Source organism: Bradyrhizobium sp. Kon69 (assembly GCF_055807515.1).
The window spans coordinates 173,015-230,685 of sequence record NZ_JBVVOS010000008.1 but is presented as its reverse complement, the minus strand read 5'-3'; the positions used below and the strand labels follow the sequence as shown (position 1 = coordinate 230,685).

The 57,671-nt window shown below is 64.5% G+C and carries 50 protein-coding genes (2 of these 50 running past the window's edge); 34 read left to right on the top strand and 16 right to left on the bottom strand.

Annotated elements, in window-relative coordinates; translation table 11 throughout:
* From AC0L3U_RS13535 to AC0L3U_RS13490, 10 genes are all read left to right on the top strand, one after another.
* On the top strand, nt 1-786 hold the 3' portion of the coding sequence (locus AC0L3U_RS13535; RefSeq protein WP_473362089.1) for a TRAP transporter substrate-binding protein. 210 nt of this gene lie to the left of the window's left edge; the window shows 786 of its 996 coding nt (coding positions 211-996); the start codon falls outside the window, past its left edge; its stop codon occupies nt 784-786.
* 54 nt (nt 787-840) lie between these two features.
* The gene (locus AC0L3U_RS13530) at nt 841-2,871 is read left to right on the top strand and encodes a sensor histidine kinase (RefSeq protein ID WP_473345669.1); all 2,031 of its coding nucleotides are present in this window, start codon (nt 841-843) and stop codon (nt 2,869-2,871) included.
* Nucleotides 2,841-4,586: an ATP-binding response regulator gene (locus AC0L3U_RS13525; RefSeq protein WP_473345670.1), complete on the top strand. Its 1,746-nt coding sequence runs from the start codon at nt 2,841-2,843 to the stop codon at nt 4,584-4,586. Before AC0L3U_RS13530 ends, AC0L3U_RS13525 begins: the two co-directional genes overlap by 31 nt.
* Nucleotides 4,587-4,596: 10 nt before the next feature.
* Nucleotides 4,597-5,331 carry a response regulator gene (locus AC0L3U_RS13520; RefSeq protein WP_007597984.1) on the top strand — a complete coding sequence of 245 codons (735 nt, stop codon included), beginning with the start codon at nt 4,597-4,599 and terminating at the stop codon, nt 5,329-5,331.
* A gap of 476 nt (nt 5,332-5,807) precedes the next feature.
* Nucleotides 5,808-6,419 carry a sigma-70 family RNA polymerase sigma factor gene (locus AC0L3U_RS13515; RefSeq protein ID WP_018456005.1) on the top strand — a complete coding sequence of 204 codons (612 nt, stop codon included), beginning with the start codon at nt 5,808-5,810 and terminating at the stop codon, nt 6,417-6,419.
* A 337-nt stretch (nt 6,420-6,756) separates the two neighbouring features.
* Nucleotides 6,757-7,455, top strand: coding sequence for a cytochrome c biogenesis CcdA family protein (locus AC0L3U_RS13510; protein WP_473362088.1), 699 nt, complete (start codon nt 6,757-6,759; stop codon nt 7,453-7,455).
* A gap of 31 nt (nt 7,456-7,486) precedes the next feature.
* The gene (locus AC0L3U_RS13505; RefSeq protein ID WP_473362087.1) at nt 7,487-8,050 is read left to right on the top strand and encodes a thioredoxin family protein; all 564 of its coding nucleotides are present in this window, start codon (nt 7,487-7,489) and stop codon (nt 8,048-8,050) included.
* Nucleotides 8,051-8,133: 83 nt separating this feature from the next.
* On the top strand, nt 8,134-9,108 hold the full coding sequence (locus AC0L3U_RS13500) for a hypothetical protein (protein WP_473362086.1): 975 nt from the start codon (nt 8,134-8,136) through the stop codon (nt 9,106-9,108).
* 264 nt (nt 9,109-9,372) lie between these two features.
* Nucleotides 9,373-9,966, top strand: a complete 594-nt coding sequence (locus tag AC0L3U_RS13495; RefSeq protein ID WP_354206045.1) for a L,D-transpeptidase — start codon at nt 9,373-9,375, stop codon at nt 9,964-9,966.
* A 54-nt stretch (nt 9,967-10,020) separates the two neighbouring features.
* Nucleotides 10,021-11,058, top strand: coding sequence for an amino acid ABC transporter substrate-binding protein (locus AC0L3U_RS13490; RefSeq protein ID WP_027514482.1), 1,038 nt, complete (start codon nt 10,021-10,023; stop codon nt 11,056-11,058).
* 166 nt (nt 11,059-11,224) lie between these two features.
* Here AC0L3U_RS13490 and AC0L3U_RS13485 read toward each other — a convergent pair whose 3' ends face one another.
* Together AC0L3U_RS13485 and AC0L3U_RS13480 are read right to left on the bottom strand one after the other, a co-directional pair.
* Nucleotides 11,225-12,364 carry an acyl-CoA dehydrogenase family protein gene (locus AC0L3U_RS13485; RefSeq protein ID WP_473362085.1) on the bottom strand — a complete coding sequence of 380 codons (1,140 nt, stop codon included), beginning with the start codon at nt 12,362-12,364 and terminating at the stop codon, nt 11,225-11,227.
* A gap of 182 nt (nt 12,365-12,546) precedes the next feature.
* A complete protein-coding gene (locus tag AC0L3U_RS13480) occupies nt 12,547-13,761 on the bottom strand; it encodes an acyl-CoA dehydrogenase family protein (RefSeq protein WP_473362084.1) in 1,215 nt (404 codons plus the stop codon).
* A gap of 137 nt (nt 13,762-13,898) precedes the next feature.
* Here AC0L3U_RS13480 and AC0L3U_RS13475 point away from each other — a divergent pair, with 137 nt between their 5' ends.
* Nucleotides 13,899-14,444: a carboxymuconolactone decarboxylase family protein gene (locus tag AC0L3U_RS13475; protein ID WP_473362083.1), complete on the top strand. Its 546-nt coding sequence runs from the start codon at nt 13,899-13,901 to the stop codon at nt 14,442-14,444.
* Nucleotides 14,445-14,535: 91 nt separating this feature from the next.
* Nucleotides 14,536-15,030 carry a VOC family protein gene (locus tag AC0L3U_RS13470; RefSeq protein ID WP_456767179.1) on the top strand — a complete coding sequence of 165 codons (495 nt, stop codon included), beginning with the start codon at nt 14,536-14,538 and terminating at the stop codon, nt 15,028-15,030.
* Nucleotides 15,031-15,110: 80 nt separating this feature from the next.
* Here AC0L3U_RS13470 and AC0L3U_RS13465 read toward each other — a convergent pair whose 3' ends face one another.
* Nucleotides 15,111-16,331, bottom strand: coding sequence for an MFS transporter (locus AC0L3U_RS13465; RefSeq protein ID WP_473362082.1), 1,221 nt, complete (start codon nt 16,329-16,331; stop codon nt 15,111-15,113).
* Between the two features lie 141 nt (nt 16,332-16,472).
* On the bottom strand, nt 16,473-17,720 hold the full coding sequence (locus AC0L3U_RS13460; RefSeq protein WP_456767177.1) for an MFS transporter: 1,248 nt from the start codon (nt 17,718-17,720) through the stop codon (nt 16,473-16,475).
* A gap of 219 nt (nt 17,721-17,939) precedes the next feature.
* Between AC0L3U_RS13460 and AC0L3U_RS13455 the strand changes: the two genes are divergently transcribed.
* On the top strand, nt 17,940-20,009 hold the full coding sequence (locus tag AC0L3U_RS13455) for a prolyl oligopeptidase family serine peptidase (protein WP_473362081.1): 2,070 nt from the start codon (nt 17,940-17,942) through the stop codon (nt 20,007-20,009).
* 115 nt (nt 20,010-20,124) lie between these two features.
* Here the strand turns inward: AC0L3U_RS13455 and AC0L3U_RS13450 are convergent, their stop codons facing one another.
* A complete protein-coding gene (locus tag AC0L3U_RS13450) occupies nt 20,125-20,796 on the bottom strand; it encodes a DUF938 domain-containing protein (protein ID WP_473362080.1) in 672 nt (223 codons plus the stop codon).
* Nucleotides 20,797-21,042: 246 nt separating this feature from the next.
* On the opposite strand from AC0L3U_RS13450, the gene soxX reads away from it, so the two are divergent.
* The 10 genes from soxX (at nt 21,043) to AC0L3U_RS13400 (ending at nt 28,766) form a co-directional block, all read left to right on the top strand.
* A complete protein-coding gene (soxX, locus tag AC0L3U_RS13445) occupies nt 21,043-21,396 on the top strand; it encodes a sulfur oxidation c-type cytochrome SoxX (RefSeq protein ID WP_473362079.1) in 354 nt (117 codons plus the stop codon).
* Between the two features lie 38 nt (nt 21,397-21,434).
* Nucleotides 21,435-21,926 carry a thiosulfate oxidation carrier protein SoxY gene (gene soxY, locus AC0L3U_RS13440; protein ID WP_473362078.1) on the top strand — a complete coding sequence of 164 codons (492 nt, stop codon included), beginning with the start codon at nt 21,435-21,437 and terminating at the stop codon, nt 21,924-21,926.
* A gap of 15 nt (nt 21,927-21,941) precedes the next feature.
* Complete coding sequence (gene soxZ / locus AC0L3U_RS13435) at nt 21,942-22,253, top strand: thiosulfate oxidation carrier complex protein SoxZ (protein ID WP_204513134.1); 312 nt, start codon at nt 21,942-21,944, stop codon at nt 22,251-22,253.
* Entirely contained in the window at nt 22,253-23,116 is an 864-nt protein-coding gene (gene soxA, locus AC0L3U_RS13430) for a sulfur oxidation c-type cytochrome SoxA (protein WP_473362077.1), read from the top strand. The genes soxZ and soxA overlap by 1 nt, the downstream gene beginning before the upstream one ends.
* Nucleotides 23,113-23,418 (top strand): hypothetical protein, encoded by a 306-nt coding sequence (locus AC0L3U_RS13425; protein ID WP_473362076.1) that lies wholly within the window; start codon nt 23,113-23,115, stop codon nt 23,416-23,418. The genes soxA and AC0L3U_RS13425 overlap by 4 nt, the downstream gene beginning before the upstream one ends.
* Nucleotides 23,419-23,473: 55 nt before the next feature.
* Nucleotides 23,474-25,225, top strand: coding sequence for a thiosulfohydrolase SoxB (gene soxB, locus AC0L3U_RS13420; protein WP_473362075.1), 1,752 nt, complete (start codon nt 23,474-23,476; stop codon nt 25,223-25,225).
* Complete coding sequence (locus AC0L3U_RS13415) at nt 25,222-25,680, top strand: DsrE family protein (protein ID WP_473362074.1); 459 nt, start codon at nt 25,222-25,224, stop codon at nt 25,678-25,680. The genes soxB and AC0L3U_RS13415 overlap by 4 nt, the downstream gene beginning before the upstream one ends.
* Before the next feature lie 313 nt (nt 25,681-25,993).
* Entirely contained in the window at nt 25,994-27,031 is a 1,038-nt protein-coding gene (locus tag AC0L3U_RS13410) for an MBL fold metallo-hydrolase (RefSeq protein ID WP_473345688.1), read from the top strand.
* 87 nt (nt 27,032-27,118) lie between these two features.
* Nucleotides 27,119-27,292 (top strand): hypothetical protein, encoded by a 174-nt coding sequence (locus tag AC0L3U_RS13405; protein WP_473362073.1) that lies wholly within the window; start codon nt 27,119-27,121, stop codon nt 27,290-27,292.
* A gap of 265 nt (nt 27,293-27,557) precedes the next feature.
* Nucleotides 27,558-28,766 (top strand): MFS transporter, encoded by a 1,209-nt coding sequence (locus AC0L3U_RS13400; protein ID WP_473345690.1) that lies wholly within the window; start codon nt 27,558-27,560, stop codon nt 28,764-28,766.
* A 181-nt stretch (nt 28,767-28,947) separates the two neighbouring features.
* Here AC0L3U_RS13400 and AC0L3U_RS13395 read toward each other — a convergent pair whose 3' ends face one another.
* Nucleotides 28,948-30,294, bottom strand: a complete 1,347-nt coding sequence (locus AC0L3U_RS13395; protein ID WP_473362072.1) for an MFS transporter — start codon at nt 30,292-30,294, stop codon at nt 28,948-28,950.
* Between the two features lie 144 nt (nt 30,295-30,438).
* On the opposite strand from AC0L3U_RS13395, the gene AC0L3U_RS13390 reads away from it, so the two are divergent.
* The 4 genes from AC0L3U_RS13390 to AC0L3U_RS13375 are packed head-to-tail and all read left to right on the top strand — an operon-like array spanning nt 30,439 to nt 35,037.
* Nucleotides 30,439-31,092, top strand: coding sequence for an ABC transporter ATP-binding protein (locus tag AC0L3U_RS13390; RefSeq protein ID WP_473362071.1), 654 nt, complete (start codon nt 30,439-30,441; stop codon nt 31,090-31,092).
* Nucleotides 31,089-33,551 carry an ABC transporter permease gene (locus AC0L3U_RS13385; protein WP_473362070.1) on the top strand — a complete coding sequence of 821 codons (2,463 nt, stop codon included), beginning with the start codon at nt 31,089-31,091 and terminating at the stop codon, nt 33,549-33,551. The genes AC0L3U_RS13390 and AC0L3U_RS13385 overlap by 4 nt, the downstream gene beginning before the upstream one ends.
* Nucleotides 33,541-34,623, top strand: a complete 1,083-nt coding sequence (locus AC0L3U_RS13380) for a lipocalin-like domain-containing protein (RefSeq protein ID WP_473362069.1) — start codon at nt 33,541-33,543, stop codon at nt 34,621-34,623. The genes AC0L3U_RS13385 and AC0L3U_RS13380 overlap by 11 nt, the downstream gene beginning before the upstream one ends.
* Nucleotides 34,624-34,650: 27 nt before the next feature.
* A complete protein-coding gene (locus AC0L3U_RS13375; protein WP_473362068.1) occupies nt 34,651-35,037 on the top strand; it encodes an MAPEG family protein in 387 nt (128 codons plus the stop codon).
* A 63-nt stretch (nt 35,038-35,100) separates the two neighbouring features.
* Here the strand turns inward: AC0L3U_RS13375 and AC0L3U_RS13370 are convergent, their stop codons facing one another.
* The 3 genes from AC0L3U_RS13370 to AC0L3U_RS13360 form a co-directional block, all read right to left on the bottom strand.
* The gene (locus tag AC0L3U_RS13370) at nt 35,101-36,294 is read right to left on the bottom strand and encodes an ABC transporter substrate-binding protein (RefSeq protein ID WP_473362067.1); all 1,194 of its coding nucleotides are present in this window, start codon (nt 36,292-36,294) and stop codon (nt 35,101-35,103) included.
* 274 nt (nt 36,295-36,568) lie between these two features.
* Complete coding sequence (locus AC0L3U_RS13365; RefSeq protein ID WP_473362066.1) at nt 36,569-39,733, bottom strand: efflux RND transporter permease subunit; 3,165 nt, start codon at nt 39,731-39,733, stop codon at nt 36,569-36,571.
* Nucleotides 39,730-40,941 carry an efflux RND transporter periplasmic adaptor subunit gene (locus AC0L3U_RS13360; protein WP_473362065.1) on the bottom strand — a complete coding sequence of 404 codons (1,212 nt, stop codon included), beginning with the start codon at nt 40,939-40,941 and terminating at the stop codon, nt 39,730-39,732. Before AC0L3U_RS13360 ends, AC0L3U_RS13365 begins: the two co-directional genes overlap by 4 nt.
* A gap of 390 nt (nt 40,942-41,331) precedes the next feature.
* Here AC0L3U_RS13360 and AC0L3U_RS13355 point away from each other — a divergent pair, with 390 nt between their 5' ends.
* From AC0L3U_RS13355 to AC0L3U_RS13325, 7 genes are all read left to right on the top strand, one after another.
* The gene (locus AC0L3U_RS13355) at nt 41,332-42,486 is read left to right on the top strand and encodes an iron-containing alcohol dehydrogenase (RefSeq protein WP_473362064.1); all 1,155 of its coding nucleotides are present in this window, start codon (nt 41,332-41,334) and stop codon (nt 42,484-42,486) included.
* Between the two features lie 18 nt (nt 42,487-42,504).
* Entirely contained in the window at nt 42,505-44,055 is a 1,551-nt protein-coding gene (locus tag AC0L3U_RS13350; protein ID WP_473362063.1) for an AMP-binding protein, read from the top strand.
* Nucleotides 44,056-44,352: 297 nt separating this feature from the next.
* Nucleotides 44,353-45,951, top strand: coding sequence for an ABC transporter substrate-binding protein (locus AC0L3U_RS13345; RefSeq protein ID WP_473362062.1), 1,599 nt, complete (start codon nt 44,353-44,355; stop codon nt 45,949-45,951).
* 35 nt (nt 45,952-45,986) lie between these two features.
* Entirely contained in the window at nt 45,987-46,934 is a 948-nt protein-coding gene (locus tag AC0L3U_RS13340) for an ABC transporter permease (RefSeq protein WP_354127061.1), read from the top strand.
* A 9-nt stretch (nt 46,935-46,943) separates the two neighbouring features.
* The gene (locus AC0L3U_RS13335; protein ID WP_018455966.1) at nt 46,944-47,837 is read left to right on the top strand and encodes an ABC transporter permease; all 894 of its coding nucleotides are present in this window, start codon (nt 46,944-46,946) and stop codon (nt 47,835-47,837) included.
* Nucleotides 47,837-48,844, top strand: coding sequence for an ABC transporter ATP-binding protein (locus AC0L3U_RS13330; protein ID WP_473362061.1), 1,008 nt, complete (start codon nt 47,837-47,839; stop codon nt 48,842-48,844). Before AC0L3U_RS13335 ends, AC0L3U_RS13330 begins: the two co-directional genes overlap by 1 nt.
* Nucleotides 48,841-49,827, top strand: coding sequence for an ABC transporter ATP-binding protein (locus AC0L3U_RS13325; RefSeq protein ID WP_473362060.1), 987 nt, complete (start codon nt 48,841-48,843; stop codon nt 49,825-49,827). The genes AC0L3U_RS13330 and AC0L3U_RS13325 overlap by 4 nt, the downstream gene beginning before the upstream one ends.
* A 15-nt stretch (nt 49,828-49,842) precedes the next feature.
* Here the strand turns inward: AC0L3U_RS13325 and AC0L3U_RS13320 are convergent, their stop codons facing one another.
* From AC0L3U_RS13320 to AC0L3U_RS13290, 7 genes are all read right to left on the bottom strand, one after another.
* Nucleotides 49,843-51,819: an acetyl/propionyl/methylcrotonyl-CoA carboxylase subunit alpha gene (locus AC0L3U_RS13320; RefSeq protein WP_473362059.1), complete on the bottom strand. Its 1,977-nt coding sequence runs from the start codon at nt 51,817-51,819 to the stop codon at nt 49,843-49,845.
* Nucleotides 51,816-53,432, bottom strand: a complete 1,617-nt coding sequence (locus AC0L3U_RS13315) for an acyl-CoA carboxylase subunit beta (RefSeq protein ID WP_473362058.1) — start codon at nt 53,430-53,432, stop codon at nt 51,816-51,818. Before AC0L3U_RS13315 ends, AC0L3U_RS13320 begins: the two co-directional genes overlap by 4 nt.
* A 113-nt stretch (nt 53,433-53,545) precedes the next feature.
* Nucleotides 53,546-54,412, bottom strand: a complete 867-nt coding sequence (locus AC0L3U_RS13310; RefSeq protein WP_473362057.1) for a beta-keto acid cleavage family enzyme — start codon at nt 54,410-54,412, stop codon at nt 53,546-53,548.
* Nucleotides 54,413-54,607: 195 nt separating this feature from the next.
* Nucleotides 54,608-55,408, bottom strand: coding sequence for an AraC family transcriptional regulator (locus AC0L3U_RS13305; protein WP_473362056.1), 801 nt, complete (start codon nt 55,406-55,408; stop codon nt 54,608-54,610).
* Between the two features lie 280 nt (nt 55,409-55,688).
* The gene (locus AC0L3U_RS13300) at nt 55,689-56,345 is read right to left on the bottom strand and encodes a glutathione S-transferase family protein (protein WP_473362055.1); all 657 of its coding nucleotides are present in this window, start codon (nt 56,343-56,345) and stop codon (nt 55,689-55,691) included.
* The gene (locus AC0L3U_RS13295) at nt 56,345-57,508 is read right to left on the bottom strand and encodes an acyl-CoA dehydrogenase family protein (RefSeq protein WP_473362054.1); all 1,164 of its coding nucleotides are present in this window, start codon (nt 57,506-57,508) and stop codon (nt 56,345-56,347) included. The genes AC0L3U_RS13300 and AC0L3U_RS13295 overlap by 1 nt, the downstream gene beginning before the upstream one ends.
* A 131-nt stretch (nt 57,509-57,639) precedes the next feature.
* On the bottom strand, nt 57,640-57,671 hold the 3' end of the coding sequence (locus AC0L3U_RS13290; protein WP_473362053.1) for an acyl-CoA dehydrogenase family protein. The gene runs 1,105 nt beyond the window's last position; the window shows 32 of its 1,137 coding nt (coding positions 1,106-1,137); its start codon lies beyond the right edge, outside the window; the stop codon is at nt 57,640-57,642.

The following is a 57,671-nucleotide window of genomic DNA, read 5'->3' as shown; positions in this document are numbered from 1 at the left end:
TCCCGCCAGCTCGGCGAGGAGAAGGAAACCATCGAGCAGACCCGGGTCGGCGCGATCGATCTCAACCGGACCAATGTGGCGCTGATCGGCAACTTCGTCCCGGCGATGAACGTGCTGGCGATGCCGTTCCTGTTCCGGTCCATCGAGCACATGCAGAAGGTGCTGGACGGGCCGATCGGCGTCGAGATTCTCGGCAGCTTCGAGCCCTACGGCTTCGTTGGCCTCGCCTTCTACGATTCGGGCGCGCGGTCGATCTACAACGGCGCCCGCCCGGTCAGAAACGTCGCGGACCTCAAGGGATTGCGGATCCGGGTGCAGCAGTCGGAGTTGATGAGCCAGATGATCCGCGCGCTCGGCGCGGAGCCGGTCGAGATGCCCTATGGGCAGGTGCTTGCCGGGCTTGCCAACCATCTGATCGACGGCGCCGAGAACAACTGGCCATCCTACGTGACGACGGACCATTACAAACATGCCGGCTATCTCGCCATCACCGAGCACACGATGAGCCCCGAAGTGCTGGTGATCTCGCTGAAGGCCTGGAAAAGCCTCTCAGCCGACGACCAGACCATCTTCCGGGAAGCCGCGCAGCGCTCCAGCCACTTCATGCGCGAGAAATGGCGCGACCTCGAGGAGCAGTCGCAGCGCAAGGCGGAAGCAGCGGGCGTCACCATCGTCAGGGATATCGACCGCAAGCCGTTCGAGGACGCGATGGTCGCGATCTACGCCAAGGCCGGGCAGGATCCGGCCGCGGCCGCGCTGATCGAACGCATTCGCAAGGTGGAGTGAGGCCTCTTGCCCGGGCTTGGACACAGCGAGCACGCAGACAGGTCGCCCGGCCCGATGGGGCGGCTGCGCGCGCGGCTGGTCGGCGTGCTCCGGGCGGTGCCGATCCGCTGGCGCATCCTGTCGATCGCGGCGCTGAACTCCGCCGTGGTCATCGTGCTGGTCGGGCTGATCTGGAACGGCTCGCAGGTGCTCGGCTCGGCCTGGGACGACGTGCGCCAGGTGCGCGAGTCCGACCGGATCCTGGCGCTGCTCGAAAGCGAGACGGGGCGGCTGCACAATCTGATCCACCGCTACATCAACCAGCCGAGCCCCGATCTGTTCGCCGAGATCCTGCTGCTGCGCGAGGCGGTGCTGGGGACGCTGGCCAACCGTGCCGCCAAGGACCCGATGCTGTCGGGCTCGGTCGAGGAGCTGGAGCGCACCACCGACCGCTTCCTCAACGGCTTCGGCGAGCTGCGCGGCGTGCAGGCCACCATCGCGAAGACCTATGAGGATCAGGTGCAGGGACCGGCCAGGGACATGGCCGGCCTTTACTCCATCATCGAAGGCGCCACCGGCCATCGCGACGCGCTGATCTGGCCGTCGCTGGGCAAGTCGCGCGAGGCCTTCACCGCGATGCTGGTTGCGGCCAATTCCTACTATCTGTCGCTGTCATCGGGTGCGGCCGACGACGCCCGCCGCAACACCGAGACGATCGAGAAAACCATCCCCGTGATGATCGATCTCGCCGACAACGACCTGCAGCGCATGGCGCTGCGGCGGCTCGCGGCCCGCACTGCCGCGCTGCGCGAGGGCTTCGCAAAGCTCTCCGAGCAGCTCACGAACCGTACCGAGCTGCTGCGCAACACCATCGACGCCAACCAGGCCGAGGCGATCGGCGCCATCGACGATCTCTCCACCAAGATGCGCCAGCGCGAGCAGAAGGCGCAGGAGACGTTCGACCGCACGCTGGCGGACATTTCCCGCCGTGTTCTCTCCATCGCCGTGATCTTCCTCGGCATCATCCTCACCGCCGGCGTGCTGATCGCGCTGTCGATCCGGCTGCCGCTGCAGCAGATCATGGCGGCGATGCGCGCGATCACGCTCGGCGACCTCGGCCGCGAGGTACAAGGCACGCGCGCGCGCGACGAGGTCGGGGCCATGGCGCGCGCGGTGGAAGTATTCCGCGAAAACGCGATCGCGAAGCGCCAGACCGAGGACGAGCTGCGCGCATCCAAGGAGAAGGCCGAGAGCGCGCTGCTCGAGCTCAATGCCGCGCAGCAGAATCTGATCGATGCCGAGAGGCTCGCAGCTCTCGGCGGCCTCGTCGCCGGCGTCGCGCACGAGGTCAACAATCCGATCGGGATCAGCCTCACCGTTGCGTCGAGCTTTGCCCGGCGCACCGAGATCTTCGAGGCCCAGCTCAAGGGCGACGGCGGCCTGCGCCGCTCGCAGCTGGAAGAATTCGTGCAGTCCTCGCGCGACGCCTCGCAGCAGCTCGTCGCCAATCTCCAGCGCGCCGGCGAACTGATCCAGTCGTTCAAGCAGGTCGCGGTCGACCGCTCCCATGCCGAGCGGCGGCAGTTCTCACTGAGCGAAGCCACCGACCAGATCATCGCGAGCCTGCGCCCGGTGCTGAAGCGCTCGCCGATCACGCTAAATGTCGACATGCCCGAGGGACTGCTGCTCGACGGCTATCCCGGCTCCTACGGCCAGATCCTGACCAATTTGTTCCTCAATGCCGCCAACCACGCCTTTGCCGACGGCCGCGCCGGCACGATCACGATCTCGGCGCGGCCCCGCGGGGCCGACGACGTCGAGATCATCTTCACCGATGATGGGGCCGGCATGACCTCCGACGTGCAGCGCCAGGCCTTTGACCCATTCTTTACCACCAGGCGCAATGAAGGTGGCACGGGACTCGGCCTCCATATCGTCTATAACCTCGTCACCCAGCAGCTCGGCGGTCGCATGATGCTGGAATCCAAGCTGGGACAAGGCACTACTTTTCGCATTATCATGCCCCGGGTCGCCAAAGGCGGCGGGCAAAGCACAGAGACTGACGGGACTTCTCAATGGCCGAACAGGACGATGTCCTCCACCTGATCGACGACACCGGTACCGCATCGGAGGATGTTGACGCCCGGAAATGGAAGATCGCCGTCATCGACGACGATCCGGCCGTGCATGACGGCACGCGTTTTGCGCTCTCGGACTATTCCCTCAACGGCCAGGGCCTGGAGATCCTCTCCGCCCATTCCGCGGCGGAAGGCCGCAAGCTGATGGCCGCGCACAACGACATCGCCGCCGTGCTGCTCGACGTCATCATGGAGACAGACGTCGCCGGCCTCGAGCTGGTCGAGTACATCCGCAACGAGCTCAAGAACGAGACCGTGCGCATCATCCTGCGGACCGGACAGCCCGGCCAGGCGCCCGAGCGGCGCGTGATCGTGCAGTACGACATCAACGACTACAAGGCCAAGACCGAGCTCACCGCCGACAAGCTGTTCACCTCGCTGACCGCGGCGCTGCGCTCCTACCAGCAGCTCGAGCGCATGCTGCAGACGAGGCGCGGGCTCGAGATCATCATCGACGCGGCTTCCACGCTGTACGACTTCAAGTCGATGCAGCGGCTCGCCGAGGGCGTGCTGACCCAGCTCGCCTCGCTGCTCAACGTCGATTGCGCCGGCATATTGGTCCTGCGCGACAATGGCGGCATCGACCCCGAGCTCTCGGTGCTTGCCGGCAGCGGCTGCTACAGCCGCTTCATCGGCACGACCTCGTCGAAGGCGCTCGACCCCGATCTGCGCGCGATGGTGGAAGCCGCTTTCCAGGGCCGCAAGAACGAATTCGCCGACCACCGCAGCGTGATCTATTTGCGCACCGGAAGCGGGCGCGAGGTCGTGGTGCTGCTGCAGGCCGAGCGCGAGCTGTCCGAGACCGACCGCTCGCTGGTCGAGATCTTCTCCAGCCGGCTCTCGATCGCCTTCGACAACGTCATCCTCTACCAGCAGCTCCAGGCCGCCAACACCCAGCTGGAAGACCGCGTCGCCCAGCGCACCCGCGCGCTGATGCAGGCCAACCGCCGGCTCTCGGCGCAATGGCTGCGGCTGCAGCGCGCCAACGGCTTCAAGAACGAGATCCTCGGCACCGTCGCCCACGATCTGAAGAATCCGCTCGGCGTCATCCTCGGCCGCACCGAGATGCTGAAGGAGCTGATCTCGACCGGCGCGTCGTCAGGCGGCGTGGTCGCCCAGGTCGATCACATCCGCGATGCGACCAAGCGCCTGACCTCGATGGTCGACCATCTGATCTCGGACGCGATGGCCGATGCCTTCGACATCACCATCCGCCGCGAGCCGGTCGACGTCGCGGCCCTGGTCAAGGAAGTCGCCGAGGCCAACCAGCCGCTGGCCGTCAACAAGCAGCAGGCAATCAGCGTCACCGCGCCCGTCAACATCGTCACCATGTGCGACACCGACCGCATCCGCGAGGCGATCGACAATCTGATCAGCAACGCCATCAAATACTCGCCGATCGGCGGCAAGATCGGCGTCATCGTGAGCCATGAGGGCGGCGACACCATCGTCCGCGTCAGCGACGAGGGCGCCGGCCTGTCGCCGGAGGATCTCGGCCGCCTGTTCGGCCGGTTCCAGCGGCTGTCGGCAAAACCGACCGCCGGCGAGAGCTCGACCGGGCTTGGGTTGTCCATCGTCAAGCGTATTATCGACATGCACGGCGGCGAGGTGACCGCCGAGAGCGAGGGCCCCGGCAAGGGCTCGACCTTCACCATCACCCTCCCCGCGACCGAAATTCCGTGATCTCAGGACCATGACCCAAAGCCAGCACATCATGATCGTCGACGACGAGGCCCCGGCCCGGGAGATGGTCGGCGATTACCTCAAGATGCACGGCTTCACCGTGACGCTGTGCGACGGCGGCAAGTCGTTGCGCACGGCGATCGACGGCAGCATGCCCGACCTCGTCGTGCTCGACCTCAACATGCCGGAGGAAGACGGGCTCTCGATCATCCGCGACCTCAAGAGCCGCATCAACGTTCCGGTGATCATGCTGACGGCGACGGCGAGCCCGATCGACCGCGTCGTCGGCCTCGAGCTCGGCGCCGACGATTACGTGGCCAAGCCGTGCGAGCTGCGTGAGCTGATGGCGCGCATCCGCTCGGTGCTGCGCCGGAGCGCGCCGGCGAAAGCCGTGGCCGAAACGGCGGCTGCGAAATCGGACAAGGAGCAATTGGTACGGTTCGGGACGAAGTGGCTCGATCTCGAAGCGCAGGCCTTGCGCGACGACGAGGGCAACGAGCACCCGCTGACCGCATCCGAGTTCGGGCTCTTGAAGGTGTTCGCGGCTAATCCGAAGCGCGTGCTGTCGCGCGAGCGCCTGCTGGAATTGGCCAATGCGCGCGACGCCGAAGCCTTCGACCGCGCCGTCGACCTGCGCATCATGCGCATCCGCCGCAAGATCGAGCCCGATCCGGCAAAACCCGCCGTGATCCGCACCATCCGCGGCGGCGGCTATCTGTTCTCGCCGGCGGGCGAGAAGGCGTAAGGCCCCATCGTCGTCCTGGCGAAAGCCAGGACGACACGGGGAGTGCGAACGCAAACCACCCACGGTGTCGTCCCGGCGAAGGCCGGGACCCATACCGCGTGATCCATCGGCGGGTGCGGTGCTTGTACCACCCCAAAGACTCTTCACTGCCTGTCTTCGCTAAACCACGACCTGTGGTTATGGATCCCGGCCTTCGCCGGGACGACATCGAGATTGCGGAAGCGGCGAACGCAAAAGCCCGAAATACGTTCCCGGCCCCTCCGCTCGTCGCCTAATCCCCACCCCCGTATTTTCCGTACGTTGAAATTCCACGCTTTTTTGCCCCGAATGTTTCGTCGCGGCTAATACGACGAAACAATTTGATGGCGCACGAAACCATTTTCTCCTTTTCGTGCAGACGTCCCGAAACGTTGGCTCATTAACACTTTGGTCCAAGGAAACGCCGCTCGGTTGCGGCGCTACGGGGAGCCAAGTCAATGCCGAACGTCATCGCCATCAACGCCCAAGCCAGCCAGAGCATCATTGCCGCTCAGGCGACCTCGGACGACATGCTTCTCGAAAGCATTGCCGACGGCAACCGGACGTCCATGCACATCCTTTATTGCCGGCACAATGTGCGCGTCTACCGCTTCATCCTGCGGATCGTGCGCGACGCCACCACGGCGGAAGACCTCGTCAGCCAGGTGTTTCTGGACGTGTGGCGGACCGCCGGCCAATTCCAGGGCCGCTCGCAGGTTTCGACCTGGCTGCTCTCGATCGCCCGCTTCAAGGCGCTGACCGCGATGCGCCAGCGTCGCTTCGAGGACATCGACCAGGAAGACGTGCGTCAGATCGCCGACGGTTGCGACACGCCGGAGACCTCGCTCGACCGCAGCGACACCAGCGCCATCCTGCGCGCCTGCGTTCAGAAGCTGTCACCCGCGCATCGCGAAATCATCACCCTCGTCTACTACCACGAGAAGTCGGTGGAGGAGGTCGGACAGATCATCGGCATCCCGCAGAGCACGGTGAAGACCCGGATGTTCTACGCCCGCAAGCAACTGGCCGAATTGCTTAAGGGCTGCGGCGTCGAGCGCTTTGCCGCCTGAAGCTTAGATATTTCAAGGGGATAGGGCGCTGGTTTTGGGCCTGTCCCGGACACGGAAGTGTTACCGCCGACGAAACAATTGAAACAAAGCACAACATCAGGCGGAAAAACTTCCCTCCTATAAAGCTCACATACGGTTTCGTTAAACCTCCCAAGACCTCCAACGACCCGGACGGGATGCCCCCCCTCCGGGTCGTTTTGTGTTTGGCTTGGTTCAGGTGCCGGCCTCATGGTTTCGAGACGCCCGCTGCGGCCACCCGTCACGAAGGCGTGACGCGGGGTAACGACTGCCTCTCTCATCTCGAACAGCCCTCGTGACCCCATTCACGAGTGCCCCGATGCTCGAACTCACCTTCGCCGTCCTCGCCGGCATCCTCACCATCGCCGCGCCCTGCACGCTGCCGATGCTGCCGATCCTGCTCGGCGCCTCGATCGGCCGCAGCTCGCATCTGCGCCCGGCGATGATCGCGCTCGGCTTCGTCATGTCGTTCTCCGCGACCGCGCTGTTGCTCGGCGCCATCACGCGGCTGTTTGATTTCGATCCGAACGTGCTGCGCGAGGCGGCGTCGATCCTGCTGCTCGGCTTCGGCCTGTTGATGCTGTGGCCGGCGCCATTCGAATGGCTGTCGATCCGGCTCAACGGCTGGCTCGATCTCGGCAACTCCGGCGCCACGCAGCGCGAGGGCGCGCTCGGCGGGCTCGTGCTCGGCACCACGCTCGGCCTGGTCTGGACGCCCTGCGCCGGGCCGGTGCTCGGCTCGATCCTGACGCTGGTCGCGACGACTGAGAAGGCGACCTGGGCCGGCACGCTGCTTGTCGCCTACGCGATCGGCGCGGCTCTTCCGATGCTGGCGATCGCTTATGGCGGGCAGGCTGCGACCACCCGGGTGCGCAGTCTCGCGCGCATCTCGCCGCGGCTGCAGCAGGGCTTTGGCGTCGTCGTGATCGGTTTCGCCGTTGCCGCCTATTTCCAATACGACACGCTGATCGTGGGGTGGCTCACCGGCTTCTATCCCACCGGCCAGATCGGCCTGTGAACATCGCGCATCTCAACCGGAGGACTCGTCCATGACTTTCAAACTGCTCGCCGTCTCCGCCGCACTGGTCGGCATCGCCGTAACCGGCGCCGTCATCCCCGGCATCTGCGACGAGACCGCGCGCGCCGTTCCTGTCGTCACGGCTGCCGCAAGCCAGCAGACCGCGCCCGACTTCACCGGCATCAACAACTGGTTCAACTCGAAGCCGCTCAGCCTCGCCGACCTCCGCGGCAAGGTCGTGCTGGTGGACTTCTGGACCTATGGCTGCGTCAACTGCGTCAACACGCTGCCGCACGTCACCGAGCTCTATGCCAAGTACAAGGACCGGGGTCTCGTCGTGGTCGGCGTGCACACACCGGAATTCCCGTTCGAGCGCTCGGCGTCCAATGTGCAGGCGGCGCTGAAGCGCCACGGCATCACCTATCCGGTGGCACAGGACAATGATTCCAGGACCTGGAACGCCTACAGCAACCAGTATTGGCCGGCGCAGTACATTATCGACCAGAACGGCAAGATCGTGTTCCAGCACGCGGGCGAGGGCCGCTATGACGAGATCGACCGCACCGTGGCAAAGCTGTTGAACGCCAATAGCTAACCCCGGCGCGGGTCGCGCCGTTGTTGCTTGACTCCACGGACCCGTCCGTGGAGTTTCGCGGGCCACGTAATCAGCCGCCCGCGATGGACGACGCCACCAGCAGCACTGACATTCGCCTTCGTGAAGGCGCCTCGATCGCGCAGCGGCTGGTCATGTCCGGCTTTGCGGCCGCCGTTGCGCTGTGCTTCACGCCGGGCCTGTTCACGCACGACACTCTGGAGGTGATCATCTCCGTGGTCGCGCTGCTGGTGGGAGCGGCGTTCGTCGGAATCATCATGCTGGCGCCGGCGGTGGTGTGGATCATCACGCCGGACGAGATCCTGATCGGGGAGCAGCGGCCGTTTGGAAAGCTGCGGACGCGGATCGTCGCCAAGGACGACATCAGGGGATTGCAGGTTCCCGGCAGCAAGAGGGCGAAAGCGCGCTTCCAGCTCGCCTTCACGCTGGCCTCCGGTGAGCGCCTGACATCGCCGCCGATTGCCGACGTCACGCACGTGCACGACACGGTGGCGCGGATCGCCGCGCAATTCGACGTTCCCGACGTCGAGTCTCCGGTCAATCCGCTCGATGCCAGCAATCCCGAGATGCGTCTCGGCGATCCCCTCGAGCCGTTTTCCACGAGGGACATCAGGATCGTCGCACTGATCGTCGTCGCATTGTGCGCCGTTCCTTACGCCTACAGGCTCTGGCGTGGCCTGTCGCCGGGGCCGGTCGACATCATGCTGCTGCCGGTCGGCGCAATCGCCGCTTTCGGCGTTTTCCGTTATGCCAACCTTGTGACCGGCGCCTTCTGGATCATCCGCCAAGGCGACATCCGCGTCGAACGCCTGTGGGGCGACGGCACGTTGCGCGCCGACCACATCGAAGGGCGCGACGTGAAGACGATCACGGTCGAGCGCCGCGGCCGGTCCGAGGACGAGCACTGCATCGTCGTGATCCGATTGCAGTCCGGGCAACGGTTTCGCAGCCCTCGCATCGGCTCTCGGCCTGAGGCCCGGGCCGTGGGGACGGAGATCGTCCGGCGGCTCGGGATTAAGCCGGAGAACAACCAGATCTAGCTGGCATCTCGTGCGAGTTGGCGAAGTTTGATCTCGCGGCTCGCTCGGTCTGAGCCTCTCCCGCTTGCGGAAGAGGGAGCAGATCGTGCCCGGCTCACTGCTTTTCGCGCCATCCCCTGTTTGTGGCATTGCGCGCGGTCCGTCAAAAAACCAAAGCATTCTCGTGACATACCAGCCGGGCGCGCCATCAACTTGCCATGAAGCTGCCGCTGGGTTCAGATGGTTCCGAACGATATTCGCTGTGGCAGTGGGGGAGAGCTTGAAATGACGGATTTTCGTCGCCTGACCGGGATATTTGTGGCTGCAATCGGCCTGATCCTGTCCGCGCCCCATGCCTACGCCCAGCAGCCCGACCGCGGCGACGAGCCGGGCCTGGTCGCCGACGATGCTTTCGAGCTCGATCCGGAATGGCAGAAGCAGGTCGTCTACTTCCGCACCACCGAAGCGCCCGGCACGCTCATCATCTCGACGGCCGAACGGCACCTCTATCTGGTGCAGCCCGGCGGTCGTGCGATCCGCTACGGCATCGGCGTCGGCCGCGATGGTTTTCAGTGGCAGGGGCTGGTGAACATCACCAACAAGAAGGAATGGCCGGACTGGACGCCGCCGCCGGAGATGATCCAGCGCCAGCCCTATCTGCCGCGCTTCATGGCCGGCGGCCCCGGCAATCCGCTCGGCGCGCGCGCCATGTATCTGGGCACCACGGTCTATCGCATCCACGGCACCAATCGGCCCGACACGATCGGCACCAAGGTCTCCTCCGGCTGCTTCCGGCTCGTCAACCGCGACGTCGCCGATCTCTACGATCGCGTCCCGGTCGGCACCAAGGTTGTCATCCGGCAGAAGCCTGAACTCTGATCTTCTCGCCCTGGCGAATATTCCTTTTCCCGATTATTTCGAGAGAGCAACATGATGCGCACTTTTCGTGGCGGCCTGCTGATCGGGCTCGCAGTCGCCGTGCTGGTCGCTGTCCTGGCCATCATCTATGAATTCTACGACACCCGCACGCTGAAGCGGACCGTCCGCCGCGGCGAAGTGCTGTGCGGCGTCAACAAGGGCCTGCCGGGCTTCTCGATCCCCGACGACAAGGGCAACTGGACCGGCTTCGACGTCGATTTCTGCCGCGCGGTGGCCTCCGCGATCTTCAACGACCCGAGCAAGGCGAAATTCGTCGCGCTCGATGCCAGCGAGCGCTTCAAGGAATTGCAGAGCCGAAAGGTGGACATCCTCTCGCGCAACTCGACCTGGAGCATGGCGCGCGAGCTCGACTACGATCTCTATTTTCCCGCGGTCGCCTATTACGACGGCGCAGGCTTCATGCTGCCGCGCGCGCGCAACAAGGAAACCGCGCTGGACCTGACCGGCAGCAAGGTCTGCGTCCAGACCGGGACCACCACGGCGCTCAACGTCGCGGATTACTTCCGTGCCAACAACATGAAGTATGAAGAGGTGAAGTTCGACAAGCTGGACGACGTCGTGAAAGCCTACGACACCGGCAAATGCGACACGCTCTCCGCCGACGTCTCCCAGCTCTACGCGCTGCGGATCAACCTGTCGAAGCCCGGCGACCACATGATCCTGCCGGACATGATCTCCAAGGAGCCGCTCGCCCCCGTCGTGCGCCAGCGCGACGACGACTGGATGATGATCGTGAAGTGGACGCTGTACGCGATGATCAACGCCGAGGAGCTCGGCGTCTCCTCGGAGAACATCGACGAGGCCCTGAAGTCGAAGAAGCCGGAAGTGATGCGGCTGGTCGGCACCGAGGGCAATTACGGCGAGCAGCTCGGCCTCACCAAGGATTGGGTGGTCCGCATCATCCGCCACGTCGGCAATTACGGCGAGATGTACGAGCGCAACATCGGCGAGAAGTCGAAGCTGAAGATCCCGCGCGGCATGAACCAGCTGTGGAATGCGGGCGGCGTGCAGTACGCACCGCCGGTGCGGTAAGGGGTCTCTCCGCCGTCATTGCGAGCGGAGCGAAGCAATCCAGAATCCCTCCGCGGTGACGGTCCTCGCGAGGACCGTAGCCCGGATGGAGCGCAGCGCAATCCGGGGCGATCTCGCCGCGTGGACAGAACCCGGATTTCGCTGCGCTCCATCCGGGCTACGAGCCTCAATATCCCCGCGCCCTTGCCAGTTGCTCGGTGTGGTAATTGGCGTCGCCGAACAACTCCTCGCACACGCGCGCGCGCTTCATGAAGAAGCCGATGTCGAACTGGTCGGTCATGCCCATGCCGCCATGCATCTGCACGCCTTCCTGCACCGCGCGCGTGGCGGTGGTGCCGGCGCGGGCTTTTGCCACTGCGACGCTTGATGCGGCCTTGGCGACGTCCGTATCGAGCGCTTGCAGCGCCTTCATCACGGCGGCGCGGGTGATCTCGATGTCGACATAGAGCTCGGCGGCGCGGTGCTGCAGCGCCTGGAATTCGCCGATAAGCTTGCCGAACTGCTTGCGGCTCTTCAGGTACTCGACGGTGCGGTTGAACACTTCTTCGCTCAAGCCCACCATTTCGGAGGCCACCGCGCCGCGCCCGATATCGAGCACGCCGTCGAGCAGCGCACCACCCTGGTCGACTTCGCCGAGCACGCTGTCGGCGTTGACCTCGACATTGGCAAGCTCGAGCCGCGCCGCATTGTGCGCGTCGACCATGATGGTGCGCTCGATCGCAACGCCCTTGGCCTTCGGGTTGACCAGGAACAGCGTCAGCCCCTCGCGTTCGCCGGCCGAACCCGCAGTGCGTGCCGCGACAATGAGAAGATCGGCAACGTGACCGTCGACGACGAGCGCCTTGGCGCCGGAGAGCCTGAAACCGTTGCCGGCGCGTACGGCCTGGAGGCTGGTCTGAAGCGGGCGATGTTTTGCGCCCTCGTCGATCGCGAGCGTCGCGAGCAGGGAGCCGTTGGAGATCTTCGGCAGATATTCCGACTTCTGCGCGGCATTGCCACCACGGTTCAGCGCCGAGGCCGCGACCACGCTGGTGGCAAGGAAGGGCGACGGCATCAGCGTGCGGCCGATCTCCTCCATCACCACGCCGGCCTCGACATAGCCGAGGCCGCTGCCGCCGAACTCTTCCGGCACCAGCAAGCCGGCAAAGCCCATCTCGGCGAAGGAATGCCAAAACTCCCTGGAGAAGCCGGTGGGGTCCTTGCTGTCGCGCAGATGCCGCAAATGCGACACCGGCGCCTTGTCGCTGATCAACCCGCGCGCGCTGTCGCGGAGCATCGATTGTTCTTCGGTGAGGACGAGGGCCATGTGCGTGTTCCAACAAAGTGCGGTTCGACTGAATTCGGTGGTTGAACCTCATGGTGAGGAGGCGCCACCGGGTCCGCGTATGCGCGGCCCGATGATAAACTCCGCGCCGTCTCGAACCATGTAGGCCCGACTCATCCTTCGAGACGCGGCCTGACGGCCGCTCCTCAGGATGAGGACTTTTGCTAAGCCCCCGGCAGATCGAGGATGCGCTTGGCGACAATGCCGAGCATGACCTCGGTCGTGCCGCCCTCGATCGAGTTGGCCTTGGTACGCAGCCAGGCGCGCGGACGCGCTCCTTGCTTCGAACGTTCACTCTCCCATTCCAGTACATCGAGGCCGCCGGCCGACATCAGGATCTCGTATCGGCGCTTGTTGAGCTCGGTGCCGTAATATTTCATCGCCGACGAGAACGCCGGATGCGCCTGACCCGCCTTGGCGAGATCGACCGCGCGCTCGGCGCAGGCTGCAAGGGCGGCTTCATCGACGTCGAAGCTGGCGATCCGGCCGCGCAGCATGGAATCGTCGAGCCGCCCCAGCGCATCGGTGCCGACGGAATCGGCCGCGATCTGGCCGAGCGGACGGCCGACGCCGCGCTCGCCCATCCCGGATATCATCGCGCGCTCGTGCTGGAGCAGATATTTGGCGACGTCCCAGCCGCGGTTGACGGTGCCGACCACATGCGATTTCGGCACGCGGACGTTATCGAAGAAGGTCTCGCAGAACGGCGAGTAGCCGGAGATCAGCAGGATCGGCTTGGTCGTCACGCCCTTCGAGGTCATGTCGAACAGGATGAAGCTGATGCCGTCATGCTTCTTCGCGGCGGGATCGGTGCGAACGAGGCAGAAGATCCAGTCGGCGTAGTTGGCGTAGGACGTCCAGATCTTCGACCCCGTGATGACGAAATCATCGCCGTCGCTCTCGGCGCGGGTCTGCAGCGAGGCGAGATCGGAGCCGGCGTTCGGCTCGGAATAGCCCTGGCACCAGCGGATCAGGCCAGCCGCGATCTTCGGCAGATGCTCTTTCTTCTGGGCGTCGTTGCCGTATTTCAGCAGCGCCGGCCCGAGCATCCAGATCCCGAAGCTCGACAGCGGGGGCCGCGCGCCGATTCGTCCCATCTCCGCGCGCAGCACCTTGTGCTCGGCGGCGCTCAAGCCGCCGCCGCCGTACTCCTTCGGCCAATCGGGTACGGTCCAGCCCTTGTCGCGCATGCGCTCGAACCAGATGCGCTGCGGCTCGGACGAGAATTTTGCGTTGCGTCCGCCCCAGAACACGTCGGCGTCGGACGTCGCTGGCTTGCGCATTTCCGGCGGACAATTGGCCTCGAGCCAGGCGCGCGTTTCGCTGCGGAATGTTTCGAGATCGGCGGTCTCAGTCTCGCTGGCCCTGGCGTCAGTCATTGGTCGTTTCCATCAATCTAAATCGGCTTGTTGGCCGCGACTCTGGGCCAAGCTCCCGCGGAATTCAACCACTTCCGTGTCACGCATCCGCTATAGTCGCCGCGACGGCGAAGCTTGAAAACAAAGAGGAAACAACAATGCGCCTGAAACTTCTTTCGCCTGGCGAAATGAACGAGAGCCAGCGGCAGACCTATGACGAGTCCATTGCCGGCAAGCGCGGCAAGCCGCCGGCGCCGATGATGGCCTGGCTCAACAGCCCCGACATGGCCCGTCACGCCACGCGGCTCGGCGAGGTCCTGCGCTACGATACGATCTTTCCCGCAAAGCTCTCGGAGATCGCGATCCTGGTGACGGCGCGGCACTGGACCGCGCATTACGAATGGTACGCGCACAAGCGCCTGGCGCTTGCCGGAGGCATGGATCCAAAAATCATCGACGCGATCCGCGATCGCCGCACGCCTGTTTTCGACGATCCCAAGGGGAAGATGATCTACGACGTCGCGAAGTCGCTGCATGAGGGCCACGGCGTCGAGAAGGGCCTCTATGATGAGGCGGCGAAGCTGCTCGGCGAGCGCGGCGTGGTCGAGGTGATTGGTCTCTGCGGCTATTACACAATGGTGTCGATGACGCTGAACACGTTTGAGTTCGAGCTGCCGGAGGGCGAGGTGCGGGAGCTGTCGTAAGTTGCCTATCCGGAAACGCTGGGTTTCGGGATCGGCCGGTAGCACTGTCCCGGGCCCGGGCTTATGTGGAGTTCATCAACGGAGCAGCCGCATGTCGCAGAACCAAGCCGTCGCCGCCGGCACCAGGATCGGCCACGTTCACCTCAAGGTCGCCGATCTCGATCGCGCGCTGGGCTTCTATTGCGGCGTGCTCGGCTTCGAGCTGATGCAGCGGATGGGCTCCGGCGCGGCCTTCATCTCGGCCGGCGGCTATCATCACCACATCGGGCTCAACACCTGGGAGAGCAAGGGCGGCTCGCCGCCACCGCCCGGCACGACCGGGCTCTATCACACCGCAATCCTCTATCCGACACGGCCGGCGCTAGCGGATGCGCTGCACCGCGTGCTCTCGGCCGGCATTGCGCTCGACGGGGCCAGCGACCATGGCGTGTCCGAAGCGCTGTATCTGCGCGATCCGGACCAGAATGGCGTGGAGCTGTATTGGGACAAGCCGCGGGAGCAATGGCCGTTCGGGCCGGACGGCAAGCTTTCGATGTTCACGAAGCGGCTGGATGTGGAAGCCCTGTTGAAGCAGCGCGAGGGTTGACGCCGTAGTGATTGCGTAGGGTGGGTTAGCCGAAGGCGTAACCCACCTCTTTCGCCTCCGCGGAGGCAAACAACGGTGGGTTACGCTTCGCTAACCATGATCAACGCTGCCGCTACCAGCTCCAGCGCAATACACAGATAGAACGGCAGCTCGTAGGCGCCGGAGAAATCGCGCAGAAAACCGACCACGCCGGGGCCGAATGCATAGGTCACCTGGTTGATCGCGGTGTTGAGGCTGATCAGCACGCCGAACGAGGCGGAATCGAACTCCTGCTGCACGATCAGCGACGGCAGCGTGATGAGATTGCCGACCGAGAAGCCGAACAATGCGCAGGCCGCGATCAGCACGTAGTCATTGTGCAGATTGATGACGACGAGAAGCGCCACGGCCTGGCTCAGGAACGACAGCGCCGAGGCGAGCCGCTGGTTGAGGCGGTCGATCACCAGCGAGAACAGCACCCGGCCGATCACCGCCATCGCGGTCAGCACCGCAACCGCGACGGCCGCGCGCTCGCGCCCGATCACGGGATCGAGGAACGAGATCAGGTGGACGATGAAGCCGACCTGCGCGAACAGCACCAAAGCAAAGGCAATGGTCACGGTGAGGAAGCCGACGTCGCGCAAGGCCTGGCTACGGATCTGCGCCGACGATTGCGGCTTCGTTGTCGTCGCGGCGCGCCGGCCATGGAGATCGGGCGGGCGGCCGACGACAAACAGGATCACCGGCACGAGCAGCACCAGCATGGCGCCCGCGACGATAAACATCGCGGTGGCGAAACCGACATGACCGATCAGGGTCACCAGCAGCGGCACACCGACAATGCCGCCGAAGCTTGCGCCGTTCAGCGCCAGGCTGATGGCCATGCCGCGCTTCTGGTCGAACCACAGGCTGATCGTGTTGGTGATCATGGCCAGACTCGTGCCGGCCCAACCGAAGGCGAGCACGGCGTTCGCGAGATAAAGCTGCCACGGCTCGCGCACCGCGCCGATCGCGACCGCGGCGGCCGACATCGCCAGCGTGCCCGCGATCAAGCCGAGGCGCGGGCCGTATTTGTTGACGGCTTCGCCGACGAAGACGACGAGCAGCGCGCCGAACAGATAGAAGAACGTCGTGCCGGACGAGATCAGCGAGGCCGACCAGCCGTGCGCGCGCTGGAGCTCGGCGACATAGACGCTCTGCCCGTAGAAGCCGAGCCCCCAGCCGAAGGTCGCGAGCAGGAAGCAGACCGCGACGATGCGCCAGCCTTCGTAGCGGAGAGAGGATTCGTCGACGGATCCATCGTGCCGGGGATTGTCGAGCATTTGCGCTTGTCCTTCGTTTCCCCCGCGAGCGCCTTGCTTCACGCTCGCCTGTTCATGACGAGCATCATGTAACAACCCGGACTCCGAAAATCACTTCGACCTGGATCGAACTATCAACGCTGCTGACAGCCTCCCGCCATCTCAGATCGCGTCCGGGAACTCACCCATCGCTGCGTCCAGCCGCGCTTTGCGGCGGCGGGCAAAGGACGCCAGCGAGAGCACGGCGAGACCGAGCAGCACCGGCGGGAACACCACCATGTTCACCGCGGACCAGCCGTAGCTGGCGAGCAATTGTCCGGACGAGAACGAGCCGATCGCCATCATGCCGAACACCAGGAAATCGTTGAAGGCCTGCACCTTGTTGCGCTCCTGCGGCCGATGCGTCTCCAGCACCAGCGCGGAGGCGCCGATGAAGGAGAAATTCCACCCCACACCGAGCACGATCAGCGTGGCCCAGAAATGCATCGCGGTGATGCCTGATAGCCCGATGCCGGCCGCGCCGGCCTCCAGCAGCAGGCCGGCGGCAACGACCTTGCGCGCGCCGAAGCGGGCAATCAGCGCGCCCGTGAAGAAGCTCGGCCCGTACATGGCGACGATGTGCCATTGAATGCCGAAATTGGAATCGGAAACGCTCAACCCGCACAGCTTCATGGCGAGCGGCGCCGACGTCATCACCAGATTCATCATGGGGTAGGAGATGACGCCGCACAGTGCCGCCGCGACGAAGCGCGGCTGGGTCACGATCTCGAGCAGCGGCCGCCCGCCGTGAAGATCGGCCGGTGCCGGCTTCGGCATGTCGACACCTGCGACGATGCCCATCGCGATGAGCGCGACGGCGGCCTGGACCAGGAAGCTGAAGGCGAACAGATAGGGCTGCCAGACATCCATGGTCCATTGCACGAGCTGCGGACCGAGCACGCCGGCGAACACCCCGCCCGCCATCACCCAGGACACCGCCTTGGGCCGATACGCAGCACTGGCGCCGTCGGCGGCAGCGAAGCGATAGGACTGCGCCACCGCGCCGTAGAGGCCGCCGAGAAAAGTCGCCAGACAGAACAATGGAAACGAAGCGTGCAGGATCGCGAACGAGCCGAGCAGACCGGTCAACGCGCCCAGACCTGTGCCGACGATGAAAGCCATTCGGCGGCCGAAGCGGCGTGAGATCGCGCCGGTCGGCAGCGTGCCGGCGGCGAGGCCGAGCACATACATCGAGATCGGCACGGTCGCGAACGAGACGTCGGGCGCGAGCGTCGCGCCGACGATCGCGCCGGTGGCGAAGATCACCGCCGAGTTGGCGCCGGTCAGCGCCTGCGCGGCGGCAAGGCGCACCACATTGGCGCGCACGCGGGCGTCGGCGGCGATCTCATTGGCTGCAGTCACATCCAGCATCGGCATTTCCGCCCCAACGGGCTTTCGAGGGGCTTTCAAAGGCTTTCAAGGAGCTCGCTTGATTCCCGGCACTATGGCGGGGCGCGGGAGGGCGGGCAACCGGCGCAAACGGGCGCAGGCCATGTCTCTGACGCAATCGGGCCGATGATAATGGGCCGCGCACTTGACGGCTTGCGCTCGATCAAATCCTATCCGCCGCAATCTTCCGGAGTTTCGTTCATGTCCGTCGACGACAGGCCTACGCTCAGCGCTCCCGACGACGATCCCTGGCTCTGGCTGGAGGAGATTGAAGGCAAGCAGGCGCTCGATTTCGTCACGCGGCAGAACAGCCTGACGCTCGACGCGTTCGGCGGAGCGGCCTTCGCGCGCGACCGCGACCTTCTCGCGGCGATCTACGATCGTCCGGACAACATTCCCTATGTCAGCCGGCGCGGCGACGAACTGCACAACCTCTGGAAGGACGCCACCAACCCGCGTGGCCTGTGGCGGAAGACTTCGCTGGCCGAGTTTCGCAAACCGCATCCCACGTGGGAGATCATGCTGGATGTCGACCAGCTCGCCGCGCGCGAAGGCGAGGACTGGCTGCTGAGCGGCATCACCACACAGAAGGGAAGCTCGCGCGCCATTCTGGGCCTGTCGCGCGGTGGCAGCGACGCCGTCACCTTGCGGGAATTCGACCTCGACACCAAGAGTTTCGTCGCGGACGGATTTGCGCTGTCGGAAGCCAAGGGCGGCGTCGATTGGCTCGATGCCGACACGCTGCTGCTGTCGAGCGCCCATGGCGAAGGCATGGCGACTGCTTCCGGATATTCGCGGACGGTTCGGCTGTGGCGTCGCGGCCAGCCCTTCGATCAGGCGCAGGTCATCATCGAGACCACGGCCGATCATATGGCGATCTCCGGCATCGTCGACGACACCGCTGCGGCCCCGCGCAGCTGGATCGTCGACCAGATCGATTTCTTCAATCATGCACTCTGGCTGCGTGACGCCGACGGCACGACGACGAAGCTCGATCTGCCGACCGGCATCTGGTTGCAGGCGCATGGCGACTGGTTCGCGATGAAGCTGCGCGAAGCCTGGTCGATCGAGGGAAAAACCTATGCCGCCGACACTGTGCTCGGCATGTCGCTCTCGGGGTTCCTCGCCGGCAGCCGCGATTTCGCGGTCCTGTTCGAGCCGGAATCTCGCCGCGCCCTGCAAGGTCTGTTCTGGACCGGCGGCAAACTGGTGCTGTCGATCCTCGACGAGCTCCAGCCGCAATTCGAGATCTGCACGCCGTCTGGCACAAGCTGGAGCCGCGAATCACTCGGCGGCCTGCCGCAGATCGGCGTCGTCGACATCTGGCCGCTGGATCGCCATCCCTCCGAGAGCAATGGCGACCTGCTTGCCAATGTGCAGGATCCGCTGACGCCGCCGTCGCTGCTGCTGATGGAGCGCGGCGTCGCGAGCCCGACCGTGCTGAAGCAGGCGCCGAAAACATTCAATGCCGACGGCCTCGTGGTGACCCAGCACGAGGCGATCTCGATCGACGGCGAGCGCATTCCCTATGTGCAGACCGGCCCCAGCGGTGAGACCGGCGATGCACCGGTCTATATGAGCGCCTATGGCGGCTTCGCCCATTCGGTGAAGCCGTATTACAACGCATCGCTCGGCAAGCTGTGGCTGGAGCGCGGCGGCACGACGGTGCAGGCGAATTTGCGCGGCGGCGGCGAATTCGGCACGCGCTGGCACGATGCCGGCCGGCTCGCCGGCAAGAAACTGTCGCATGACGATTTCGCAGCCGTTGCCGCCGATCTCGTCCGCCGCGGCGTGACGACAGCAAAGCGCATCGCCGCGCAGGGTGGATCGAACGGCGGCATCCTCATCACCAACATGCTGGTGCGCTACCCCGAACGCTTCGGCGCGCTGTTCTGCACCATCCCGCTGATCGATATGCGCCGCTACACGAAGCTGCTCGCCGGCGCGAGCTGGATCGCGGAATATGGCGATCCCGACAAGCCCGACGAGTGGGACTGGCTGAAGACCTACTCCGCCTATCACAATGTCAAAGCCGGCCAGCCCTATCCGCCGATCCTGATTGCCACCACGCGGCGGGACGACCGTGTCCATCCCGGGCATGCGCGCAAGATGGCCGCAAAGCTCCAGGCGATGGGCTACGAGGCCTGGTTCTACGAGCCTGAAGCGGGCGGCCACGGCTACGGCAAGGACAACAAGGAGCGCGCCGGGTTCGAGGTGATTGGCTTTCGGTTCTTGAAGGACAAGATCGGGTGGAAGGACGGCGAGGGCTAGCGTTGCGGCGCTGACGTCTCCGGATCGTCATGGCCGGGCTTGTCCCGGCCATCCACGCCTTGGCTGGTGCACGAAGAACGTGGATGCCCGGGACAAGCCCGGGCATGACGACCTTCTATCGCGCGAATACCAAGGTCAGATTGTTCGCGGGCATGTCGATCGTATCGAGGAGGCGAAGACCTGCGCCGCGGGCGAGCGTCTCGACATCGGCGATGTCACGCACGCCCCAGTCGGGATTGCCTTCACGCAAGGAGGTGTCGAACACGGCGTTGCTGAGCGCTATGTGCTTGCCGCCGCGCTTGAACGGGCCGTAGAGGAACAGCTTGCCGTCGGCCCGCAAATAGCGGCCGGCGCCGGCGAACAGGCCCTCGGTGACGCTCCATGGCGCGATGTGGATGACATTGGCGCAGAACAATGCGGCAAGACTTGACGGCGCCTGCCCGCTTTTCATCTCCGGGCACCAATCGGGATCGGTGAGATCGATCCGCAGCGGCGAGCGGATGTTTTTCAGGCCTGAATGAACGCGCCAGGCCTCGATGCTCTTGAGGTGGCGCTGGTTGAGATCGCTGGGCCACCAGATCAGGCCGGGCGTGTGACGAGCGAAGTAGACCACGTGCTGGCCGGTTCCGCTGCCGAGCTCGACCACGTTGCCGGTGCAGCCGGCGAGATGCTTTTCGAGTGCCGCCCAGAGCGGCTCGTGATTGCGATGAAATGCCGGTGCATCGAGCCGCCCATCCGACTCGACCCGACCGCCATCCCTGCCGAATTCGACGACATATTCAGCCAAGTGAGGTCCCCTTGAAAAAACGAGAACGCGATGAAAACAGCATGAGCGGCAAAACGCTCAGGGAAACAGCCGGCCCGCGCCCACGGGCCAAATCGCTGAACAAATAATCTCATTAGTTGCAATGGGGAAGATATTAACTTCATTTTGTCGCGTGCATAGTCTTGATTGTCAGGCGGTGCCCTTTGTGCTTTGGAACGCTTCTATTTCGCGATCGAGACCATCGATATAACGCCTCGGAATGACGCCTTGACCGCCTTTTCCCGGACGCCCGTTCTGTTCATCTTGCTGGCCATTGCCGCCGGCCTCGCCAGCCCGGCGTGGGCGCAGTCCGCTGTGGCCGACGGCCAGAAGCTCGCTTTCGACCGCGGCAAGGGCAATTGCCTGACCTGCCACGTGATCAAGGGTGGCGACCTGCCGGGAACGATCGGGCCGGAACTGAAGGACCTCAAGGCCAAGTACCCCGATCGCAACGAGCTCACCGCGATCATTTTCGACGAGACCAAGCGCAACCCGCAGACCATGATGCCGCCGTTCGGCCGGAACCGGATTTTGACCGAACAGGAGATCAGCGCGATCGTTGATTTCCTGCAGACCCTGTGACTTCAGGCACGCCACGAGATTTGGTTGGGAGACCCGAGATGACCACACTCACCGGCCCAAGCGCGACGCGGCGCCTGATCCTTCAGGGCGCAGCCTCGGTCGCGCTGCTCGGCCTCGGCAATCTGCCGTTCGGCACCGCTCCCGCGCGCGCCGCGGCCAACGACAAATATCCGGAAGAGGCGTTCAAGCAGAAGAGCGAGGCGGACGCCATCAAGGCGCTGTACGGCAAAACCGCAGAGCCGTCCGACAAGGTCAAGCTGGACGCCCCCGAGATCGCCGAGAACGGCGGCGTGGTGCCGATCTCGGTGACGACGACGCTCGACAAGGTCACCTCGATCTCGTTCTTCGTGGCCGAGAATCCCAGCGCGCTGGCCGCGTCCTACAGGATTCCCGAAGGCACGATCCCTGCCGTCGCCAACCGGTTGAAGATGGCCAAGACCACCAACGTCGTTGCGATCGTGGAGGCCGACGGCAAGCTCTACAGCGCGACCAAAGAGGTCAAGGTCACCGTCGGCGGCTGCGGCGGCTAAGCGAGGAAGATCGAGATGGCATCCAGCATTCGCGTCCGCGCTACCGCCAACGGCGACATCACCGAGGTGCAGGCGCTGATCCAGCACCCGATGGATACCGGCTTCGTCAAGGACGCCAAAGGCGAGCTGATCCCGGCGCATTACATCCAGCAGCTGAAATTCGAATGTAACGGCAAGGACGTCTTCGTTGCCGATTGGGGCACCGCGGTCTCGAAGGACCCCTATGTCAAGTTCAGCTTCAAGGGGGCCAAGAAGGGCGACGATCTCAAGGTCTCATGGACCGATAACAAGGGTGCGTCGGACACAACCACCGCGAAGATCTCGTGATGAAGGCCCGCACCTCCATCCTGTTTGGTTCGTTGAGCGCCGCGCTCGTCGCCTTGGCCCTCACCTCTCCGCGCGTGGTGGCTGCCGACAAAGTCGATCCCGTTGCAGATGCGAAAGCGTTCCAGAACTTCTTCTTCCAGAAGTTCCCGACCGTGAAGCACGAGGACTTCGTCAACGGCCCTTATTCCATGAACGAGGACATGAAGCGGCAGTGGCAGGAGAAAGAGGAATTCCCGCCCTACGAGTTCGCGCTCGACGCCGGCAAGGAGATGTTCGCCACCCCGTTCAAGAACGGCAAGACCTATGCCGACTGTTTCCCGAACGGCGGCATCGGCATCCGCCAGAACTATCCTTATTTCGACGAGAAGGAAGGCAAGGTCGTCACGCTGGAGCTGGCGCTCAACCGCTGCCGCGAGGCCAATGGCGAGGCGCCCTATTCCTACGTCAAGGACGAGATGGCCTCGCTCACGGCGTACATGGCCTTCACCTCGCGCGGCAAGCCGATGGACATCAAGATCCCCGACGATCCGCGCGCGCTCGCGGCCTTCGAGAACGGCAAGCGCTATTTCTACACCCGCCGCGGCCAGATGAATTTCTCCTGCGCGAGCTGCCATGTCCAGAGCCCGGGCGAGCGCATCCGCGCCGAGATCCTGGCGCCGGCGCTCGGCATTCTGAACGCGATGCCGATCTACCGCTCCGAATGGAGCGGCATGGGCACGACCAGCCGCCGCTTCGTCACCTGCAACAGCCAGACCCGCGCGGTTCCGCTGGAGCCGCAGGCGGATGAATATCGCGACGTCGAATATTTCCTGTCCTACGTCGCCAACGGCCTGCCGATATCGGGACCGGGAGCGCGGCCATGAAGCGGTCACTTGCCCTCGCCATGGTGCTTGCCCTGGGCCTCGCGCCGGCGGCGCACGCGGCAAATGAGGCAGACTACAAGACGGCCTATTCCGCAGCCGAAGCTGCCGCGAAGGAGGCCGCCAGCTTGCGCCACCAATGGACCGTGACCGTCTCGACGCTGACCGCCGCAAAGAAAGCGGCCGATGGCGGCGATTTCGACCGCGCCGTCGCCGCAGCCAGGGAGGCCGAGGCGCTGGCGAAGGCATCGGTCTTCCAGGCGATTTCCGAAAAAGAAGCCTGGAAGGCGATGGAAATCCGCTAGACTGTTCGCTCCTGCAACAGCCTTGCGACCATGAGAGGGCGCGGAGAATTTCTGGATGGCGATCCGCCGCCGCGATTTCCTGAAAAATGCAGGCCTTGCTGCCGCATCGCTCAGCCTGCCACGGCTTGCGCGCGGTGCTGAGGCCGCGAGCATTTACGACCTCGAACGGTTCGGCAATGCGCGCATCCTTCACCTCACCGACACGCACGCGCAACTCAATCCGGTTTATTTTCGCGAGCCCAGCGTCAATATCGGGATCGGCCAGATGGCGGGACGGCCGCCGCACCTGGTCGGCCGCGCCTTCCTCGACCGTTTCGGCATCAGGCCCGACAGCGCGGACGCCTATGCCTTCAGCTGCTTCGAGTTCGAGAAGTCCGCAGGCCGCTTCGGCAAGCTCGGCGGCTTCGCCCATCTGAAGACGCTGATCGACCGCTTGCGCAGCGATGCCGGCGAAAAACACTCCATGCTCGTTGACGGCGGCGATCTCTGGCAAGGAACGGGACTCGCCAACATCATGCAGGGCCGCGACATGGTCGAGGCCGCAAACCTGCTCGGTATCGAGGCGATGACCGGGCACTGGGAATTCACCTACGGCGAGCAGGCGCTGCGCGACAATCTCGCACGCTTCAAGGGCGAGTTTCTGGCGCAGAACGTCTTTCTCACGGAGGAAGCCGCATTCAACGACGCCCCCGCCTTCGACAAGGCAACGGGGCGCGTGTTCAAGCCCTCCGTGATCAAGGAGCTCGGCGGCCATCGCGTCGCGATCATCGGCCAGGCCTTCCCTTATGTGCCGATCGCGCATCCCAAACGGTTCACGCCGGACTGGACCTTCGGCATCCGGGAGGAAGAACTCCAGAAGCATGTCGACGGCTTGCGCAGCACCGACAAGGTCGATGCGGTGATCCTGCTGTCGCACAACGGCATGGACGTCGATCTCAAGCTCGCAAGCCGCGTCACCGGCATCGACGTCATCCTCGGCGGCCATACCCATGATGCGGTCCCGCAGCCCATCGCCGTGAAGAATGCGAGCGGCACGACGCTCGTCACCAATGCCGGCTCCAACGGCAAATTCCTTGCCGTGCTCGATCTCGCGCTCGACAAGGGCAAGGTCGGCGACGTCAAATATCATCTGCTGCCGGTCTATTCCGAGCTGTTGAAGCCGGATCCTGGGATGGCCGAACTGATCGGCCGGTTGCGGGCCCCCTTCGTCACCGACTGGTTGGAGAAGATCGCGACGCCCGATCGCCTGCTGTATCGGCGCGACAATTTCGCCGGCCCAGTCGACGAGCTGATCTGCAGCGCGCTGCGCACCGAGCTCAACGCCGAGATCGCGCTGTCGCCGGGCTTCCGCTGGGGCGTCACCGGGCTGTCCGGCCAGGCGCTGACGATGGAGGATTTGCTCGCGGAAACCGCGATCAGCTATCCCGAGACCTATGTGCAGGAGATGTCGGGAGCCCAGATCAAGGACGTACTGGAAGACGTCTGCGACAACCTCTTCAACACCGATCCCTATTACCAGCAGGGCGGCGACATGGTGCGCGCCGGCGGGCTCAGCTACACCTGTACGCCGACGGCGGCGATCGGCAACCGCATCTCGGAGCTGAAGCTCAACGGCGGCAAGGCGCTCAGTGCCAGCCATCGATATAAGGTCGCGGGCTGGGCCTCGGTCAACGGCCAGCAAGGCGCACCGGTGTGGGATGTGGTGGCAAAATATCTGCGCTCGGGCCGGATGTTTCAGGAGCGGCTCGGCTCCGGCGTCACGCTAAAGGGCGTCGAGGGTAATCCGGGCATTGCAGGACAGGGATGATGCGGTCGCAAACCTTATCCGCGATGCTGCTGGCGCTGTTCGCCTGGGCGGCGATGCCGCCGGCGTTCGCGCAGCAGGTGCCGCTCCAGGACAAGCCGTTCGCCGAGCACAAGATCGTGCTGCAGCTCTCCGATGGCGATGCCAGGAAGCAAGCTCTGGTGCTCAGCGTCGCCAACAATTTGCTGAAAGCCTACGACCCCGACAAGGTCGCGATCGAGGTGGTGGCGTTCGGTCCCGGCATCGATCTCCTGTTGTCAGGCAGCGAGCGCCGCAAGCAGGTCGAGAGCCTGATCGCGCAAGGCGTACGCTTCGACATCTGCCTCAACACCGTCGACACGATCGAGCGGGAGACCGGCAAGCGGCCGGAGTTCATCCCCGCCGCCACGCCGGTGCAGGTCGGGGTCGGGCAGATCCTGTTTCTCAGCGAGAACGGGTACACGGTCGTGCGGCCGTAGTCTTGGGCCCACCCTCCCTGTCGTCCCGGCCTAGTGCGCAATGCGCACGGGGGGCCGGGACCATACCGCGAGGTCTATCGAGTGTGGGCGGTAGGAGTCCTGAACGACGAATCTTCGCCAAATTTCTCCCTGTGGTTATGGGTCCCGGTCCCCCGTGCGCATTGCGCACTAGGCCGGGACGACACCGAGTTTTGGGATAGCCCGAGCTCTACAATAAAAATCTTCTAAATTTTCTTATTTTAACAGCACATTACTTCTCTTTTCGAGCCGTAGCGTAGTAGGATTTGGAATCAGTTCCACGCCGGGTCTTGCCATGATCTTTCGCCAGCTCTTCGACAGTGTTTCGGGTACCTACAGCTATCTCCTGGCGAGCCGCCCCGGCGGCGAGGCGCTGATCCTCGATCCCGTGCTGGAGAAGGTCGACCGCTACTGCCAGTTGCTGCGCGAGCTCGATCTCAAGCTGGTCAAGGCCGTGGACACCCATCTCCACGCCGACCACGTCACCGGCCTCGGCGAGCTGCGCGACCGCACCCATTGCATGACCGTGATGGGCGACCAGACCAAGGCCGACGTGGTGGCGATGCGGGTTGCCGACGGCGACAAGGTGACGATCGAGGGCCTGGCACTCGACGTGATGTACACGCCCGGCCACACCGACGATTCCTATTCCTATTTGATGGGCGACCGCGTCTTCACCGGCGACACGCTGCTGATCCGCGGCACCGGCCGCACCGATTTCCAGAACGGCTCGTCGCGCGCGCAGTACGATTCGATCTTCAACCGCCTGCTCAAGCTGCCCGACGAGACCATGGTGTTCCCGGCGCATGACTACAAGGGCGACACCGTCTCCACCATCGGCGAGGAGAAGCGCTACAATCCGCGGCTCCAGGTGCGCTCGGTCGACGACTATATCGAGCTGATGGCCAATCTGAAGCTGCCCAATCCGAAGATGATGGACGTTGCGGTGCCCGCCAACATGCATGTCGGCCTGCACCAGGAGGAGCTGGAGAAAGAGGGCCGCGCGCTCCGCGCCGTCGAGGCGATCGGTAGCCTCGGCCGTCCCGATATCCTGCTGGTCGATTTGCGCGAGACCAATGAGCGGATGAAGCACGGCATGCTCGAAGGCGCGCTGCATACGCCCTATCCGTCCGTCGAGGACAGCCTCAAGCCGGGCGGCATGCTGCGCGAGGTCGCGGCCGCCACCGGCCGCCGCGTCGTGTTCTTCTGCGCCTTCGGCGAACGCTCTGCGATGGCTGTCGCCGCCGCCAAGGAGGCCGGGCTCACCAACACCGCCCACATCGCCGGCGGCATCGATGCCTGGAAGAAGGCCGGCGGGCCGGTGGTGCACTGACCGCCTTGCCGCCATTCTTGAGATAAATCAGCAGCTGCCCATATATTCAGGCTAGGACGGATGCAGCATCACCATCCGGGACCAGCCATGGCCAAGATCGGCAAATCGGGCGAGCCGCCCAAAATTGCGGACGACACGCCAGCAAAAGACAAGGCGAAGAAGCCTCCGCCTCCGCGCGACACCGACGACGATGATTACGAGGACGGCGACATCGCGACACCGAAGCGCGACCGCTACGGGCCGGATGACGAGCCGTTTTGAGGGGCTCGGCTCTTGCCACGCTCTCAACTGTCGTCCTGGCGAAAGCCAGGACCCATACCGCGTGATCCCTCGATCGTGGATGGTCGCAGTACCGGACCACGAGTTTTCGTCAAACTGCTTCCTGGGGTAATGGGTCCTGGCTTTCGCCAGGACGACCGGCGGGGAATCCCCCGCCCGCGCTACTGCCATGCGCCCGCGTTCATGGACAAATAACCGCTCTGCCCGATAGTTTGCGCGCCTCCAAAGGACGTGAAACGGAACTGCAATGGTCGACGTTCTCGCCGCACCGCAACAAGGCAAGGTGGACAGCGCGCTACGCACGCTGACGGGAATCTCGATCGCGCATTGGGTCAGCCATTTTCATCTGCTGGTCCTGCCGATGCTGTTTCCGTTCCTCAAGAATCAACTCGGCGTCGGCTATGTCGAGCTCGGCTTCGCGCTGACGGTGTCGGCCGTGGTGTCGGGGCTGACGCAGGCGCCGACCGGCTATCTCGTCGACCATTTTGGCGCGCGAAGGATTTTGCTGGGCGGTCTCACGCTCGGCGGCCTCGCGCTGATCCTGCTCGGCCTGCACCTGAGCTACACGTCGCTGATCGCCTGCGCCGTGCTGCTCGGGCTCGCCAACAGCGTCTACCATCCCGCCGATTACGCCATCCTTGCCGAGCACATGGACGAAGCGCGGATGGGCCGCGCCTTCTCGATCCATACCTTTGCCGGCTATTTCGGCGGCGCGGTGGCGCCGGCGATCGTCGCCGCGCTGGTCACCGTATCCGGCGGTGCCGGTGCGCTGATCGCATCGGGCACCATCGGCGTTCTGGTCGCGCTGTTGCTGGTGACCATGAACATTCCCGATGCCGGCGCGCACAAGACCAAGCCGGGCACCGAGAACGCACCCAAACAAGCCGTGATCACGCCGGCGCTGATCACGCTGACGGCACTGTTCATGCTGCTCAGCCTGTCGGTCGCCGGCATCAACAATTTCGGCGTGGTGGCGCTGATGAGTGGCTATGGCGCGACCTATTCCGCGGCCAATGTCGCGCTCACCGCCTTCCTCGGTGCGAGCGCCGCCGGCGTGCTCGCGGGCGGCTTCCTTGCCGACCACACCGAGCGCCACGGCTATGTCGCCGCCGCCTGCTTTGCCGCGAACGCGGCGATCGTGCTGCTGATCGCGCTGGTCACGCTGCCGGGCTGGGCGCTGATCGCCACGATGGCGACCGCGGGATTCCTCTCCGGCGTGATCGCGCCCTCGCGCGACATGCTGGTGCGCAATGCAGCGCCGCCCGGCGCGGCGGGGCGCGCCTTCGGCATCGTCTCCACCGGCTTCAATCTCGGCGGCATCGTCAGCCCGCTGCTGTTCGGCTGGATCATGGACCAGAGCGCGCCGCATTGGGTGTTCGGAGCGTCCGTGATCTTCATGCTCGCGACGGTGGTGCTCTCGCCGTTCACGGAGCGGAAGCGGCCAATCGCTGCTTGAGCAACAAACTCAATTGTCGCCCCGGCGAACGCCGGGGCCCATAACCACGAATCGGAGTTGTGGCGCAAAGCTGCCAACTCCAAGTCTTCCAACTCCAAGTCTTCGCCAAACTAAAAATCGTGGTTATGGATCCCGGCCTTCGCCGGGATGACAATTGTGATTAGGTTAACTGAAGTGGCCCTTACGTCGGCGACACCGCGCTCTTCAGCGGCGCGGCCTGCGGCGTAGCTCCACCGGTCAGCCTGGCCTTTTCCGTGTTCGGCCAGAGCAGGAGCAGCCCAAGCAGGCCGGAGCCGACCATGATCGCGGCATTGATGGTGAAGCCGGTCATGTAGCCGTCGAGCATGCTGCCGGCGCGCTGGATCACGCTGCCCATCACGAGCGGCGCCACGATGCCCGAAAGCGTATAGAGCGCGCCGTAGATCGCGAGAACCGCGCCGCGCTGCGACGTCGGCGTGAACTCGCCGAGCATGGGCGGGCAAACGACGTAGATCGCGCCGCACAGGCCGGAGCCGACCACGAGCAGGGCGATCTGGAGGCTCGCGCCTTGGACATGCGGCATCATCGCGAGGATCAGGCCGCCGACGATCAGCGGCACCGAGCCGAGCACGCCGCGGGAGATCCGCGAGGTGTAGCCACGTGCCAGCATCACCTGCGAGATCCAGCCCGTGAGAATGACGATGGTCGCACCGAACACCCAGGGCAGGATCGAGACGAAGCCCGCCTGAGACTGCGAGAAGCCGAGGCCCTTGACGATGAACGGCGTGAACCAGGTGAGCCCGAGCGACAGCGCCCAATAGGCGCCGAAGGTCGCGGTCACGCAGCCGATGAAGGTGCGCGATGTCAGAAGCTGGAGATAGGGTATTTTCGGTTCGATCACGGCTGATGCGTGGGTGTCCAGCGGGCCTTCCTTGCCGAGCGCGAGCCAAGCGGCGACCCAGATCAGGCCGACGATTCCAAGCGCACCGAACGCATAATGCCAGGAATGATTGACGATGATCCAGTTCAGCGCCGGCACCGCCAGGATCACGCCAAAGGCCGAACCCTGCGACAGGATTGCGGTCGGCATCGTGCGCTTCTCGTCGGGGAACCATTTGTAGACCGCGTGCATCGCCACCGAGGCCGCCGGGCCTTCGCCGGCGCCGAGCACGATGCGGCAGATCAGGAGCGTGGTGAAAGAGACGGTGCCGACCATCGGAAACTGCGTCAGCGCCCAGATCACCGCGAGCGTCAACAGCACCCAGCGGGTCGGTACCTTGTTGACGATGAAGCCGACCACGATCGCCGAGATCGAGAACAGGAAGAAGAACGACGAGCCGAGCAGACCGAACTGCTCGGGCTCGAGCTTCAGCTCGGTCATGATCGGAACGCCCGCAAGACCGACGACGATCTTGTCTGCGAAGTTCACCAGCATGAAAAGAAACAGGAGAAATGTAACGGTCCAGGCCCCCTTTGGCGTTTGCTTTTGCGTTTCCTTCGACGTCCCCGTCATCTTGCCCGGCGCGGCCTGCGTTCCCTGAGCGCTCATCGTTCTCCCCGTCGTCCCTTTTGGCACTTTTTTGATGTGGTCCTCTTAGGAGCTAACAACGGCTTCAATAGCAACGCAACCCGGCATTTCCGCAGCAAGTGTGCTACGCAGCAATTCCGCTAATTCCGTCCGGCGCCATTCATCGTGCTGAGCATCCGAAACCTCTCCAAGACGTTCTCTTCGGCCGGTGAGCCGGTCCATGTGCTGCGCGGCGTCGATCTCGACCTCAAGGCCGGCGAACGCGTCGCGCTGACCGGTGAGTCCGGTAGCGGCAAGAGCACGCTGTTGCACCTGATCGCAGGGCTCGATGCCGCCGATGGCGGCACGATCCGCCTGGAAGACACCGAGGTCACCAAATTGTCCGATGCGGGACGCGCCGGCCTGCGGCGCGACCGGATCGGCCTGGTGTTTCAACAGTACAATTTGATCCCGAGCCTGTCGGTCGGTGATAATCTGGTGTTTCAGGCGCGGATCGCCGGCCGGTACGACGCAGCTTGGTACGAAGAGCTGATCGAGCGTCTCGGGCTTGGCGGCCTGCTCAAGCGTTATCCAGAACAATTATCGGGCGGACAGCAGCAACGGGTCGCAATCGGCCGAGCGCTGGCAACGAAGCCGTCGTTGCTGCTGGCGGACGAGCCGACCGGCAATCTCGACGAGGCCACCGCCGAGGACGTGCTGGCGCTGACGCGCGACCTCGTCACGCGCACCGGCTGCGGCTTTCTGATGGTGACGCACAGCCTGCATCTGGCCGCGACACTCGATCGCCACGTCAACCTGCATGCCGGGCGGATCGCATGAGGCGCGCGCTCTGGGTCCTCGCCGTGCTGCTCAGCCATTGGCGGCGCCACAAGATGCAGTTCGCGACGCTCCTGATCGGGCTGATCGCGGCGACTGCGCTGTGGAGCGGCGTGCAGGCGATCAACCAGCAGGCCCGCAACGCCTATGACCGCGCCGCGGCAACCTTCGGCGGCGCGCGCACGCCGATGCTGGTCGCGCCTGATGCCGCGACCTTTCCGCAGGAATTGTTCGTCAAGCTCCGTCGCGCCGGCTGGCCGGTCTCGCCGATGCTGGAGGGACGGGTCCAGGTCAACGGGCGTTCGGTCCGGCTGCTCGGCATCGAGCCGGTGACGCTGCCGGTCGATGTCGGCAATGCACCGCGCCTCGGCGCCGCCGATCTAAGCAGCTTCGTCGCGCCGCCGGGCCAGACGCTGGTGGCGAAGGAAACGCTGAACGATTTGCAGGAGCAGGAGGGCGCGGCACCAGCGATCAGCAACGGCGCAAAACTGCCGCCGCTGCGCGTGCTGCCGCAGCTCGTTCCCGACGTGGTCGTGGTCGATATCGGCGTGGCGCAGCGGCTCCTGAACAAGCCGGACCAGATCTCGCGGCTTCTGATCGGCAAACCGAAGGGCAAGCCTGCGCCATTGGCGAGCGTCGTCGGCGACCGCTTGCAGCGGGTCGAGCCGGATGCGGAAACCGAGCTGGAGCGCCTCACCGACAGCTTTCACCTCAACCTCACCGCGTTCGGCCTGCTGTCGTTCTTCGTCGGTCTTTTCATCGTCAATTCGGCCGTCGGCCTCGCCTTCGAGCAGCGGCTGCCGATGCTGCGCACGCTGCGGGCCTGCGGTGCCTCGGCGCGACTGGTCAACACCGTGCTGGTTGTCGAGCTCGTGGCGCTGTCGCTGATCGCAGGCCTGATCGGGCTTGCCTGCGGCTATTTCATTGCGGCCGCGCTCTTGCCCGACGTCGCAGCATCCCTGCGTGGACTCTATGGCGCGCAGATCCCGGGGCAGCTCAGCTTGCGACCCGAATGGTGGCTCGCCGGGATCGGCATCAGCATTGTGGGCGCGCTGGTTGCCGCGGCGACCAGCCTGATCAAGGCTGTCAGGATGCCGGTGCTGGCGACCGCGCAGCCGCGCGCCTGGCAGCAGCGGCAGCGCCGTTGGCTGATCCTGCAAAGCGTAGCTGCCTGCGCCGTGTTCGCGGTCGCGCTGTTGCTGCTCCAGTACGGACAATCGCTGATCGCGGGCTTTGGCGTGCTGGCGGCACTGATGCTCGGCGCCGCGTTGATCCTGCCCGCGTTCCTCGACATCATCTTGCTCGTCGGGCAGCGTTTCGCGCGAAAGCCGCTCGCGCTGTGGTTCTGGGCGGACAGCCGGCAGCAGCTCTCGGGTTTGTCACTGGCGCTGATGGCGCTGCTGCTCGCGCTCGCCGTCAATGTCGGGGTGTCCACCATGGTGGAAACGTTCAGCCGCACCTTCGTCGGCTGGCTCAACGGGCGGCTCGCCGCCGACGTCTACATCAGCGCCTCCGACAATGCGAAAGGCGTCGCGATCCGCAACTGGCTGAAGCAGCGTAGCGATGTCCAGGCGATCCTGTCGGGCGGACGCGCCGAGGCGCAGGTCCAGGGCCAGCCGGTGGAATTGCTTGGCCTGCCCGATCATGCGCTCTATCGCGAGCGCTGGCCGCTGCTGGAAGCCGCGCCGCGTGCCTGGACACAACTCATACCCGGCAATGCCGCGTTCATCAGCGAGCAGCTGAGCCGCCGCCTCAACGTTCGCGTCGGCGACGTCATCGAGGTGCCGGCGCCGGGCGGGACCTGGGAGCTCGACATCGTCGGCATCTATGCCGACTACGGTAATCCCAAGGGCCAGCTTGCGGTAAATGTCGCGGCGCTGATCCGGCAGTTTCCGCAGACGCCGCAGACGCGCATCAGTCTCATCGTCGCGAAGGAGAATATCCCCGGCCTGATCGTGGCGCTGCAGAAGCAGTTTACGCTCGACGATCGCAGCGTCGCCGACCAGGCGACGGTGAAGACGGAGTCCATCCGCATCTTCAACCGCACCTTTGCGGTGACGTCGGCGCTGAATGCGTTCACGCTCGGCGTCGCCGGGATCGCGCTTCTGACCAGCCTTCTCACGCTGGCGAACTCGCGCCTGCCGCAGCTCGCGCCGCTCTGGGCGATCGGCATCACGCGGCCGCGCCTTGCCGCGATCGAACTGACCAAGACGCTGTCGGTTGCGCTGTTCACGTCGCTCCTGGCGGTGCCGCTCGGGCTGCTGGTGGCATGGTGCCTGATCGCGATCGTCAACGTGAAGGCGTTCGGCTGGCGGCTGCCGTTCCATGTGTTTCCGTTGCAACTGGTCGAGCTGGTCGCAGTCGCGCTGTTCGCCTCGTTGCTTGCCGCGCTGCTGCCGATGATCCGACTGGCCCGAATGCAGCCGGCGAGCCTCGTCAAGGTGTTTGCCAATGAGCGCTGACAGGATCTCGCGACGCACCTTCGCCGGCGGCATCGCCGCACTCGCGGCAGTCCGCCGCGCGGGCGCGCAAGGCTATGCCGGGCTCGGCGAGACGGCCGATGGCTTTGCCAAGGTCACACCGGGAAAGACGTTCGCCTTTCCGGACGATCACGGGCCGCATCCGGAGTTTCGCATCGAGTGGTGGTATCTCACGGCGAATCTCGTCGATAGCAGCGGCGCGGCTTGCGGCCTGCAATGGACGCTGTTCCGCCAGGCGACACAGCCGGGGCCGCAGGGCGAAGGCTGGGCCAATCAGCAGGTGTGGATGGCGCATGCGGCGGTGACGCGCGCCGACACTCACCGCTTCAACGAGCTGTTTTCACGCGGCGGTGTGGGACAGGCCGGCGTCACGACAAAATCGTTTGCGGCCTGGATCGACGATTGGGAGATGACGGGGGCTGAGCGCACCGAAGATCGCACTTTGGCGCCGCTGACGCTGAGGGCCTCCGGCGCCGACTTCAGTTACGCGCTGACGCTGGAGGCCGATCGTCCCGTGGTGCTGCAAGGCGATCGCGGCTACAGCCGCAAGTCGGAGCGCGGTCAGGCCTCCTATTATTATAGCCAGCCGTTCTATCGCGCCCGCGGCACGCTCACCATCGACGACAGGCCCGTCGATGTTTCCGGCCAGGCCTGGATGGACCGCGAATGGAGCAGCCAGCCGCTCGACGCCGACCAGACCGGCTGGGACTGGCTGTCGCTGCATCTCGCGTCCGGCGACAAGCTGATGCTGTACCGGCTGCGCCAGAATGACGGCCATAATCATCCGTTTGGCAACTGGATCTCCGCCACAGGCGACACGCACATGATTGCGGGCGACGACATCCAGATGAGTCCGAAGGCGACCGCCGAGGTCGCGGGACACAAGCTGCCGGTGGAATGGCAGATCGCGATCCCTTCGCGGTCGTTCTCGATACAGTGCAAGCCGCTCAATCCAAAGGCGTGGATGGGGACCGGTTTCTCCTATTGGGAAGGGCCGCTCAGCTTTGCCGGCACGCATGACGGCGTTGGCTATCTCGAGCTGACCGGGTATTGAACCGGGACCTCTTCGAAGGGACTAGCGATGTATCACCTCACCGCCCTCGTCACGCTGCTGGCGATCCTGTTCTATTTCTTCACCTCCATCAACGTGTCACGCTCGCGCACCAAAACCGGCGTCAAGGTGCCTGCGATGTCGGGCCATCCGGATTTCGAGCGCGCCTTCCGGATCCAGATGAACACGCTGGAATGGATGCCGATCTTCCTGCCGTCGCTCTGGCTGTTCGCGATTTACATCAATGATGCCGGTGCTGCGGCGATCGGCGCGGTCTGGATCGTCGGCCGCATCGTCTACTTCATCGGCTATTCGAAGACCGCCGCAAAACGTGGCCCGGGATTTTTTATTCAGGGCATCGCGGCCATTGCACTGTGGGCGGGGGCGCTGGGAGCGGCGGTGCTGCGGCTGGTGTGAGCGGCGGGTTGCGAAGACTTCCCCGCCGTCGTCCTGGCTTTCGCCAGGACGACATAGAGATCGCTACTTCGTCAGCGGACAGCCGCTCTCCTTGGCAGTGAAGAACGCCTTCTCGCCGGGAACGACTGCGAGCTGCTTGTAATAGTCCCAAGGCTTCTTCGATTCCGAGGGCTTCTTGACCTCGAACAGATACATGTCGTGGACCATGCGGCCGTTCTCGAGCACCTTGCCGCCTTGCGCGAAGTCGTCGTCGACCGGCAGCTCCTTCAGCTTCTTGGCGACCGCATCCGGATCCTTGGTGCCGGCAGCTTTGACCGCCTTGAGATAGCTCAGCGTCGCCGAATAGGTGCCGGCCTGGATCATGTTCGGCATCCGGCCGGTGCGCTTGAGAAAGCGTTCGCCGAGATTGCGGGTGCGGTCGTTGACGTCCCAGTAATAGCCCTCGGTCAGCACCAGGCCTTGCGCGGCCTGCAAGCCGAGGCCGTTCACTTCGGCGAGCGTCATCAAGAGGCCCGCGAGCTTCTGGCCACCGGAGACGATGCCGAACTCGGACGCCTGCTTGATCGAGTTGGTGGTGTCGAGGCCGGCATTGGCAAGGCCGACGATCTTCGCCTTCGAGCTCTGCGCCTGGAGCAGGAAGGAGGAGAAGTCCGAGGAGTTGAGCGGCACGCGCACCGAACCGAGCACCTTGCCGCCATTGGCCGTGACGATCTCGCTGGTGTCCTTCTCGAGCGCATAGCCGAAGGCGTAGTCCGCGGTGAGGAAGAACCAGCTGTCGCCGCCGGCCTTGGTCAGCGAGCCGCCGGTGCCGACGCCGAGCGCGCGGGTGTCATAGGCCCAGTGGAAACCATAGGGCTGGCAGGCATCGCCGGTGAGGCGCGAGGTCGCAGCGCCGACGACGATGTCGATCTTCTTCTTTTCCTTGGAAAGCTCGTGGATCGCGAGCGCGACCGAGGAGGTCGTCAGCTCCGTGATCATGTCGACGTTCTCGACATCGTACCAGCGGCGCGCGATCGAGGTCGCGAGATCCGGCTTGTTCTGGTGGTCGGCGGTGACGAGCTCGACCTTCTGGCCGAGCACCTCGCCGCCAAAATCCTCGATCGCCATCCTGGCGGCTTCGACGGACCATTTGCCGCCGTAATCGGCGTAGACGCCGGACTGGTCGTTGAGGATGCCGATCTTGACGCCTTGCGCAGAGGCCGGCGCGGCCAGCAACAGGGTGGAGGTTGCGACAGCGGCCAAAAGGGTTGATTTCATGTGTTAGCTCCCAGCAGTTTTCTGTTTTGAAATCGCGCGGATACTAGTGAAGAACCCCGGCGGTGCCCATCCATTTCGGCCTAGGCCGTTAGTATGGGCGCGGCCATTTTTGATGAATTGCCGTCGTCCTGGACAAGCGAGCGGAGCGAGCGCTGATCCAGGACCCATTACCCCAGGGAGCAGTTTGGCGAAGTCTCGGAGTTAGCAGCTCGCACAGCAACCACTCCCTGGGGTAATGGGTCCTGGCTTTCGCCAGGACGACATTGGAGAGGAATCAGGCCACCGCCCTCGGCTTGCCCTCGTTCTTCCCCTCGGCCAGGTTCCTCACCACGACGTAGAAGATCGGCGTGAACAACAGCCCGAACAGAGTGACACCGATCATGCCGAAGAACACGGCGACGCCGACCGCTTGCCGCATCTCCGAACCGGAGCCGGACGAGATCACCAGCGGCAGCACGCCGAGGATGAAGGCGAAGGACGTCATCAGGATCGGCCGCAGGCGCAGGCGGCAGGCGTCGATCACGGCCTCCAGCCGCGGCTTGCCTTCCTTCTCGATGTCGCGGGCGAACTCGACGATCAGGATCGCGTTCTTTGCCGCCAGCCCCACTAGCACGACGAAACCGATCTGGGTGAGGATGTTGACGTCCTGCCCCATGATGCGCACGCCGATGGTGGCGGCCAACAGGCACATCGGCACGATCAGGATCACCGCGAATGGCAAGGTCCAGCTGCCATATTGCGCGGCGAGCACGAGATAGACGAACAGCACGCAGATCGGGAACACGTACAGACCCGCATTGCCGCCCGTGATCTGCTGGTACGACAGGTCGGTCCATTCGAAGGTGAAGCCGCTCGGCAGGGTGTCGTCGGCGAGCTTCTTGATGGCGTTGAGCGCGGTGGTCGAGCTGGTGCCCGGCGCCGGCTCGCCCTGCAATTCGGACGCCGCGTAGAGATTGTAGCGCGCGACGCGGTCGGGGCCGGAGACGTCCTTGAACTCGACCACGCTGCCGAGCATCACCATGTCGCCGGAGGCGTTGCGCGTGCGCAACCGCGAGAGATCGCTGGGCTCTTTCCGGAACGGGAAATCCGCCTGCGCGGTGACGTGGTAGGTGCGGCCGAACAGGTTGAAGTCGTTGACATAGGTCGATCCGAAATAGGTCTGGATCGTGTCGTTGATGCCGGCGATGGGAACGCCGAGCTTCTGCGCCTTGGTGCGGTCGATGTCGACGAAGAGCTGCGGCGTGTTGGCCGAGAACGGCGAGAACACGGAGGGAGCGAGCAGCAAGGGCGATTTGCGCGCCGCGGCGACAAGCTCGTCGGTAGCCGCGGCGAGCATCTCCGGCCCACGGCCCTGGCGGTCCTGGATGCGGATGGTGAAGCCGCCGCCGGTGCCGATGCCGGGCACGGCCGGCGGCGGAATCACGATGATGAAGGCACCCTGAATCGCGGCCAGGCGTTTGCGCAGCTCGACCGTGATGGCGTTCGCGGACAATCCCTTCTTGATCCGCGCCTCGGGCTCGTCGAACACCGGGAAGAGCGCCGCCGCATTGCCGGCCTGCGTCCGCGTCGCGCCGGAGAAGCCGGCGAAAGCGGCGACGCGGATGATACCCGGCGTATCCAGCGCGATCCGCTCGATCTCGCGCACGACCTCGGTGGTCCGCGCCAGCGAGGCCGCGCCCGGCAATTGCACGGAGATGATGACGTAGCCGCGGTCCTGCGCCGGAATAAAGCCTTGCGACGTGGTCCCGATCAGCCAGCCGGCGCTGCCGATCAGCACGACGTAGATCAGGATCATCACCGCCGAATGCCGGATCACGAAATTGGCCAGGCCCGCATAGCCATGCGCGAGACGGTCGAACACGCGGTTGAAGACGCCGGTGAAAGCGTTCCAGCCGCGTGCGAGGATATTCCAGCGCGCCGGCGGCCGCTTCTCCTCGTGCGGAACGAGAAGAAGCGAGGCCAGCGCCGGCGACAGCGTCAACGAGCAGAAGCAGGAGATTGCGGTCGCGACCGCAATGGTGACGGCGAATTGCTGGAAGAATTGCCCGGAGATGCCGCCCAGAAACGCGGTCGGGACGAACACCGCGCAGAGCACCAGCGCGATCGACACCAGTGCTCCGCCGACTTCCTCCATGGTCTTCAGCGCGGCATCGCGCCGGCTCATGCCATGCTCGAGATGCCGCTCGACATTCTCGACCACCACGATGGCGTCGTCGACGACGATACCGACGGCGAGAACGAGACCGAACAGCGTGAGATTGTTGATGGAGAAGCCGAGCGCCGCCATCACCGCGAAAGTGCCGACCAGCGACACCGGGATCGCGATGATCGGAATGATCGCGGGCCGCCATCCCTGCAGGAACACCAGCACGACGACGACCACGAGCAACATGGCTTCGTAGATGGTCTTGATCAGCTCGTGGACCGACTGCGCGATGAACTCGGTCGGGTTGTAGCCGATATTGAAGTCGAGGCCTTTCGGAAAGGTCTCCTTCAGCTTCGTCATCGTGTCCGAAATGTGCTTCGCGGTCGCGAGCGCGTTCGATCCCGGCCGCTGCGTCACCAGCATGGCGACCGCCGATTTGCGCAGCAGGAAGCTGTTGGTGGAGTAGGCGAGAGCACCGAGCTCGATACGGGCGACGTCACGCAGGCGCACCGTGCGGCCGTCGGAGCCGGCCTTGATCAGGATGTCCTCGAACTGCTTCTGGTCTTTCAATCGCCCGGTGAAGGTGAGGTTCGGCTGGAAAGCGCGGTCGGCGATCGGCGGCTCGGCGATCTGGCCGCCCGCGATCTGCACGTTCTGCGCACGGATCGCGGCGAGCACTTCGGCCGACGTCAGGCCGAGATTGGCGATCCGGTCAGGATCGAGCCATAGCCGCATCGAATAATCGCGTGCGCCGAAGATCTGGATGTCGCCGACGCCGTCGATCCGGAGCAGCTGGTCGCGGACCTGGAGCAGCGCGTAGTTGGAGATGTAGAGCTGGTCGAAAGTGTCGTCCGGCGACAGCATGAACACGACCATCAAGATGTCGGGCGAGTTCTTGCGCGTGGTGACGCCGTTGCGCTGAACCTCTTCAGGCAAACGCGGCTGCGCGATCGCGACGCGGTTCTGCACCAGCACCTGGGCCTTGTCGAGATCGGTGCCGAGCTTGAAAGTGACGGTGATGGTGAGCTGGCCGTTCGAGGTCGCCTGGCTGTAGAGATACAGCATGTCTTCGACGCCGTTGATCTCCTGCTCGATGGGGGCTGCAACCGTGTCGGACACGGTCTGCGCGGAGGCACCGGGATATTGCGTGGTGACGACGACGGTCGGCGGCACCACCTGCGGATATTCGGAGACAGGCAGCGTGGTGTAGGCCAGCGCGCCGACGATCAGCAGCACGATCGATAGCACCATCGCGAGAATGGGCTGGTTGATGGAGAGGCGGCCAAGGTTCATGACTTGTCACCGGGCTTGCCGCCGGCTGGCGCAGTCTGCGGGGCGACCTTGGCGCCGACACGGGCGCGCTGGATGCCGTTGACGATAACGCGGTCCTCGGCCTTCAGCCCCTCGCGGATCACGCGCAAGCCGTCGTCGAGCGGTCCGAGGGTCACGGGACGCGCCTCGACAGTGTCGTCCGGCTTCACCACGAACACGATCTTGCGGGACTGGTCGGTCGCAACCGCGACGTCGGGAATCAGCAGCGCCTCATAGGGCGCGCTGCCGATCAGGCGGACGCGACCGAACTGACCCGGCAAGATCGACAGATCGGTGTTCTTGATCACGGCGCGGCTGCGCAGCGTGCCGGTAGAGACATCGAGGCGGTTGTCGAGGAAATTGATACTGCCTTCACGGGATGGTTTCGTCTCGCCGGCGAGCGTCACCTGCACCGGGTTCGCCGTATCGCGCGAGCTCGGGCGGCGGCCTTCGAACCACAGCTTGCTGTATTTGATGAAGGTCGCCTCATCCATGTCGAAATAGATATAGATCGGATCGAGCGTCACGATCGAGGTGAGCAGCGTCGACGTTCCGGTATCGCTGCCCTGCACGAGATTGCCAGGGCTGACGAGATGGCGGCTGACGCGGCCGGTCAGCGGCGCCGTCACATGCGTGAATTCGATATTGAGCTTGGCGACTTTGAGCGCACCCTCGGCCTGTGTTTCGGCAGCGTGCGCGGCCTGCAAGGCCTGACGGCGCTGATCGACAACCTGCTCGGAGACGGCACTGGTCTGCACCAGGCTCAAACCACGATCGAGCTCCCGCTTTGCAAGCTCCACCTTGGCACGCGCATCGGAAAGCTGCCCCTCCGCCTGCGTGGCCACCGCCTCGAACGGACGTGGGTCGATGACATAGAGCAGATCGCCCTGACGCACGATGGCGCCATCCTGGAATTCGACAGAGTTGACGAACCCGCCGACGCGCGGGCGGACCTGCACCTCCTCCATCGCCTCGAAGCGGCCGGTGAACTCGTCCCAATCGGTGACGGTGCGCTTGACGGGCTGGGCGACGGTCACCGGCGCGGGCGGCGGCGCGGCCGCTTGCGGGGTCGGCTGGCCACAGCCCGCAAGACCGAATGCCGCGGCGAGAAACCCCGCGATCAGGCGAGGTCGAGGCGAAACGAAATCGTGCCTTTTGGCAAACTGCTCGCTTCCGTCCGGTCCAGTCATCCCAGGTCCTCGCATAAAAACCGCGGAAATAGCAGGGTACGCCTGTACCCGCGGGCGCCACAAGATGGGTCGCAATGATGAACTCTTCAAGACCTTCGCACGCGCAATGCTCGGAGGAATGCCCTGGCCGGATGACGGGTTGACAGGTCCTTCTTCGCCTCTCCCCGCCTGCGGGGAGAGGCCGGATCGCGGACGCGATCCGGGTGAGGGGAGCCTCCGCGAGTCCGACTGCCACCGTGATTGTTGAGACAGCCCCTCACCCCAACCCTCTCCCCGTAAGAACGGGGAGAGGGGGAGAAAAAGCCCAGCGTCTTCGCGCATGACGAATGCCGCCAGCGCGGTTAGACTACCCCCCACAAAAACAAGTCGAATTGTCCGGGGAGGACAGGCGTGCACCAGGGACGTGTCGTTTACGGCGCGATCGAGGAAGTCGTGTTCGGCCACCCCGCGGCCGAAGCCGTGGTCGCGCAGATGGACCGGCTGGGGACGCGCCGCGCCTTCCTGATGGTCTCGGGGACGCTCAACCGCCAGACCGACGAAATCACGAAGATCAAACAGGCCCTGGGCACAAATTGCGCGGGCGTCTTCGATGCCATGCCGGCGCACACACCGCGCGAGGCGGTGATCGCCGCCACCAATGCGGCGCGCGACGCGGGCGCCGACCTGATCGTCACCGTGGGCGGCGGTTCGATCACCGACGCCGCCAAGGCGGTGCAGCTCTGCCTCGCCAACGGCATCGACGATGTCGACGGCATCGAGCGTATCCGCGTGCACAAGGACGTCGCGCCCGAGATGAATGCGCCGACCGTGCGTCAGATCAGCGTCCCGACCACGATTGCCGGCGGCGAGTTCAGCTCGATCGCAGGCGTCACCGACCGCACCGCCCGTGTGAAACAGATGCTACGGCATCCGCTCAGCGTTCCGCGCGCGACCATCCTTGATCCCGCCATCACCGTGCACACGCCGGAATGGCTGTTCCTCTCGACCGGCATCCGCGCCATCGATCATTGCGTCGAGGCGATCTGCTCGCGCGAGACGCATCCCTATGCCGACGCGCAGTCGGTGAAGGGCCTGGCCATGCTCGCCGACGCGCTGCCGCGGGTGAAGGCTGATCCTGCTGACCTCGACGCACGCATGGATGCGCAGATCGGCACCTGGCTGTCGATGGGCGCGCTTGCCGCCGGCGTGCCGATGGGCGCGAGCCACGGCATCGGTTACGTGCTGGGCGCGACCTTCGACGTGCCGCATGGCTACACCTCCTGCGTCATGCTGCCGGCCGTGATGCGCTGGAATGCGCCCGACAATGCCGAGCGCCAGATGATCGTCGCGGCCGCAATGGGCTTTCCCGGTCACAAGGCGGCCGACGTGCTCGATGCCTTCATCCGCTCGCTCGGCATGCCGCGCAGCCTCGCCGATGTGCAGGTCTCGCCCGAGCATTTCGACGCCATCGCGGACGCTGCGATGCGCACGAACTGGATCCCGCGCAACCCGCGCAAGATCGACGGCCCCGCGCAGGTGCGCGAAATCCTGCTTCTTGCCGCATGATCTAAAGCCGGAGGACCGATGTACCCAGGTCAGCATGCCCGCCTGCGCCCGCTCCAGCCCGCCTTCATCATGGCGGTAACAGGCGAGGCCGTCACCTATCGCGAGCTCGATGCGCGCAGCAACCGGCTGGCGCATTTGTTCCGCAAGCACGGCTTGAAGCGGCTCGACCATTATTCGATCTTCATGGAGAACAATTCCCGCTACCTCGAAGCCTGCGGCGCGGGCGAGCGCTCCGGCCTCTACTACACCTGCATCAACTCGTTCCTGACGCCGGGCGAGCTCGCTTATCTCCTGGTCAACAGCCAGTCGAAAATCCTGATCACGTCGGTTGCGAAGCTTGAGATCGCGCGCGAAGCCATCAAGGTCTGTCCCGACATCAAACTGTGCATCGTCGCCGATGGCCCCGGCGAGAGTGAGCGCATCGTCGGCCTCACCGAGGTGACCGCCAACCTGCCGAAGACGCCGATCCCGGACGAATGGCTCGGCACCGCCATGCTGTATTCATCGGGCACGACGGGACGGCCAAAAGGGATTCTGCGACCCCTTCCGGAGGAGCCGCCAAAGCACAATCTGCCGTTGTTCGATTTCCTGACCAAGCTTTGGCAATACCGCGAGGGCATGATCTACCTCTCGCCGGCGCCGCTCTATCATTCGGCGCCGCAGGCCGCCGTGAACCTCACGATCCGGATGGGCGGCACCGTCATCATCATGGAAAATTTCGATCCCGAGCGTTACCTCCAGCTCGTGCAGCAATGGGGCATTACTCATACCCAGTTGGTGCCGACGATGTTCTCGCGCATGCTCAAGCTGCCGGAGGAGGTGCGCACGCGCTATGACCTGTCGTCGCTCGAAATCGCGATCCACGCCGCCGCCCCCTGCCCGGCCCTGGTGAAGGACGACATGATCAAATGGTGGGGACCGATCATCCACGAATATTACGGCGCGACCGAAGGCCTTGGCTTCACCGCCTGCGACAGCGCGGAATGGCTCGCCCATCGCGGCACCGTCGGCAAGGTGCTGCTCGGCGAGCTCCATATTCTCGACGAGACCATGAAACCATGCCCCACCGGCACGCCAGGACAGGTCTGGTTCAAGACGGCCTCGCCTTTTGAATATTTCAACGACCCGGAGAAGACCAAGGAGGCGCGATCGGCCGACGGCAGCATGAGCACGGTCGGCGACGTCGGCTATGTCGACGAGGACCGCTTCCTTCATCTCACAGACCGCGCGACCTTCATGATCATCTCGGGCGGCGTGAACATCTATCCGCAGGAGTGCGAGAATCTGTTGATCACCCATCCAAAGGTTGCGGACGCCGCGGTGTTCGGCGTGCCCAATCCCGACCTCGGCGAAGAGGTGAAGGCGGTGGTACAGCCGATGCCGGGCGTCGTGCCGGGCGAGGCGCTCGCCGAAGAGCTGATCGCGTTCTGCGGGGCGTCGCTGTCGCGGCAGAAGGTGCCGCGCTCGGTCGATTTTGAAAAGGAGTTGCCGCGGCTGCCGACAGGGAAGCTGTACAAGCGGCTGCTGCGGGACCGCTATTGGGGGAACAAGGCGTCCAGGATCGTGTGAGGACCGCTGTCGTCCTGGCGAACGCCAGGACCCATACCGCGTGATCTCACGAGTAGAGAAGGTAGCAATACCGAACGACCAATCTTCGCCAAACACCTCCGTGGGGGTAATGGGTCCTGGCGTTCGCCAGGACGACGCCGGAGGGTCGTCTCACAATTTGTGAGAGAAATCCCCTGCGGCCTTGCGTCATCCGAATTGCCGAGAGGCCGCCCGTCCTTGCCGGTTGCCTCCCCGCACACGCGTCGCTATCGTCCACTCAAGCAGGCCGCAAAAGGCTAATGTCCAGGGAGGACGAGGATGCGGAGCGTACGAGCGCTCGCCGCGACGGCGGCGCTATCTTTGCTTGCGTTTTCGACCATTGCACTCGCCGGCGAGCCCAAGCAGGGCGGCATTTTGCGGATGTACCACCGCGACAGTCCCGGCAACGCCTCGATCCACGAAGGCGCGACCTACTCGCTCAATGTTCCCTTCATGCCGGTGTTCAACAACCTCGTCATCTACAAGCAGGACGTGGCGCAGAACAGCATGGACACGATCGTGCCCGAGCTCGCCGAGAGCTGGGCCTGGGTCAACGACAACAAGACACTGACCTTCAAGCTGCGCCAGGGCGTGAAGTGGCACGACGGCAAGCCGTTCACCTCGGCGGACGTCAAATGCACCTTCGACATGCTGATGGGCAAGTCGCAGCAGAAGTTCCGGCAGAACCCGCGCAAGAGCTGGTACGAACAGGTCAACGATGTCTCCACCAACGGCGATCTCGAGGTCTCCTTCAACCTCAAGCGGCCGCAGCCTTCGCTAATTGCACTGCTCGCCTCGGGCTACACGCCGGTCTATCCCTGCCACGTCTCACCCGGCGACATGCGCACGCACCCGATCGGCACGGGCCCGTTCAAGTTCGTCGAGTTCAAGGCCAATGAATCGATCAAGCTGACTCGCAATCCCGATTATTGGCGCAAGGGGCGGCCCTATCTCGACGGCATCGAGTTTACCATCATCCCGAACCGCTCGACCGCCATTCTCGCCTTCGTCGCCGGCAAGTTCGACATGGCCTTCCCGACCGAGGTGAGCATCCCGCTTCTCAAGGACGTCAAATCGCAGGCGCCGAACGCGGTCTGCGTGGTCGAGCCCAACAATGTCGCGACCAACATCATCGTCAATTCGTCCGCGCCGCCGTTCGACAATATCGACATCCGCCGCGCCATGGCGCTGTCGCTCGACCGCAAGGCCTTCATCTCGATCTTGTTCGAGGGTCAGGGCGACATCGGCGGCACCCTGCTGCCGCCGCCGAACGGGCTGTGGGGCATGCCGAAAGAGATGCTCGAGACCATTCCGGGCTACGGCCCCGACATCAACGCCAACCGCGAGGAAGCAAAAAAGCTGATGCAGAAGGCCGGTTATGGGCCGGACAAGCATCTCGCGGTCAAGGTCTCGACCCGCAACATCCCGGTCTATCGCGATCCGGCGGTGATCCTGATCGACCAGCTCAAGAGTATCTATATCGACGGCGAGCTCGACGTGGTCGAGACCGCGAACTGGTTCCCGAAGATCGCGCGCAAGGACTACATGCTCGGGCTCAATTTGACCGGCAATGCCGTCGACGATCCTGACCAGTCCTTCTACGAGAACTATTCCTGCGGCTCCGAGCGCAACTACACCAATTACTGCAACAAGGAGATCGAGAAGCTGTTCGACGTGCAGTCCCAGGAGACCGACGTCAGCAAGCGCAAGAAGCTGGTGTGGGACATCGACAAGAAGTTGCAGGAGGACGTCGCCCGCCCCATCATCTTCCACGCACGGACCGGCAGCTGCTGGCAGCCTTACGTCAGGGGCGTGACGGTGATGTCGAACAGCTCGTATAATGGATATCGGTACGAGGATGTCTGGATGGACAAGTAGCGCGGGCGGCTGACGGGTTCGACGGGAGGCGATGCATGTTTGCCTATCTGGTGCGGCGCCTGTTCCTGATGCTCGTGACCCTGTTCGGGATCTCGGTCGTCATCTTCTTCCTGCTGCGTATCGTTCCCGGGAATATCGTCGACATCCTGTTTGCCGCGGCCGGCTATGTCGATCCCGCCGACAAGGCCAATCTGGAAAAAGAGCTCGGCATCGACCAGCCGCTGGTGGTGCAATATTGGCACTGGATCAGCGGCTTTCTGCGCGGCGACTTTGGCTACTCCTACGTCTCCGAGAAGCCGGCGCTTCAGGAAATCCTGCCACGGATCCCGATCACGGCACGGCTCGCCGGGCTGGCGCTGTTGTTCTCGGCGTCGATCGGCATTCCCCTGGGCGTCATCAGCGCGGTGAAGCAGGGAACGAGGCTCGATTACGCGTTGCGTGTGGTGAGCCTGAGCGGATTGTCGCTGCCTTCGTTCTGGCTGGGCCTGCTCATCCTCACCGCCTCGGTGGCGATGTTCAACCAGATGCCGATCTTCAATCCGAATCCGGCGACCTGGCTGGAAGCCTTCGCGACCTATGCCGTGCCCGCCGCCGCCGTCGGCTTCCGCAGCGCGGCGCTGACGATGCGCATCACGCGATCCTCGATGCTGGAGGTGCTGCGGCAGGACTATATCCGCACCGCGCGTGCCAAGGGCGCATCGGACGCCGCCGTGAACTATCAGCATGCGCTGAAGAACGCGATTTTGCCCGTCATCACCGTGATCGGCATCGAGGCGGCGTTCCTGATCGGCGGCCTCATCGTCACCGAGACCGTGTTCAACATCCCCGGCGTCGCGCGTTTCCTGGTCGAGGCGATCCGCTGGCGCGATTATCCGATCGTGCAGAACCTGGTGATGCTGATTGCCATCGTCGTGGTGAGCGCGAATTTCATCGTCGACATGCTGTACGCCGTGTTCGACCCGCGTATCCGGTACACGGATTAGGAGAGCTTGTTGGCCGCGATCGACTATGACGTTGAACTGAGGCGCGCCGGGGCGCACGCGACCGTCGGCTGGCGGCGCGTGCTGTTTTTGGCGCAGCGGCATGTGTTGGGTGCGGCCGGGCTCGTCATCATGACCCTGTTCGTGTTCACCGCGATCTTCGCCGACTTCATCGCGCGTTACGATCCGCTGACGATCGATGCCGCCCGGGCACTGGCGCGTCCAAGCCTGGCACACTGGATGGGGACGGATTCCTTCGGCCGCGATGTCTTCAGCCGCATCATTCATGGCGCGCGGATCTCGCTCGCGGTCGGCATCGGTTCGACCGCACTCGGTGGCTCGATCGGAGTGATCGTGGGCCTCACCTCCGGCTATCTCTCCGGCTGGGTCGATCTCGTGTTTCAGCGTGTCTCCGATGTCCTGCAGGCGTTGCCGCTGCTGGTGTTGGCTCTGATCATGACCGCGGCGCTTGGGCCGTCCTTGCCGAACGTCATCATTGCGATCGCCATCCCGCTGATCCCGACCGTCTCGCGCGTCATCCGCGCCAACACGCTGGCGCTGCGCGAGCTGCCATTCATCGAGGCCGCCAAGTCGATCGGCATGAGCGAGGTGCGGATCGCGCTCCGTCACGTGCTGCCGAACACGCTGGCGCCGCTGATCGTGCTTGCGACCGCCCAGCTCGGCTCGACCATCCTCACCGAAGCCTCGCTGTCTTTCCTCGGCCTCGGCATTCCCGAGCCGTACCCGTCGTGGGGCCGCATGCTTTCTGAGTCGGCTGCCGAATATGTCCGCACGGCACCGTGGCTCGTGATCTTCCCGGGCATCGCCATCAGTCTCGCGGTGTTCGGCGCCAATCTGTTCGGCGACGCCCTGCGCGACATCCTCGATCCACGGCAGCGCGGCTGATGGCTGACAAATCCGATCTCGTGCTCGAGGTGAAGAACCTGAAGACGGTGTTCTTCACCAACTCCGGTCTGTTTAGGGCGGTCGATGATGTGTCCTTCACGGTGAAGCGCGGCGAGACGCTGGCGATCGTCGGCGAATCTGGCTGCGGCAAGAGCGTCACCGCGCTGTCGCTGATGCGGCTGGTGCCGGATCCGCCCGGCCGCATCGTCGGCGGCTCCGTCACGCTTGAAGGCACTGATCTTCTGACGCTGGACGAAGCAGAGATGCGCGCCGTCAGGGGTAACCGCATCTCGATGATCTTCCAGGAGCCGATGACCTCGCTCAATCCGGTGATGCGGATCGGCGACCAGATCGTCGAGGCCGTGCGGCTGCACCGGAGCATGTCGAGCAAGGAGGCCCGGGACATCGCGATCGGGATGCTGCGCCTGGTGCGCATCCCCGAACCGGCTCGGCGCGCGCGGGAATATCCGCATCAACTGTCCGGCGGCATGCGCCAGCGCGCCATGATCGCCATGGCGCTGGCGTGCCGGCCGGCGCTGCTGATCGCGGACGAGCCTACGACTGCGCTCGATGTCACCATCCAGGCGCAGATCCTGGCGCTGATCCTGGACCTTCAGAAAGAGCTCGGCACCGGGCTCGTGCTGATTACGCATGATCTCGGTGTCGTCGCGCAGACCGCGCAGCGCGTCATCGTGATGTATGCGGGACGGAAGGTCGAGGAAGCGAGCGTCGAGGCACTGTTCGCCGCACCGAAACATCCCTACACGCGCGGATTGATGGCCTCGATTCCGGCGGTGCCGGCGCCGGGCGTCGCCGCGCCGGCACGGCTGAACGAAATTCCCGGCATGGTCCCGTCGCTGGTGCGGCTGCCCAAGGGCTGTGCGTTCGCGCCGCGCTGCAAGCTCGCGATCAAGCGCTGCGAGGCCGAATATCCGCCGCTCATCGATTGGGGCGGCGGCCATCTCGCCGCCTGCTGGCGTGCGGCCGAAGTGGCGGAGGTCGCATGACCGAAGCGCTGCTCGAAGTCACCGATCTCAAGAAGCACTATCCGGTGCGCGCCGGTGTGTTGCGCCGACAAATCGGCACAGTGCATGCAGTCGACGGCGTCTCGTTTTCGGTTGCGGTCGGCGAGACGCTGGGCCTCGTCGGCGAATCCGGCTGCGGCAAGTCGACGGTGGCGCGCAGCGTGCTGCGGCTGGTCGAGCCGACCTCGGGCCAGATCCATCTCGAAGGCGAAGACATCACGCATCTCTCCAAGTCCGAGCTGCGCCCACATCGTCGTTCGATGCAGATCGTGTTCCAGGATCCGTTCGCCTCGCTCAACCCGCGGATGACTGCCGGAGACATCGTGGGCGAGCCGCTGTTCGTGCACGGGCTCGCGACCGGCAAGGCGCTGGAGGCGCGTACCGCAAACCTGTTCGAGCAGGTCGGCCTGCGGCCCGACCAGATGCGCAACTTCCCGCACCAATTCTCCGGCGGCCAGCGCCAACGCATCTGCATCGCCCGCGCGCTGGCGCTCGGGCCGCGGCTGATCGTCTGCGACGAGCCGGTCTCCGCGCTCGACGTCTCGATCCAGGCGCAGGTGATCAATCTTCTGATCGACCTGCAGCGCGAGCACGGCTTCTCCTACCTCTTCATCGCGCATGATCTCGCGGTGGTCGCCCATATCAGTCACCGCGTCGCCGTGATGTATCTCGGCCGCATCGTCGAGATCGCCGACAAGGACGAGCTGTTTGCAAATCCGCGCCATCCCTACACGCAGGCCCTGCTCGCCTCGGTGCCGGTCGCCAATCCGCTTGCCAAAAAGCTCGCGCCGCTGGTCGACGGCGACGTGCCAAGCCCGGTCAATCCGCCGCCGGGATGCGCGTTTCACACCCGCTGCCGGTTTGCGATGGAGCGATGCCGGACGGAACGGCCGGCGCTGGTGGACGCGGGCGAGGTGCACCAGGTGGCGTGTTTGCTCAATGACGGGACGGGGCGGAGCCAGTAGCTCCGCTGTCGTGCCCTACCCAGCCCCGATCTCGGCCACGATCCAGCCCGTCGTCACCTGCTCGCCCTCGGCGACGTCGATCGCGGCGACGACGCCGTCTATGCCGGCCTTGTGGACGTGCTCCATCTTCATCGCTTCCAGGGTCAGCACCGGCTGGCCGGCACTGACGCGGTCGCCCGGCTTGACCAGGACGGCAACGACGCGGCCGTTCATGGCAGCGCGAACCTTGCCATCGCCGCCGTTGCTTGCGGCGGCCTTCGGCGCCGCCAGCGTGAGATCGGTCGCCGCGAGCGGGATGCCGCGGCGCTGGAGGTGGAGCCGGTCGCCATCGCGCAGGAATTTGGCACTGTCCATCACACCGTCATGGCGGAAGCGGATCATGTCGAGATCGAGCTGATCGATCTCGAACTTGTCGTGCCGGCCGTCGCTGGCGACGATGTAGCTGCCATCGCGCTCGCGCGTGACTTCGAGCTCATACGCGTGGCCTGCGATCTCGATCTTCGCCGGTAGCGGGAACGTTGCCGCGAGGCTCCGTCCGCGGCACCACGACGGTGCCTGCGGGTTCGTGACATAAAGCAGCAGGCCGGCCAAAGCGATATCGAATGTAGCGTCCGCGCGCGGCGCCAGCAACTCGTCGCGATGCGCACCAATGAACGCCGTCGTCGCTTCACCCTTGGTAAAGCCGGGATGACGCAGGCACGACATCAAGAACGCCTGATTGGTGGTCACGCCGAAAGCGGTGAGCTGTTCGAGGCCGACGATCAGCCGCCCCCTCGCCTCCTCGCGGGTCGCGCCATGGCTGATCACCTTGGCGATCATGGAATCGTAGAACGGCGGAATCTCGGAGCCCGATTGCAGCGCATGCTCGACGCGGATGCCATCCGGCACCTGCCAGCGCGCCATGCGCCCGGACTGCGGCATGAAATCCTGCGCGGCATCCTCGGAGCACAGCCGCACCTCGATGGCGTGGCCCGTGAAGTGAATCTCTTGCTGCTTGACCGGCAACGGCTCGCCGCGCGCAACGCGCAGCTGCAGCTCGACGAGGTCGAGCCCGGTGATGGCCTCGGTGACGGGATGCTCGACCTGGAGGCGGGTGTTCATCTCCATGAAGTAGAATTCGCCGCTCGCATCGAGCAGAAATTCCAGCGTGCCGGCGCCCTCGCAGCGCAGCGCCTTCACCGCGGCGACCGCGACCTCGCCCATCTTCGCCCGCAGTTCCGGCGTCACCGCGGGCGACGGAGCCTCCTCGATCAGCTTCTGGTGGCGCCGCTGCACCGAGCAATCGCGTTCGCCGAGATGAATGGCGTTGCCATGGCTGTCGCCGAACACCTGAATTTCAATGTGACGGGGATTCTGGATGGCGCGTTCGAGGATCACCGTCGGATCGCCAAACGCCGCCTTCGCCTCGGACCGCGCGCTACGCAGTGCATCAGGAAACGACGCCGCGTCCGTCACGAGCCGCATGCCGCGTCCACCGCCGCCGGCGACCGCCTTGATCATCACGGGAAAGCCGATCTCTCTCGCCTCCGCGAGCATGATTTCATCGCCCTGATCGGCGCCCTGATAGCCGGGCACGACGGGCACGCCGGCCTTTTTCATGATCTCCTTGGCACCGGCCTTGTTGCCCATGGTCTCGATCGCCTGCGGCGACGGGCCGATGAAGACGAGGCCGGCATCCTTGCAGGCCTGCGCAAACTCCTCGTTCTCGGCGAGGAAGCCATAGCCGGGATGAACGGCATCCGCGCCGCTGGCCTTTGCGGCCGCAACGATCGCGGGAATGTTGAGGTAGGACTGCGTCGGCAGCGGCTCGCCGATGCGCACGGCCTGGTCGGCCTGTTGCACATGGAGCGCGTCGCGATCCGCATCCGAATAGACCGCGACGACACCGAGGCCGAGCTTCCGCGCACTGCGCATCACGCGCAACGCGATCTCGCCGCGATTGGCGACCAGGAGCTTGAAGAACGGCCGGTGCTGCGTTGAACCGTTCCTCATGGGCGGGCCACCGAAAACTGCATGCGCTGGGGCGTACGCGCATCGCCCTCCCGGCAAATCGCGAGCACTTCTGACAGCAGCACGCGGGTGTCGCGCGGATCGATCACGCCGTCGTCAAGCACGCGCGCGCTGGTCGAGAACACGTCCATCTGGCCGTCGAACACGCCGACGATCTGCGCCTTCATGGCATCGAGCTTTTCTTTTTCGACCGGCTTGCCGCGACGCGCGGCTGCCGCTTCGGTGACGATCGCCATGGTCTCGGCGGCCTGCTCACCGCCCATCACGGCAGTCTTGGCGTTGGGCCAGGAGAAGCAGAAGCGCGGATGGAAGCCGCGCCCGCACATGCCGTAATTGCCGGCGCCGAACGAGGCGCCGCAATAGATGGTGATCTGCGGCACCGTCGCCGACGTCACCGCCTGGATCATCTTGGAGCCGTGCTTGATCATGCCGGCTTCTTCGTAAGCTTTTCCGACCATGTAGCCGGTGGTGTTGTTCAGATACAGCAATGGCGTGCGGGTCTGGCAGCACGCCTGGATGAAATGCGTCGCCTTGTTGGCACCGGCCGGATCGAGCGGACCGTTGTTGGTGATGATGCCGATGGCCTGGCCCTCGATGCGGGCATGGCCGCAGACGGTGGCCGGGCCGTAGTTCGGCGCCATCTCGGTGAAGTCGGAATCGTCGACGATGCGCGCGATGACCTGCTTCATGTCCACGGCGCGCTTGTGGTCCATCGGCATGATGCCGAGCAGCTCGTCCTGGTCGTAGCGCGGCGGCTTGTATTGCGCAGCTCCCTTGTCCGGCCGCTCCCATTCCAGCGCCGCCATGATCTCGCGCGCGATGCGCAGGGCGTCGCGGTCATCCTCGGCGAGGTAGTCGCCAAGTCCCGACACCTGCGTGTGCATCTCGGCCCCGCCAAGCTCCTCCTCGGTCGCGATCTCGCCGGTGGCGGCCTTCAGCAGCGGCGGCCCGGCAAGGAAGGCACGGGTGCGGCCACGGACCATGACGATGTAATCCGACAGGCCAGTCTGATAGGCGCCCCCGGCGGTCGACGAGCCATGCGTCACGGTGACGACGGGCAGCCCCGCCGCCGAGAGTCGCGCGAGATTGCGGAAGATGTTGCCGCCGCGGACAAAGTCTTCGACGCGGTAGCGCAGGAGATTGGCGCCGGCGCTCTCAACCAGCTGGACGTAAGGCAGCTTGTTCTCCAGCGCGAGCTCCTGCACGCGTATCGTTTTATCCAGTCCGTAAGGCTGCAGCGCGCCGGCATCGATGCCGGAATCGTTCGCGCTGACCATGCAGCGGATGCCCGAGACGAAACCGATGCCAGCGATGACGCCGCCGCCGGGGACGCTCTTGTCCGGATCCGATACGTCGAACATGTAGCCGGCGAGCGTGGACAGCTCGATGAAGGGCGCGCCGGGATCGAGCACCAGCGCGACGCGCTCGCGCGGCAATAGCTGCCCGCGCTTGTGGAAGCGATCTTTCGCCGCAGCCGACGCCGCACGCGTGCGCTCTTCCAGCGCGCGCATGCGGTCGATCAGGCCGAGCATGCCGTCACGGTTGGCGCGATAGCCGGCACTGCCGGGAGAAATGGTATTTTCGAGAATGGACATGATTATTTCCTACCCGTCATTGCGAGGAGCGGAGCGACGAAGCAATCCAGACTGCCTCAACGGAAAGATTCTGGATTGCTTCGCTTCGCTCGCAATGACGGCTGGGGCCACATTCAGCGATTCGTCCCAAAAATCTTCCGCGCTTCCGCCGGGCTCGCGATCTCGCGGCCCGCACGGCGGGCGCAGGCGGCGATGGCCTCGATCAGCTGGCCGTTCGACGTCACCTTCTTGCCGTCGGCGAGATAGAAGGCATCTTCGAGACCGGTGCGCAGATGACCGCCGAGCTCGGCGCAACGCTGGTGCAGCGGCCAGATTTCTTCGCGGCCGATCGCGGTGACCTGAAATTGCGCCTCGGGACGCTTCAGCCTGATCAGGATCGGCAGCAGATCGGGATCCGACGGCATGCCGGAGGCGACGCCCATCACAAAGTTATATTCGAGCGGGCCTTTATACATGCCGACCTGACGGTACATGCCGACACAGCGGACGATGCCGACGTCAAAACATTCGAATTCGGGGATGGTACCGACCGCGTTCATGACGTCGAGATAGTCCTTCACCTTCTCGACCGCATTGTCGAACATCATCGGCGGCCAGGCCCAGCTGTTGTCGGCCTTCACCTTCAGGTAGTTCAGCGAGCCGGCATTGCAGGCGGCGATCTCCGGCCTGGTCTCGCGGATGCAATCCAGCGCACCGCTGTAGTTCGGCCCGGAGACGCCGGAGGTGTGGTTGATGATCACGCCGGGGCAGGCTTCGCGGATCGCCTGCTGGATCTCCTTGCTGACGTTGACCTCCCAGGACGGCAGATGCCCCTTGTCCGGTGCCTGCTGGCGCAGATGGATGTGCATGATGGACGCGCCGGCGTCGAACGCAGCCTTGGCCTCGCGCGCCATCTGCTCAGGCGTGACAGGCACGTTGTGCTGCTTCGGGTCGGTGAGCACGCCGTTCAGCGCGCAGGTGATGACGGCCTTGTCGCTCATGCCTTGAATGTCTCGCACGTTGATAATTCAACGCTTGCGATCATGTGATGGGCGGCATGCGGCTTCTTGCGCGGAGAAGCTGGAAAACGGAAGTCGTAGGGTGGGCAAAGGCGCTCTTGCGCCGTGCCCACCATGTCTCAGCGTGGATCGAAGATGGTGGGCACGCTTCGCTTTGCCCACCCTACAAGAGCGGCGCTAACTCGCCTCCGCCAGCCTTACCGTCTCGGTGCTGCGATAAATCGCAAGATCGCGCGAGCCGACGAAGATCGCGCGCGGCTTCAAGCCATAGAAGCGGCGGATCGAGTGGCTGAAATGGGTGCTGTCGGGATAGCCGATGTCCTGCGCGAGATGGGCGAGGTTGAGGTCCTGGTTGGCGAAGTGCAGCAGATGCCGCGCGCGCTTCCAGGCGCGGAAGGAGCGGAACGAGATGCCGGTCTCTTCCTTGAACAGATGCAGGAAGCGCGAAGCGGAAAGTCCGGCGTCCGCCGCGCATGTGACCGCCGTCACGGGCTCACCCGTGAAGCGGCCGATACGGGCGACCGCACGCGTGACGCGAGGATCGAGCACCCGGCGCGGCAGCGCTTCGCCAAAACACATCTCGTCGAATTCGGCGGTGGTGATGTCGCCGTACCGGCGCTGGCGCAGCAGCGTGTAGGCGGCGAGGATCTTGCGGGCATAGACGGCCTTGTCGGGTCCGGTGAGCCGCTCGGCCAGGACCTCGATCACGCCATCAGGCATGCTCTCCGGCTCCAGCGTGACGCTGATCGCGGTGCGATAGTCGCTGGCAATGGAATGCCGCTGGTTCGGTAGGGTGACGAACAGCTCGCCGGTGGCGAGGGCATCATCGATCGTCAGATGCAAGCTGCCCTTGACCGCGACATAGACGTGACAGCAGCCGGGAGTCCGCTTGCGGGGGCGGCCGAGCAGGCCGGCATAGAATACCCGCTCCGGCGTGATCAGCATCAAATGGTCGGATTCGCGACCGTTATCTTCCATTGGGATCCTCCTCGCGCGGCTCTTTGGCCGCTGCGGACGGAGGTCACCTTAGCGGAAATCTGGGCGCTGTCACGGCGGGATAGCGCTATCATGAAGCGCAAAAGGTCGGCAGGCCAGGAGGGTGGTGGACGAGACGGAACTCTTCAACAACCGTCGTCCCGGCGAAGGCCGGGACCCATACCGCGAGGTCTATCGAAAGGGCCGGTGCTGATCCCGAACGACGAATCTTCGCAAAGGTTCTCCTTGGGGGTATGGGTCCTGGCTTTCGCCAGGACGACGATCAGGCCCTTACCCTCGGCGCTACGTTCTGCTCGACGCCGGCCTGTTGCTCCGCAGCAACCGCGCGCTTGAAACCATCGCGCTGCTGCAAGCGCGCCCAATAGGCTGCGACATTTGGCCCAAAATCCTTGGCAAGCCCGATAGTGTCGGCGAGGCGGAGCGCGTAGCCGATCACGATGTCGGCGGCCGTGAAGCGGCCGGCGCACAAGGCCTCACTATTTGCGGTGGCTGCCTCGACGGCGCGCAGCCTCCCTAAGAACCATTTGGCATAGTCGCCGGCGACCTGCGGATTGCGGCGCTCTTCCGGCTCGAGCTGGGTGTATCGGAGCACCAGCGTCTGCGGGAAGGTTAACGTGGCGTCGCTGAAATACATCCAGTTCAGGAACGCGCCATAGGCGGGATCCTCCGGCCCGACCATCAGTGGCGTCGGTCCATGCTTGATGCCGAGATAGTGGCAGATGCCGGACGATTCCGTCATCCTGGTCTCGCCATCAACCATGAAGGGAATCGTGCCGAGCGGATTGAGCGCGAGGTATTCCTTGGCGAAGACCCGGGGCGGGAACGGCAGCATCTTGAGCTCGTAGGGAAGCCCCATTTCCTCCAGCATCCAGAGCGGACGGAACGAGCGCGCGCCGTCGCAGTGATAGAGCGTGATCATCAGGAACTTCCTTTGCTGCCGGGCAGCGTGCCCATCATCTTGCACAGGACCATCAGCATGACCTCGTCGGCGCCACCGCCAATCGATGTCAGGCGGCTGTCGCGATAGGCGCGGCTGACCGGCGTCTCGTTGGTAAAGCCCATTCCGCCCCAATATTGCAAGCAGGCGTCGGTAAGCTCGCGGCCGAGCCGCCCGGCCTTCAGCTTGGCCATGGTCGCCAGTTTTGTGACATCCTCGCCCGCCACCAGCGCCTCGCCGGCACGGTAGATCAGCGCGCGCAACAGCTCGACCTCGGTCTGCATCTCGGCCAGCTTGAAATGGACGACCTGGTTGTCGAGAATCGACTTGCCGAAGGCCTTGCGGTTGCGGGTGTATTCGATGGTCTCGTTGATGATGTGTTCATGCGCCTTCAGGCAGGCGGCCGCGCCCCAGAGCCGCTCCTCCTGGAACTGGACCATCTGGTAGGTAAAGCCCTTGCCCTCCTCGCCGATCCGGTTGCGCTTGGGCACGCGGACATTGTCGAAGAAGATCTGCGCGGTGTCCGACGAACGCATGCCCATCTTGTCGAGTTTTCTCGCGACGGTGACGCCCTTGGTCTTCATGGGGACGCAGATCAGCGACTTGTTGCGGTGAACGGGCCCGTCGCCGGTATTGGCGAGCAGGCAGATCCAGTCGGCCTGAGTGCCGTTGGTGATCCACATCTTGCCGCCATCGACGACGTAATCGTCGCCGTCCGCGCGCGCATTGGTCTTGATCGAGGCGACGTCGGAGCCTGCGCCAGGCTCGGAGACGCCGATGCAGGCCACATAGTCGCCAGAGATCGAGGGCGCTAGGAATTCGCGCCGCACTTCATCGGAGCCGAACCGCGCCAGCGCCGGCGTCGCCATATCGGTCTGCACCCCGATCGCCATCGGCACCCCGCCGCAATTGATGGCGCCGAGTTCCTCCGCCATCATCAGCGCGTAGGAATAGTCGAGGCCGGATCCGCCGAATTCGACCGGCTTGTTCAATCCGAGAAAGCCGAGGCTGCCCATCTTCCTGAACAGCTCATGCGCCGGGAAGATGTCGGCCTTCTCCCATTCATCGACGTGCGGATTGATCTCGTTGGCAATGAATTTCTGTAAGGAACGGCGGATCTCGTCGTGGTCGGCGGTAAACAGCATTTGTCGGCTCAGCTCTCGGTATCTCTGATGTGCTCGTCATGGCCGGGCTTGTCCCGGCCATCCACGCCTTCGCCACCCGCCATCAAGAACGTGGATGCCCGGGACAAGCCCGGGCATGACGGAGGGGGCGTTCACAACCCCATCTGCCGCGACGCCAGATCCT

Coding starts and splice junctions, on each gene's coding strand:
- soxB (WP_473362075.1), top strand. CDS start 23,474: ATGGCGATCCGCCGCCGCGATTTCCTGAAAAATGCAGGCCTTGCTGCC.
- AC0L3U_RS13400 (WP_473345690.1), top strand. CDS start 27,558: ATGGTCGACGTTCTCGCCGCACCGCAACAAGGCAAGGTGGACAGCGCG.
- AC0L3U_RS13385 (WP_473362070.1), top strand. CDS start 31,089: ATGAGGCGCGCGCTCTGGGTCCTCGCCGTGCTGCTCAGCCATTGGCGG.
- AC0L3U_RS13460 (WP_456767177.1), bottom strand. CDS start 17,720: ATGCTGGATGTGACTGCAGCCAATGAGATCGCCGCCGACGCCCGCGTG.
- AC0L3U_RS13495 (WP_354206045.1), top strand. CDS start 9,373: ATGACGGATTTTCGTCGCCTGACCGGGATATTTGTGGCTGCAATCGGC.
- AC0L3U_RS13520 (WP_007597984.1), top strand. CDS start 4,597: ATGACCCAAAGCCAGCACATCATGATCGTCGACGACGAGGCCCCGGCC.
- AC0L3U_RS13320 (WP_473362059.1), bottom strand. CDS start 51,819: ATGAGGAACGGTTCAACGCAGCACCGGCCGTTCTTCAAGCTCCTGGTC.
- AC0L3U_RS13480 (WP_473362084.1), bottom strand. CDS start 13,761: ATGACTGACGCCAGGGCCAGCGAGACTGAGACCGCCGATCTCGAAACA.
- AC0L3U_RS13410 (WP_473345688.1), top strand. CDS start 25,994: ATGATCTTTCGCCAGCTCTTCGACAGTGTTTCGGGTACCTACAGCTAT.
- AC0L3U_RS13295 (WP_473362054.1), bottom strand. CDS start 57,508: ATGCTGTTTACCGCCGACCACGACGAGATCCGCCGTTCCTTACAGAAA.
- AC0L3U_RS13490 (WP_027514482.1), top strand. CDS start 10,021: ATGCGCACTTTTCGTGGCGGCCTGCTGATCGGGCTCGCAGTCGCCGTG.
- AC0L3U_RS13465 (WP_473362082.1), bottom strand. CDS start 16,331: ATGCTCGACAATCCCCGGCACGATGGATCCGTCGACGAATCCTCTCTC.
- AC0L3U_RS13310 (WP_473362057.1), bottom strand. CDS start 54,412: ATGAGCGACAAGGCCGTCATCACCTGCGCGCTGAACGGCGTGCTCACC.
- AC0L3U_RS13510 (WP_473362088.1), top strand. CDS start 6,757: ATGCTCGAACTCACCTTCGCCGTCCTCGCCGGCATCCTCACCATCGCC.
- AC0L3U_RS13380 (WP_473362069.1), top strand. CDS start 33,541: ATGAGCGCTGACAGGATCTCGCGACGCACCTTCGCCGGCGGCATCGCC.
- AC0L3U_RS13370 (WP_473362067.1), bottom strand. CDS start 36,294: ATGAAATCAACCCTTTTGGCCGCTGTCGCAACCTCCACCCTGTTGCTG.
- soxA (WP_473362077.1), top strand. CDS start 22,253: ATGAAGGCCCGCACCTCCATCCTGTTTGGTTCGTTGAGCGCCGCGCTC.
- AC0L3U_RS13360 (WP_473362065.1), bottom strand. CDS start 40,941: ATGACTGGACCGGACGGAAGCGAGCAGTTTGCCAAAAGGCACGATTTC.
- AC0L3U_RS13375 (WP_473362068.1), top strand. CDS start 34,651: ATGTATCACCTCACCGCCCTCGTCACGCTGCTGGCGATCCTGTTCTAT.
- AC0L3U_RS13350 (WP_473362063.1), top strand. CDS start 42,505: ATGTACCCAGGTCAGCATGCCCGCCTGCGCCCGCTCCAGCCCGCCTTC.
- soxZ (WP_204513134.1), top strand. CDS start 21,942: ATGGCATCCAGCATTCGCGTCCGCGCTACCGCCAACGGCGACATCACC.
- AC0L3U_RS13425 (WP_473362076.1), top strand. CDS start 23,113: ATGAAGCGGTCACTTGCCCTCGCCATGGTGCTTGCCCTGGGCCTCGCG.
- AC0L3U_RS13415 (WP_473362074.1), top strand. CDS start 25,222: ATGATGCGGTCGCAAACCTTATCCGCGATGCTGCTGGCGCTGTTCGCC.
- AC0L3U_RS13345 (WP_473362062.1), top strand. CDS start 44,353: ATGCGGAGCGTACGAGCGCTCGCCGCGACGGCGGCGCTATCTTTGCTT.
- AC0L3U_RS13455 (WP_473362081.1), top strand. CDS start 17,940: ATGTCCGTCGACGACAGGCCTACGCTCAGCGCTCCCGACGACGATCCC.
- AC0L3U_RS13340 (WP_354127061.1), top strand. CDS start 45,987: ATGTTTGCCTATCTGGTGCGGCGCCTGTTCCTGATGCTCGTGACCCTG.
- AC0L3U_RS13525 (WP_473345670.1), top strand. CDS start 2,841: ATGGCCGAACAGGACGATGTCCTCCACCTGATCGACGACACCGGTACC.
- AC0L3U_RS13300 (WP_473362055.1), bottom strand. CDS start 56,345: ATGATCACGCTCTATCACTGCGACGGCGCGCGCTCGTTCCGTCCGCTC.
- soxY (WP_473362078.1), top strand. CDS start 21,435: ATGACCACACTCACCGGCCCAAGCGCGACGCGGCGCCTGATCCTTCAG.
- AC0L3U_RS13315 (WP_473362058.1), bottom strand. CDS start 53,432: ATGTCCATTCTCGAAAATACCATTTCTCCCGGCAGTGCCGGCTATCGC.
- AC0L3U_RS13330 (WP_473362061.1), top strand. CDS start 47,837: ATGGCTGACAAATCCGATCTCGTGCTCGAGGTGAAGAACCTGAAGACG.
- AC0L3U_RS13530 (WP_473345669.1), top strand. CDS start 841: ATGGGGCGGCTGCGCGCGCGGCTGGTCGGCGTGCTCCGGGCGGTGCCG.
- AC0L3U_RS13470 (WP_456767179.1), top strand. CDS start 14,536: ATGTCGCAGAACCAAGCCGTCGCCGCCGGCACCAGGATCGGCCACGTT.
- AC0L3U_RS13505 (WP_473362087.1), top strand. CDS start 7,487: ATGACTTTCAAACTGCTCGCCGTCTCCGCCGCACTGGTCGGCATCGCC.
- AC0L3U_RS13305 (WP_473362056.1), bottom strand. CDS start 55,408: ATGGAAGATAACGGTCGCGAATCCGACCATTTGATGCTGATCACGCCG.
- AC0L3U_RS13515 (WP_018456005.1), top strand. CDS start 5,808: ATGCCGAACGTCATCGCCATCAACGCCCAAGCCAGCCAGAGCATCATT.
- AC0L3U_RS13365 (WP_473362066.1), bottom strand. CDS start 39,733: ATGAACCTTGGCCGCCTCTCCATCAACCAGCCCATTCTCGCGATGGTG.
- AC0L3U_RS13395 (WP_473362072.1), bottom strand. CDS start 30,294: ATGAGCGCTCAGGGAACGCAGGCCGCGCCGGGCAAGATGACGGGGACG.
- AC0L3U_RS13500 (WP_473362086.1), top strand. CDS start 8,134: ATGGACGACGCCACCAGCAGCACTGACATTCGCCTTCGTGAAGGCGCC.
- AC0L3U_RS13325 (WP_473362060.1), top strand. CDS start 48,841: ATGACCGAAGCGCTGCTCGAAGTCACCGATCTCAAGAAGCACTATCCG.
- AC0L3U_RS13475 (WP_473362083.1), top strand. CDS start 13,899: ATGCGCCTGAAACTTCTTTCGCCTGGCGAAATGAACGAGAGCCAGCGG.
- AC0L3U_RS13485 (WP_473362085.1), bottom strand. CDS start 12,364: ATGGCCCTCGTCCTCACCGAAGAACAATCGATGCTCCGCGACAGCGCG.
- AC0L3U_RS13405 (WP_473362073.1), top strand. CDS start 27,119: ATGGCCAAGATCGGCAAATCGGGCGAGCCGCCCAAAATTGCGGACGAC.